53 protein-coding genes, 1 other RNA gene and 1 pseudogene (1 of these 55 running past the window's edge) are annotated in these 57,671 nt (G+C 42.5%); 49 read left to right on the top strand and 6 right to left on the bottom strand.

From position 1 onward, the window contains the following. From A5882_RS13310 to A5882_RS13390, 16 genes and pseudogenes are all read left to right on the top strand, one after another. Window positions 1-231, top strand: a pseudogene (locus A5882_RS13310) (transketolase); the annotation flags it as partial. A 372-nt stretch (window positions 232-603) separates the two neighbouring features. Then, window positions 604-1,473, top strand: coding sequence for a glucosaminidase domain-containing protein (locus tag A5882_RS13315; protein WP_005236065.1), 870 nt, complete (start codon window positions 604-606; stop codon window positions 1,471-1,473). Between the two features lie 200 nt (window positions 1,474-1,673). Beyond that, on the top strand, window positions 1,674-2,603 hold the full coding sequence (gene cysK, locus A5882_RS13320) for a cysteine synthase A (protein WP_005236064.1): 930 nt from the start codon (window positions 1,674-1,676) through the stop codon (window positions 2,601-2,603). 167 nt (window positions 2,604-2,770) lie between these two features. Next, complete coding sequence (locus tag A5882_RS13325; protein WP_005226158.1) at window positions 2,771-3,211, top strand: Fur family transcriptional regulator; 441 nt, start codon at window positions 2,771-2,773, stop codon at window positions 3,209-3,211. Continuing rightward, window positions 3,208-3,594 (top strand): RidA family protein, encoded by a 387-nt coding sequence (locus tag A5882_RS13330; protein ID WP_005236057.1) that lies wholly within the window; start codon window positions 3,208-3,210, stop codon window positions 3,592-3,594. Before A5882_RS13325 ends, A5882_RS13330 begins: the two co-directional genes overlap by 4 nt. 111 nt (window positions 3,595-3,705) lie before the next feature. Next, on the top strand, window positions 3,706-4,407 hold the full coding sequence (locus tag A5882_RS13335) for a DnaD domain protein (protein ID WP_005236055.1): 702 nt from the start codon (window positions 3,706-3,708) through the stop codon (window positions 4,405-4,407). Between the two features lie 24 nt (window positions 4,408-4,431). Further along, the gene (nth, locus tag A5882_RS13340) at window positions 4,432-5,088 is read left to right on the top strand and encodes an endonuclease III (RefSeq protein WP_005236053.1); all 657 of its coding nucleotides are present in this window, start codon (window positions 4,432-4,434) and stop codon (window positions 5,086-5,088) included. Between the two features lie 590 nt (window positions 5,089-5,678). After that, on the top strand, window positions 5,679-6,053 hold the full coding sequence (locus A5882_RS13350; protein WP_005236050.1) for an LPXTG cell wall anchor domain-containing protein: 375 nt from the start codon (window positions 5,679-5,681) through the stop codon (window positions 6,051-6,053). 14 nt (window positions 6,054-6,067) lie between these two features. After that, on the top strand, window positions 6,068-6,871 hold the full coding sequence (locus A5882_RS13355) for a WxL domain-containing protein (RefSeq protein ID WP_008379814.1): 804 nt from the start codon (window positions 6,068-6,070) through the stop codon (window positions 6,869-6,871). 42 nt (window positions 6,872-6,913) lie between these two features. After that, a complete protein-coding gene (locus A5882_RS13360) occupies window positions 6,914-7,726 on the top strand; it encodes a WxL domain-containing protein (protein WP_008379817.1) in 813 nt (270 codons plus the stop codon). 13 nt (window positions 7,727-7,739) lie between these two features. Further along, entirely contained in the window at window positions 7,740-8,867 is a 1,128-nt protein-coding gene (locus tag A5882_RS13365) for a DUF916 and DUF3324 domain-containing protein (protein WP_086372962.1), read from the top strand. 1 nt (window position 8,868) lies between these two features. Beyond that, window positions 8,869-11,922: a WxL domain-containing protein gene (locus tag A5882_RS13370; protein WP_254908498.1), complete on the top strand. Its 3,054-nt coding sequence runs from the start codon at window positions 8,869-8,871 to the stop codon at window positions 11,920-11,922. Window positions 11,923-12,221: 299 nt separating this feature from the next. Next, entirely contained in the window at window positions 12,222-14,273 is a 2,052-nt protein-coding gene (locus A5882_RS13375) for a glucosaminidase domain-containing protein (protein ID WP_086372964.1), read from the top strand. A gap of 18 nt (window positions 14,274-14,291) precedes the next feature. Continuing rightward, a complete protein-coding gene (gene lepB, locus A5882_RS13380) occupies window positions 14,292-14,771 on the top strand; it encodes a signal peptidase I (RefSeq protein ID WP_086372965.1) in 480 nt (159 codons plus the stop codon). A gap of 121 nt (window positions 14,772-14,892) precedes the next feature. Further along, window positions 14,893-15,744: a hypothetical protein gene (locus A5882_RS13385; protein WP_254908499.1), complete on the top strand. Its 852-nt coding sequence runs from the start codon at window positions 14,893-14,895 to the stop codon at window positions 15,742-15,744. After that, complete coding sequence (locus A5882_RS13390) at window positions 15,744-16,943, top strand: hypothetical protein (protein ID WP_086372966.1); 1,200 nt, start codon at window positions 15,744-15,746, stop codon at window positions 16,941-16,943. The genes A5882_RS13385 and A5882_RS13390 overlap by 1 nt, the downstream gene beginning before the upstream one ends. 75 nt (window positions 16,944-17,018) lie before the next feature. Here the strand turns inward: A5882_RS13390 and A5882_RS13395 are convergent, their stop codons facing one another. Together A5882_RS13395 and recU are read right to left on the bottom strand one after the other, a co-directional pair. Then, window positions 17,019-19,346, bottom strand: coding sequence for a PBP1A family penicillin-binding protein (locus tag A5882_RS13395; protein WP_369596971.1), 2,328 nt, complete (start codon window positions 19,344-19,346; stop codon window positions 17,019-17,021). Beyond that, complete coding sequence (recU, locus tag A5882_RS13400; RefSeq protein ID WP_086372968.1) at window positions 19,336-19,974, bottom strand: Holliday junction resolvase RecU; 639 nt, start codon at window positions 19,972-19,974, stop codon at window positions 19,336-19,338. Before recU ends, A5882_RS13395 begins: the two co-directional genes overlap by 11 nt. 70 nt (window positions 19,975-20,044) lie before the next feature. Here recU and A5882_RS13405 point away from each other — a divergent pair, with 70 nt between their 5' ends. The 8 genes from A5882_RS13405 (at window position 20,045) to A5882_RS13440 (ending at window position 25,699) form a co-directional block, all read left to right on the top strand. Further along, window positions 20,045-20,590 (top strand): DUF1273 domain-containing protein, encoded by a 546-nt coding sequence (locus A5882_RS13405; RefSeq protein WP_008379834.1) that lies wholly within the window; start codon window positions 20,045-20,047, stop codon window positions 20,588-20,590. A 71-nt stretch (window positions 20,591-20,661) separates the two neighbouring features. Continuing rightward, the gene (gene gpsB, locus A5882_RS13410; protein WP_005226142.1) at window positions 20,662-21,072 is read left to right on the top strand and encodes a cell division regulator GpsB; all 411 of its coding nucleotides are present in this window, start codon (window positions 20,662-20,664) and stop codon (window positions 21,070-21,072) included. A 19-nt stretch (window positions 21,073-21,091) separates the two neighbouring features. Continuing rightward, an RNA gene (gene rnpB, locus A5882_RS13415) (RNase P RNA component class B) lies at window positions 21,092-21,457 on the top strand. Between the two features lie 66 nt (window positions 21,458-21,523). Beyond that, a complete protein-coding gene (locus A5882_RS13420; RefSeq protein ID WP_005236030.1) occupies window positions 21,524-22,687 on the top strand; it encodes a class I SAM-dependent RNA methyltransferase in 1,164 nt (387 codons plus the stop codon). Continuing rightward, window positions 22,684-24,198 (top strand): carboxypeptidase M32, encoded by a 1,515-nt coding sequence (locus tag A5882_RS13425; RefSeq protein WP_086372969.1) that lies wholly within the window; start codon window positions 22,684-22,686, stop codon window positions 24,196-24,198. The genes A5882_RS13420 and A5882_RS13425 overlap by 4 nt, the downstream gene beginning before the upstream one ends. A 147-nt stretch (window positions 24,199-24,345) precedes the next feature. Beyond that, a complete protein-coding gene (locus tag A5882_RS13430) occupies window positions 24,346-25,005 on the top strand; it encodes an HD domain-containing protein (RefSeq protein ID WP_016620164.1) in 660 nt (219 codons plus the stop codon). Window positions 25,006-25,088: 83 nt separating this feature from the next. Then, a complete protein-coding gene (locus A5882_RS13435) occupies window positions 25,089-25,469 on the top strand; it encodes a hypothetical protein (RefSeq protein WP_005236023.1) in 381 nt (126 codons plus the stop codon). Beyond that, window positions 25,466-25,699 (top strand): hypothetical protein, encoded by a 234-nt coding sequence (locus A5882_RS13440; RefSeq protein ID WP_005236021.1) that lies wholly within the window; start codon window positions 25,466-25,468, stop codon window positions 25,697-25,699. The genes A5882_RS13435 and A5882_RS13440 overlap by 4 nt, the downstream gene beginning before the upstream one ends. 158 nt (window positions 25,700-25,857) lie before the next feature. Here the strand turns inward: A5882_RS13440 and A5882_RS13445 are convergent, their stop codons facing one another. Continuing rightward, entirely contained in the window at window positions 25,858-26,184 is a 327-nt protein-coding gene (locus A5882_RS13445) for a hypothetical protein (protein WP_005236019.1), read from the bottom strand. 93 nt (window positions 26,185-26,277) lie between these two features. Here A5882_RS13445 and A5882_RS13450 point away from each other — a divergent pair, with 93 nt between their 5' ends. Together A5882_RS13450 and A5882_RS13455 are read left to right on the top strand one after the other, a co-directional pair. Further along, window positions 26,278-27,441, top strand: a complete 1,164-nt coding sequence (locus A5882_RS13450) for a VanZ family protein (RefSeq protein WP_008379845.1) — start codon at window positions 26,278-26,280, stop codon at window positions 27,439-27,441. Between the two features lie 58 nt (window positions 27,442-27,499). Then, complete coding sequence (locus tag A5882_RS13455) at window positions 27,500-28,846, top strand: DEAD/DEAH box helicase (RefSeq protein ID WP_086372970.1); 1,347 nt, start codon at window positions 27,500-27,502, stop codon at window positions 28,844-28,846. A gap of 31 nt (window positions 28,847-28,877) precedes the next feature. On the opposite strand, the gene A5882_RS13460 is transcribed toward A5882_RS13455, so the two are convergent. Continuing rightward, window positions 28,878-29,321 (bottom strand): GNAT family N-acetyltransferase, encoded by a 444-nt coding sequence (locus A5882_RS13460; RefSeq protein WP_005236014.1) that lies wholly within the window; start codon window positions 29,319-29,321, stop codon window positions 28,878-28,880. A 70-nt stretch (window positions 29,322-29,391) separates the two neighbouring features. Here A5882_RS13460 and A5882_RS13465 point away from each other — a divergent pair, with 70 nt between their 5' ends. The 4 genes from A5882_RS13465 (at window position 29,392) to cls (ending at window position 36,351) form a co-directional block, all read left to right on the top strand. Then, complete coding sequence (locus A5882_RS13465) at window positions 29,392-30,444, top strand: hypothetical protein (RefSeq protein ID WP_005236012.1); 1,053 nt, start codon at window positions 29,392-29,394, stop codon at window positions 30,442-30,444. Window positions 30,445-30,795: 351 nt separating this feature from the next. Beyond that, window positions 30,796-33,438, top strand: a complete 2,643-nt coding sequence (gene alaS, locus A5882_RS13470) for an alanine--tRNA ligase (RefSeq protein ID WP_086372971.1) — start codon at window positions 30,796-30,798, stop codon at window positions 33,436-33,438. A gap of 279 nt (window positions 33,439-33,717) precedes the next feature. After that, window positions 33,718-34,860 carry a cation diffusion facilitator family transporter gene (locus A5882_RS13475; RefSeq protein WP_016611745.1) on the top strand — a complete coding sequence of 381 codons (1,143 nt, stop codon included), beginning with the start codon at window positions 33,718-33,720 and terminating at the stop codon, window positions 34,858-34,860. 24 nt (window positions 34,861-34,884) lie between these two features. Next, window positions 34,885-36,351 carry a cardiolipin synthase gene (gene cls, locus A5882_RS13480; RefSeq protein WP_008379854.1) on the top strand — a complete coding sequence of 489 codons (1,467 nt, stop codon included), beginning with the start codon at window positions 34,885-34,887 and terminating at the stop codon, window positions 36,349-36,351. Here the strand turns inward: cls and A5882_RS13485 are convergent. Further along, window positions 36,331-36,747 carry a ribonuclease HI family protein gene (locus tag A5882_RS13485; RefSeq protein ID WP_005236004.1) on the bottom strand — a complete coding sequence of 139 codons (417 nt, stop codon included), beginning with the start codon at window positions 36,745-36,747 and terminating at the stop codon, window positions 36,331-36,333. The two genes, cls and A5882_RS13485, sit on opposite strands and share 21 nt — an antisense overlap. A gap of 65 nt (window positions 36,748-36,812) precedes the next feature. Between A5882_RS13485 and A5882_RS13490 the strand changes: the two genes are divergently transcribed. The 19 genes from A5882_RS13490 to A5882_RS13580 all read left to right on the top strand — a co-directional run bounded on the left by A5882_RS13490 (window position 36,813) and on the right by A5882_RS13580 (window position 56,094). Then, window positions 36,813-37,223 carry an EbsA family protein gene (locus A5882_RS13490; RefSeq protein WP_008379857.1) on the top strand — a complete coding sequence of 137 codons (411 nt, stop codon included), beginning with the start codon at window positions 36,813-36,815 and terminating at the stop codon, window positions 37,221-37,223. Between the two features lie 209 nt (window positions 37,224-37,432). Then, window positions 37,433-39,103: a formate--tetrahydrofolate ligase gene (locus A5882_RS13495; protein ID WP_008379859.1), complete on the top strand. Its 1,671-nt coding sequence runs from the start codon at window positions 37,433-37,435 to the stop codon at window positions 39,101-39,103. A 228-nt stretch (window positions 39,104-39,331) separates the two neighbouring features. Continuing rightward, entirely contained in the window at window positions 39,332-39,739 is a 408-nt protein-coding gene (locus A5882_RS13500) for a hypothetical protein (RefSeq protein ID WP_005235998.1), read from the top strand. Then, complete coding sequence (locus A5882_RS13505; protein WP_005235996.1) at window positions 39,732-40,439, top strand: CBS domain-containing protein; 708 nt, start codon at window positions 39,732-39,734, stop codon at window positions 40,437-40,439. Before A5882_RS13500 ends, A5882_RS13505 begins: the two co-directional genes overlap by 8 nt. Further along, window positions 40,436-40,921, top strand: a complete 486-nt coding sequence (lspA, locus tag A5882_RS13510) for a signal peptidase II (protein WP_005226122.1) — start codon at window positions 40,436-40,438, stop codon at window positions 40,919-40,921. Before A5882_RS13505 ends, lspA begins: the two co-directional genes overlap by 4 nt. Further along, a complete protein-coding gene (locus A5882_RS13515) occupies window positions 40,905-41,813 on the top strand; it encodes an RluA family pseudouridine synthase (protein ID WP_008379864.1) in 909 nt (302 codons plus the stop codon). The genes lspA and A5882_RS13515 overlap by 17 nt, the downstream gene beginning before the upstream one ends. A 243-nt stretch (window positions 41,814-42,056) precedes the next feature. Beyond that, a complete protein-coding gene (gene pyrR, locus A5882_RS13520) occupies window positions 42,057-42,593 on the top strand; it encodes a bifunctional pyr operon transcriptional regulator/uracil phosphoribosyltransferase PyrR (protein WP_005235992.1) in 537 nt (178 codons plus the stop codon). Between the two features lie 19 nt (window positions 42,594-42,612). Further along, the gene (locus A5882_RS13525) at window positions 42,613-43,893 is read left to right on the top strand and encodes a solute carrier family 23 protein (RefSeq protein ID WP_005226119.1); all 1,281 of its coding nucleotides are present in this window, start codon (window positions 42,613-42,615) and stop codon (window positions 43,891-43,893) included. 47 nt (window positions 43,894-43,940) lie between these two features. Beyond that, on the top strand, window positions 43,941-44,867 hold the full coding sequence (locus A5882_RS13530; RefSeq protein ID WP_005235988.1) for an aspartate carbamoyltransferase catalytic subunit: 927 nt from the start codon (window positions 43,941-43,943) through the stop codon (window positions 44,865-44,867). Window positions 44,868-44,903: 36 nt separating this feature from the next. Continuing rightward, the gene (locus A5882_RS13535; protein WP_086299448.1) at window positions 44,904-46,187 is read left to right on the top strand and encodes a dihydroorotase; all 1,284 of its coding nucleotides are present in this window, start codon (window positions 44,904-44,906) and stop codon (window positions 46,185-46,187) included. Window position 46,188: 1 nt separating this feature from the next. Then, a complete protein-coding gene (locus A5882_RS13540) occupies window positions 46,189-47,268 on the top strand; it encodes a carbamoyl phosphate synthase small subunit (RefSeq protein WP_005235984.1) in 1,080 nt (359 codons plus the stop codon). A gap of 1 nt (window position 47,269) precedes the next feature. Beyond that, window positions 47,270-50,455 carry a carbamoyl-phosphate synthase large subunit gene (carB, locus tag A5882_RS13545; RefSeq protein WP_086299447.1) on the top strand — a complete coding sequence of 1,062 codons (3,186 nt, stop codon included), beginning with the start codon at window positions 47,270-47,272 and terminating at the stop codon, window positions 50,453-50,455. A 21-nt stretch (window positions 50,456-50,476) separates the two neighbouring features. Next, a complete protein-coding gene (locus A5882_RS13550) occupies window positions 50,477-51,253 on the top strand; it encodes a dihydroorotate dehydrogenase electron transfer subunit (RefSeq protein WP_005235982.1) in 777 nt (258 codons plus the stop codon). After that, window positions 51,253-52,176, top strand: a complete 924-nt coding sequence (locus A5882_RS13555; protein ID WP_016611756.1) for a dihydroorotate dehydrogenase — start codon at window positions 51,253-51,255, stop codon at window positions 52,174-52,176. The genes A5882_RS13550 and A5882_RS13555 overlap by 1 nt, the downstream gene beginning before the upstream one ends. Further along, complete coding sequence (gene pyrF, locus A5882_RS13560; RefSeq protein ID WP_086372972.1) at window positions 52,176-52,895, top strand: orotidine-5'-phosphate decarboxylase; 720 nt, start codon at window positions 52,176-52,178, stop codon at window positions 52,893-52,895. Before A5882_RS13555 ends, pyrF begins: the two co-directional genes overlap by 1 nt. Then, complete coding sequence (pyrE, locus tag A5882_RS13565) at window positions 52,892-53,527, top strand: orotate phosphoribosyltransferase (protein WP_086372973.1); 636 nt, start codon at window positions 52,892-52,894, stop codon at window positions 53,525-53,527. The genes pyrF and pyrE overlap by 4 nt, the downstream gene beginning before the upstream one ends. 157 nt (window positions 53,528-53,684) lie before the next feature. After that, the gene (locus A5882_RS13570; protein WP_016620153.1) at window positions 53,685-54,362 is read left to right on the top strand and encodes a carbonic anhydrase family protein; all 678 of its coding nucleotides are present in this window, start codon (window positions 53,685-53,687) and stop codon (window positions 54,360-54,362) included. A gap of 323 nt (window positions 54,363-54,685) precedes the next feature. Then, window positions 54,686-55,603 carry an AraC family transcriptional regulator gene (locus A5882_RS13575; RefSeq protein ID WP_016611759.1) on the top strand — a complete coding sequence of 306 codons (918 nt, stop codon included), beginning with the start codon at window positions 54,686-54,688 and terminating at the stop codon, window positions 55,601-55,603. After that, window positions 55,603-56,094: a pyridoxamine 5'-phosphate oxidase family protein gene (locus tag A5882_RS13580; RefSeq protein ID WP_016620151.1), complete on the top strand. Its 492-nt coding sequence runs from the start codon at window positions 55,603-55,605 to the stop codon at window positions 56,092-56,094. Before A5882_RS13575 ends, A5882_RS13580 begins: the two co-directional genes overlap by 1 nt. A 254-nt stretch (window positions 56,095-56,348) precedes the next feature. Here the strand turns inward: A5882_RS13580 and efbA are convergent, their stop codons facing one another. Next, window positions 56,349-57,671, bottom strand: the 3' portion of a protein-coding gene (efbA, locus tag A5882_RS13585; RefSeq protein ID WP_086372974.1) for a fibronectin-binding protein EfbA. 378 nt of this gene lie beyond the right edge of the window; 1,323 of the gene's 1,701 nt are visible here — the last part of the coding sequence; its start codon lies beyond the right edge, outside the window; its stop codon occupies window positions 56,349-56,351.

Here is a 57,671-nt window from a genome sequence, read left to right on the forward strand (position 1 = left end):
CTGTTTGAAGCGCAAAGCTCAGAATACAAAGAAAGCGTCTTGCCAAAAGCAGTGAAGAAACGGGTAGCGATCGAAGCGGCTTCCCCATTTGGTTGGGAACGTTACACCGGTTGCCATGGAAAAGTGATCGCGATCGATCACTTCGGTGCATCAGCACCTGGCGACAAAGTATTAGCAGAATTCGGCTTTAGTGTTGAAAATGTTGTGAATACTTTTAAATCAATCGATTAATTGATCGACAATCAATCAAAGCTAGCACGTTCGAGAATCTTTTCGATTTTCGAGCGTGTTTTTTTCGAGTACTGCTCACTCTGAAAGTGCCAGAGTGACTTATTTAAGGTAGTAGTTGCTAAGATTTCTGAAAAATGGTTTCACCACAAGATATAGACTCTTTTAAATAGTAAGAGAGAAGCAATACAATTCCATTCTAATAGTTTTTTTAAAAACTTCTCAGTAATTAACAAACTGAGAGGGATGTCCAGAAAGTTTTTTAAAAGTCTTTTGTCGGGTCGGAAGTGAACATTGTTTGCACTGCTAGGCATTTTTCCGTATAATAGCTGTATTGATTTATTTGAAAAAACGTACAGTTACTGGAGGAAAAAGATGGGAAGTTATCAAACAAGAAGTGAAAGACATCATCAACCAAAGAAGACGATGAAAAGACCTAGTAAAAAGGCGGTGGTCTCTTTGATGGGTGCAGGAATGATGTTAGCGCCAATGACGGTCACTTTCGTTCCTCAACAGGTACAAGCTGCTGAGAATCAATATGCGACGCAGGACATCTCAGGGTTCATCGAACAAATTGGCTGGTCAGCACAAGATGTTGCTGCCAACAATGATCTATATGCTTCTGTGATGATCGCTCAAGCGATTTTGGAAAGCGGCTATGGTTCTTCCGCATTATCCAATGCCCCCTATTACAATTTATTTGGGGTCAAAGGCAGTTACAACGGACAAAGTGTGTATATGCCTACCCAAGAGTATTTGAATGGTCAGTGGGTAGAGATGAATGAACCGTTTCGTCAATATAACTCTTATTGGGAATCGTTTCAGGATCATGCGAACGTCTTGCGAAGTACAAGTTTCGCGACAGGGACTGCTCATTACAGTGGTGTCTGGAAAAGCCAAACAACCTCATTTTATGACGCAACGAATTACTTGACGGGACGTTATGCTACCGATCCAGGTTACGCACAAAAACTGAACTGGTTGATCGAAACCTATCAGCTTACACGGTTCGATACAGGAACGACACAAAATACAGCCTGGACAAACACAACTAGCACAACGACCAGCGAAACAACGACGACCACGTATTCAGGTAGTACATCTTCAGCACAGAGCTATCAAGTTGCTTCTGGGGATACGCTTTGGGATATCGCCAACCGATTTGGAACAACCGTTGATGCGTTGATGGCATCGAATGGATTATCCAATGAGATCATCGTTATCGGACAAGAGTTGATCGTATAAGTAAGTTAAAAACCTTAAGATGGATTGCTACAATTGCAGCCAATCTTAAGGTTTTTTTGACGTGGCAATCAAACTCTGGTCAGTGGAAATAGAACAAAGTATAAAACTATATGAAAAAAAATTTGAAATTGCTTACTTTTTATTCGCAACTCCGAGGTATTTTAGGTAGAATGGAAGAATAAGAACGGGAGGGATTTTCAATGACAAAAATCTATCAATCGGTCAATGAATTAGTTGGTCATACGCCAATCGTCAAATTAAATCATATCGTAGAAGAAGGTTCTGCTGATGTGTATGTGAAATTAGAGTTTTTCAATCCTGGGGGTAGCGTAAAGGACAGAATTGCTTTAGCCATGATTGAAAAAGCCGAAAAAAGCGGCTTATTGAAAGCCGGCGATACGATTATCGAGCCAACCTCAGGAAATACGGGGATCGGTTTAGCCATGATCGGTACGGCAAAAGGCTATCGGGTTGTGTTGGTTATGCCAGAAACGATGAGTATCGAAAGACGGAAAATCGTACAAGCTTATGGTGCAGAGTTGATTTTGACGCCTGGGTCTGAAGGGATCACAGGATCCATTAACAAAGCAAAAGAATTAGCGGAGCAAGACGGCTACTATATGCCATTACAATTTGAAAATCCAGCTAACCCAGAAATTCATGAAAAAACGACAGGAAAAGAAATTGAGGATGCATTTGAATCAAAAGGTTTAGATGCTTTTGTCGCTGGAATCGGCACTGGTGGAACGATCACTGGAGCGGGCAAAGAACTGAAGCGCGTCTATCCTAATTTGAAAATAGTTGGTGTTGAGCCTGCTGAATCTGCGATTTTAGAAGGTGGTAAGCCAGGACCGCATAAGATTCAAGGGATCGGTACTGGATTTGTCCCTAAAGTATTAGATACCGAAATTTATGATCAAGTCATTGCAATTGCCAGTGACGATGCGATGAAAACTGCACGGCAAGTTGGGATGAAAGAAGGGATTTTAGTTGGAATCTCTTCAGGGGCTGCGATCCAAGCTGCTTTACAGGTAGCAAAAGAACTAGGCAAAGGCAAAAAAGTTTTAGCAATCGTGCCTGACAATGGCGAACGTTATTTGTCCACAGCACTGTATCAGTTTGAAGACTAACAATCGAGAGAAAGCAGGCATTGAAATGTCTGCTTTTCTTTCTCGAAAAAAGGGGACGGAAGCGGGCTGAAAAAAGCGTTTTGCCTTTGAAAAAATAAGGAAAGCTGTTTGAATTTTTAGGTTTTACATAGTATGATAGGTGAGATAAGAGAAATGGAGGAACTCCTGTGAGTACGATCTACGATGAAGCGATCAAACGATTAAAACATGAAAATATTCGTATTACACCGCAGCGAGTAGCGATATTAGAGTTTTTAGCCAGTCACGATGCCCATCCGACCGCTGAAGAGATTTATCGAGCGATTGAAGTTCATTTTCCTGGTATTAGTGTCGCAACGGTATACAATAACTTACGTTTGTTCACAGAAATTGGCTTTGTAAAAGAAATGAATTATGGAGATGCCTCCAGTCGTTTTGATTTTACAACGGAGCCTCATTATCATGCTATCTGCCAAAAGTGTGGAAAGATCGCTGATTTTTACTATCCAGGATTGGAAGATGTCGAAATGGCGGCTTCGAAATTAACTGGGTATCAAATAAATAACCATCGACTAGAAGTTTATGGTCTATGTCCCGAATGCCAAGTGAAAGAGGAGGAAACAAAATGAAGATAATTTCTACAGATCAAGCACCACAAGCAATCGGTCCTTATGTTCAAGCAAAAATCGCAAACGGCTTTTTGTTTGCTTCTGGTCAAGTGCCATTAGATCCTGTTTCGGGGGAAGTTGTCGGTACGACGATTGAAGTACAGACTCAGCAAGTATTGAAAAATATCAACGCGATTCTTGAAGCGGCGGAACTTACGCCAGATGACATCGTTAAGACGACATGTTTTTTAAAAAATATGAATGATTTCGTTCCTTTCAATAATACCTATAGCACATTGTTCAATGAAGAGTTACCTGCACGTTCTGCTGTAGAAGTTGCCCGCTTGCCAAAAGATGTTTTGGTTGAAGTTGAGATCATCGCAGCAGTCAAAGAAAAAGCGTAACCAAGAATGAATCGTGGGACGTCCGCCTTTGCGTCGTCCCCTTTTTATTGGATCGATCCTGGACCAAAGGATCATAGAGTTTCAGGTGAATCAAGGAGAAGAGGATACAGTATGGTTTCGTTAAAGGACTATTTAGCAAAAGGGCAAACAACGATATCAAATTTGCTTTTAGAAAATTACCATCATCTTGGATTGACAAATGACGAATTTTTGTTATGGCTGCAGTTGTATCGCAGTCATGAGCAAGGAAATGATTTCCCTGATTTACGTGAGATTGCCTCTGTGATGGGGAGTGATCAAAAAGAAATTTATCATTGGTTAAATCAATTACTTAAAAAAGATGTACTGCGAATGGAATCAAAAAAAGATGCTGCCGGAAAAATGGTTGATTATTATGATTTCACAGGAATCTATGACCGTTTAGAATTTCTCTTGACACAGCAATCGAAAAATGAGGCAGTAGAATCAAATGAAGAAAAAATCCGTGGGTTATATCGCTTGTTTGAAGGCGAGTTTGGTCGGCCATTGTCAGCAATCGAATACCAGCGGATCGGGCAGTGGTTGGATGAGGACCATTACGATCCGGAACTGATTCAGTTTGCTTTGCGAGAAGCGGTTTTGAATCAGGCTTATAGCTTAAATTACATCGATCGTATCTTACTTTCTTGGGAACGTAAGAATATCACGTCGAAAGCGCAAGTTGAGGAAGAACAAAAAAGAAGAAAAAAACAATTTCTTCAAAATGAGAATATTTCACAGGAAGAAGGGCCAATGCCCAAAATCCCTATGCATAATTGGTTAGAAGGAGAGTAACAGACAAGGAGTTCAAATAGTCCTATGATCAGCAAAGAAAAAACAATGATCGCCATCGAAACAATGTACGAGATGTTTCCCGAAGCGCATGGTGAATTGGTATCCAAAAATGCGTTTGAATTATTGATCGCAGTCATTTTAAGTGCGCAAGCAACAGATGTCTCAGTAAATAAAGTCACCCCGGCACTTTTTGAGGCTTATCCTACACCGCAAGCTTTGAGCGAAGCACCTTTAGAAGATGTGATTGCAAAAATCAAGTCGATCGGTCTGTATCGAAACAAGGCAAAAAATATCAAAGCTTGTGCTTCGGAACTATTGCTACGTTTTGGTGGTGAAGTGCCGAAAACAAGAGAAGATTTGGTTTCTTTGCCAGGTGTCGGCAGAAAAACTGCGAATGTGGTACTTGGTGATGCCTATGGGATACCGGCAATCGCTGTCGATACCCACGTCGAACGGGTGTCAAAAAGATTGCGCATTTGTAAATTAGATGCCAATGTACTAGAAGTTGAACAAACGTTGATGAAAAAGATTCCCGAACCATTATGGGTCAAAACCCACCATACGATGATTTTCTTTGGCCGTTATCATTGTACCGCGAGGGCGCCAAAGTGTGAGATTTGCCCGTTGTTGGCGATGTGCCAAGAAGGAAAACTTCGGATGAAGGGGAAGAAAACCATTTAATGGTGAACATAGACCAAAAGTATCTAGGATCAAGACGCTAAGCGAAATCGCTTAGCGTTTTTTTTGCACAAATTGATAAAAGAACAGGTGATTAACGTAATACCCTTTATTGAAGCCCTTTCAAGTAACTGGAAAAACATAAGCTTACTGAATTTTTTTTTACACCACTCAAAATCAGGTGTTTTTTCACAAAGAGATCGTGTGGGGGGGATGCTCGATGCGAAATGAACCTTCCAATACGCCTTTTTTTGAAACTATTTGTAAGCTTAGTATGATGGGCTTCTTTCGCAAAATTTTTACCCTTTCTTTTTATAAAAATGCTTATTTTTAGTCAATAAAACGTAAAATTAATAAGAAAATTCACCCATTGGTGAAAAATAATATTTCAAATCTGTGAAAATCATCAGTATAGTGAACTTTGTCAAAAGTTATAAGTCTTTCTCTGCTATTTTACGAATGACAGAAAAAGCGTTGCACATCTCAAATGATTCTGAAACGATCTCAAAATCATTTTTGTTAACGGGTCTTAGGCAAACGCTGTTTTGAAAAGATCACTTATAAGACGTGGCAAGTATAGAGGAGGAGGGAGAATGAAAGGAGAAAAGGTATGGAAATTAGTTCGTATGGTTCTGTTTTGCACTCTTTTTTATGGGATAACTATTTCTACGGCAGCGGTGAATGCTCAGGAAGTGCAGTCGGTTGAAACAGAAAGCTCTGTGCTCTTTACCGGTGTTTATGAGCCTATTGGGCAACCCGAACCAGCACCGCCAGCAGGCCCTACAGAGAATATATCGCCACCAAACAAGGTAGCAAAACCAGGTGGTATTTTACCAAAGACCAACGAGACAAGAACTTACGGCGTAATCTTTCTTGGATTACTGCTTGTACTGGTTGTATTGTATGTGCAATATACCAAACATCGATCAAAATTTGTGATGGTTAAAAAGAAAAGACAAATAATTTGAAAGCAGGGATGAATTTGAAATTCGTACGATTTGCATCGGCAGCTGTTTTAGCTGCAACTTTATTTACTATTAGCGCGGAAGCCTTCGCTACTGAGAGTGTAACAAACCATGATACAGAAGGGAAAGTTCTCTTTGTACCAAACGATAGCGAAGCGACAGTAGTTCAACCACCAAATCCTGGTCCTAATGGTCCAGATGTAGAGATCAATCCAGTCGGCCCGGAAGGACAAACGGGACCATTGACCATTGCTTACGCACCTACGCTTAATTTCGGTGAGCAAGTGATTTCTAATACCGATCAAGAATATAAGCTAGTGGCTGAATTACACAAGCTAAAAGACGCGGAAGATAGTGAAGAAAGAGTTCCTTATGTTTCATTTGCCCAAGTCCAAGATACGCGTGGGACAAATGCTGGTTGGGATTTAAAAGTTTCCTTAAGTGCTTTTGAATCAGGAACACAGAATAATGAACTGACTGGAGCAAGAATTCGTTTTAATTCGCCAAAATTGGAATATAACGGAAGCAACCAAGAAAATGAGCCACAAATTCATGCGGATGGATTGATTTTAGATGCTACAAATAGTGAACGTTCGGTTCTGACCGCTGCTCAAACAAAAGGTGCTGGCGTATCGTCAGTCGTTTGGGGCGATCAGGAAGAAATCAATCGACAAGTAGAAGCAGGTGCAGAGGTTGTTGAAAATGCTGGAATTGAGTTACTTGTTCCTGGATCAACAGCAAAAGACGCTGCTCTTTATGAAGCAACTCTTACTTGGACTTTGGCTGCAACAGCTGGACCGGACGGAGAAACGGTTCAGTAACTTGGTTTTGTACTGAATAAAAAAAGAAAGAAGGAACTAGAAATGAAAAAGATTCGTTTAGCTACGGTCGCTGTATTATCCACCACTTTACTAGCAGGAGGCGTTCAAGCCTTTGCCCAATCTTCATTAGAAACGACTACCGATAACGTTGTAGGGTTTACCTCAGACGGAAGCGATCTAACAGTGGTACAACCGCCAGTCGTGCACCCAGAAGTAGAAACAATCGAACCAACACCGCCAGGACAAACGGGCCCATTTACCATTGCTTATGCACCACAAACATTCGATTTTGGTCAGAATGCTATTTCTACCAGTGATCGTTGGTATTCAATCGTTGCTGACGAGCGTAATTTGGCTGATCAATCAGGGACGACACCGTACGTATCGTTTGCCCAAGTGCAAGATACCCGAGGAACGCATGCTGGTTGGACATTAAATGTTAGTCTAACTGATTTTACTTCTGAATCAGGAGATGTCTTGACTGGGGCAAAAATCAAGTTGGCAAACCCTGAAATCGTGTTCAACAAAGGCGAGGGTGATCGAGACTTACAGCCAAGTGCCGTTATCAATAATGAAGAACAAAATGCGTTGATCCTAGATGTCAACGATCAAGACATTCCTGTCATGCGTGCTTCGGTCGGTCAAGGCGCGGGCGCTTCATCGATTTACTGGGGAGATCAGGAAAAATTGACGGAACAAAATCTTAATAAACAAGAAGGCGAAATGATCAGAAATGATGATATTCAACTATTTGTACCAGGCTCTACCACGCAGCTAGCAACTAACTATACTGCTGAAATGACATGGACGCTAACTGCTTCTGTTGATAGTGGCGGCGAAACAGTAAATCCGTAAGAAGGATCATAGCTTGCAACAAGAAACAACTGGCAGGAATAGTAAATTATTCCTGCCTTTTTTGGAAGGAGAACCACTTTTGACTGAACAACGTATGAGAATGAAATGGATAAAAACGGTTACCTGTGCGGTCATCCTACTATCATTCTTTTTTTCACCAAGAATGAGCTATGCTCAGACAGAATCAGAATTAAACTTTTATGTGACGCCTATCTTACCGGAAAGTCAGCTGGAAGGAGGGGCGTTGGGGTATTTCGATTTAAATCTTGGGGCAGGAGAACGTGATGAATTGGCTTTAGAGATCGAAAATGGTTCTGATCAAGCGATCGAAATAGAAATTTCTGCCCATACGGCATTTACGAATGTGAATGGTGTTGTGGAATATGGCAGGGATGCAGAATCCCCTGATCCGACTTTACCTGCATCAATTGATGAACTGGTAGAGGTGCCTGAAACCGTATTGTTCGATCCATTAGAAAAACGAATCATTTCTTTACCGATTACGATGCCAGAAGAGGAATTCAAAGGGGTTTTGGCAGGTGGCATTCGAATCAAAGAGGTTATTTCGGAAGAGGAGCAAACACAATCTGCTGAAGAAGGATTAGGCATTCGGAACGCGTTTTCCTATGTCATTGGTGTGGTAGTAAGCAACAATCGGTCCGCAACGGATCCGGGATTGGAACTGCTTGATGTTTTTGCCGATCAAGTAAACTACCGAAACGTATTTAGTGCTGTTATCCAAAATTATACAGCAACATTTGTCAATCAATTGGAAGTAACAGCTGAAATTCGTTCTGTTGATGGTGAGACGATCTTATATGAAACAAGTCAATCATCTATGCAAATGGCTCCTAATTCACATATGCATTTCCCAATTCCCTTGGATGGCGATCGTTTTCGTAATGGGGAGTATGTATTGAATCTTACTGCGCGGTCAGGAGAGGAAGAGTGGTCTTGGGAACAGATATTTAGCGTAGAGGCAGAAGATGCTCGCCGCTTAAATGAACTCGATGTCACTGTAGATACGTCACTCAATTGGTGGATGATCGCCACGGCTGGTCTAATCAGCTTGCTTCTAATTATTGCGATCATCCTAATTGTTCATAAGAAAAAAAATGCAAAGGAAGGTGGGAAAAGTTGAAATGAAGAATACCCCGCACAAGGTAATAATTGCGATCATTATTGGATTACTAAGTGTGCAAACTTTTTTTCCAAGTCTGAGCAGTATCCTATTGCCGGAAATCCACGCCATCGATCACACGATTGAACCGTTGGACGAAACGCAGAATATGTCCTTGCTTGATAAAGCAACACAACCGATCCAAACAAAAGAATTTGACATCCATCAACCTTTTTTTCAGTTTCCAGTTAGTGTGATTGAAGGTGTCGTGGATCAACCGATCGACGTTTTCGTCGTATCAAGCCAACCTTTAAATGAGATTACGCTAGTTGTAGCGAAAGAAGCAGCGATCGTGGAAGAAGAATTTGCTGCAGAAGTGAAGAATAAGAAGCTGTCTGAAGAAGAACAGGAATGGACGCTTACCTTTGATGAAGAGCTAATGGAGTTCGAGATTCCTATCGTCTTTAATAAAATAGGCGATTATCGACTTTTTATAGGTGAAGCGGAACTAACGATCGAAGTACAGGCAGAAGATGACGGGGAAGAGGACTTGGATGATGATGCAGATAATGAAACGATCGAGACAGAGGTCTCACCATCAGACACGCCGCAGGAAGGGAAACGAACCACGCAACCTTCTAATGACGCGAACCTAAATGAGAATCAGCAAGACACAGAAGCTGACCAAGCAGAAGCAATTGCCCAATTGACAGAACCGGTCACACCGTTAGACGAAATCAGTCATCGGGATGTTTCCAACTGGCAAGAGTTTATGGCGGCAATCGTGAATAGAGAAGTAAATTATATCAATATCGTAAATGACTTTGAATCATCAAACAATCCTACTCAAGGAGTTTCCGGAGTGGCTGCGGGAAGTGCAACTTCCAACCCGTCGAATGGGGTAGCCTATATTTGGACCAATGCTTCTGGAATTTCGAGAACGCTTGTGATCGAAGGCAATGGGTATCAAATCGACTTTAGAGCTGTTGCTGTCGGATTTTATGATAGTACCGTCAATAGTGCAACGCCGTGGGATATCACGTACCAAAATATCGATATCGTTCATGGCAACTATTATGGCTTCATGAATTTTACAAATATGAGTATTCCGCAACAAAATCTATCCAGAATGCGTTACCACAATTTAACCAACGCGGGCAATCAGTTGATCCACTCGTTAGCGACACCTGTTATTATGTCTGGCGAAGTAATATCGCATCAAACTCCGACATATACTTCCAGATCTGGGCGTGTGCAAACGATCAATGCAACCAACCAAGCAAATATGGAAGTAACACAATTGGAAATTCTTGATAACGCAACAGTTGACATGTCGACAATAAATTCCGGCAATATCTATTTATATTATGCAACGGGGCGTATGACTATTGGCAATGATGCAAAGATGTCTCTGCGTGCAGCTGGAACAGCCGGTGAGGCTTTTGGAGCAAATATTTATATAGCGAATGGACGGATCAATATCGGTAATCGATCAGAGCTTCATTTGACTGCCCGAGCCAACTCCCCCGCAATCAGTATGTATGCTAGCGGCGCCCACTTTGAAATGTCTGAGGATAGCAAAGTGGTAATCAAAGCTGATGGACGTACCACAAGCCTCAATGGATGGGGCTATAACATTATCTACATGGGTGCTGGAAGCACGATGCTTATTGGAAATAAAAGCAGTGTCGAAATTGATGCAGTGAATCAAGGGACCACCACCTCCGGAGTGATCCATGTAGCCGGTGCCGCCACATTTATTGTTGCTAAAGAAGGAGTATTGGATATTAAGTCGGACGGAACCAATCCCTCTCATTCCTTGATGACATTTTTGAGCTCGGCCTCAACCTTCACTTTTGCGGATGCACAACGCATCAATTTAGAGAAAACAAGGGCGGTTACCGGAAATGCAGCAAATAGTAGCCTTATTTCGATTTCCGGCAGCGGCGGGCTATTAGATGTGGATATTCAAGCTGCGAAGCAATGGCGGCATGGAAACTTGACGGAGGAACCAGACTTCAGTTGGAGTCCAATCTTCAATTTAAAAGTGAATTTTGCCTCTACCTTGTCATCGATTTCGAATGTTTCTTCCATCTCACAAGAGATCGTTGATCATTTTCGCGCGAATTTTACCACAAGAGCACAACGTATCCTATTTGAATATATTCCAGATGTCGAGGTTCATTTAGAACCATTAACGGAAGACCCGGCACTGGAAGGCTCAAGAATCATTAAGGGAAAAGCCACACCTTATAGTGTGATTCGTTTTGACGGAGATCCAGCGATTCCCGCACCGCAACTGCAATCACCCTCTTTTGATGATAACAGCTTGTTTCATCTTCAAGCAGATGCAAATGGTGATTTCAGCTTGACCTTAGCCGAGGGGGATCGGTTTACAAAACATAATACGGTGACGGCTTACGCTTTCTTAAATGGAAAATTCGATACAGCTGAAACAGTTGTTCAAGAGATTGCCACAATGAATCCACGAGATCCGATCGCGCCAGATATTGAAGTGAATCCAGAAAATAAACCGGATATACCAGAACATTTAGGGTTTATCAGTATCGATTTCATCTCCCAGTATAGCTTTGGAGATGTATCGATAAGTGCAGATACCAAACAGTACAAGGCATTGCCACAACGTCTTAGCAGTGCAGATGGCTCAGTAACTGAGGAACGGCCAAATTACGTGCAGATTTCTGACCGTCGCGCTCAATTTACCGGCTGGGAACTAAACGCGACATTATCTGCTGCAGGATTTCGTAATGATCGAGGAGAAGAACTTCGGGGTGCACGAATTATTTTAGAAAATGCAGTTATGCTGACGAATGCCGCCAATTCAGCAATTCCTCCCACTTATAGTGAATCAATGATCCTTGATCCTGGGGTACCCGCTTTGATCGCTGAAGCGGATGCAAATGAAGGAAGCGGTACCTGGATTCAGCGCTACGGGGATATGGGGACGATGGGGGATAGTGTCAAACTTGAAGTACCCATTGGATCAAATCCGCGTAATATGACTTATCAAGCAACGATTGAATGGGAGTTAAGTTTTGTCCCATCTACCGAATGATCGATGCTCAATCTTATCAAATGGAAGCTGTTGACGCCTATGACAGCTTCCATTCTTGATAGGAAGACAGTGAGTAAATCGGTTGAAAAGCAGTGGATTTTAACGCTTTTTTATGGTAGATCACGCTGCTGAGCAAAATCTGCTTAAGCTGGCTAAATCCATCGTTTGCTTCAAAAATAATCGCGAAGATACGGAGTTCACCTAAACTCGTGCAAAAACTATTCAAGCAACTTTGAATCAGTTCGTCAGGTTTTGATCAAAACCAATGATGCCGGCTGAAACAAGAGAAAGGAAACTGTATGAAGAGTAGAAAAAAGAAGTCATATTTAACATTATTCAGTGCTGGGATTTTAGCAAGCCAACTTTTTGTTTCTCCCGTATTACTGGCGAAAGAAAGCCCTCAGCCTGATAACTATTCAGAAAATACAAATGTCGAACAGCAACTTGATGACCAAGATTCATCGGCAGCAGAAGCCCAAGAGAGTCAAGAAGACGTCAGCAAAGAGCAAACGGAGGGCTCGACCGAGTTATCCTCCGAATCAAATGAGCCGCTTATGGATTCAGAAACAGCAGATACCGTTGTAGAATCTCTTGATTCGTCTGAAGAAGCAGACTCAACGCAAACGACCGAGTCAGCGGAAACGACCGAACTAGAGGAATCAGAGTCCGCGGAACCTTCCGAGGAAGAGGAAAAAATAGATGCTGAAACGGACGATCTAGAAGTAGAAACAGAGAACAAGCCAAAAGAGACCGACTTGATTGATGAGTCATTGGCACCAAAAGAAAATGAAATTTCAACTGAGAGCAACGAAAATACTGAAAATGCAAAAAAAGAGGAGCCGAAAACACCTCCGATTATTGCACCTGAGCAAGTAATAAACCCTGTCGTTCAATCACCAGATGCTACTTCTGACTTGAAAAATTCTTTTTATGATGGACGTACCATTGATTTACCAGAGAGTTTTCGGGCAGCAAAGATCGCAGATTCGAATCTGTTAGATTTCACCTTGCCGATATTAGCTGATTATGATGCGCAATGGCAAGCGGCATTCGTCTACGAGATCATCGGGCAAATTGGTGAACTAGAAGAACCATTGACGATGGACGAATGGATCAATGAACGGATCAAAGCGGTTATAAAAGGAGAAGCTAGCTGGATAGAAAAAGAACAGCAGGTTGAACAATTACAACCGGGGGATCTTTTATATGACGCAAATAAGTTAATCGGTATCTACCTCGCAGATGGTTACCAAGCAAGTTTAGTGACAAATCAAGAAGAGCCAACGAAAACTGCCATCGAAGTTCAGCGGGTTTCTATCGAAGAGCCGCTATCGATCAGACGGCTATCAAATCCTGAATTGGCTACATATGGCAAAAAGCTAGTTACTGAATATCCAGCCCCTTACGAATTTACAGTGAATCAAAAGACCCAGACGTTTATTGAAACATTGGCACAAGAAGCCCAAAGCTTAGGGCAAGAATACGATGTCTTTGCTTCTGTATTGATCGCGCAAGCGATCCTTGAAAGCGGCAGTGGCGACAGCGGGCTTTCCAGCAGTCCCCATTATAACCTTTTTGGGATCAAAGGCAGTTATCAAGGAAACAGCGTGACTTTACCAACAATGGAAGATAAAGGCAACGGAGAACTATTCCAAATTCAAGCCGCCTTTCGTTCCTATTCAAGTTATCGAGATTCCATGGCTGATTATGTCAAATTGATTCGCGGAGGAATCACTGGAAATCCAACCTTTTATCAAGACGTGTGGCGCTCTGAATCAAAAAACTATCTTCGGGCAGCAGATGCTTTGACGGGCACTTATGCGACCGATGTTAATTATAGTAAAAAAATCAATTCACTGATTGCAGTCTATGGATTGACGCAATATGACCAAGTGATCGCAACAGAAACAGGCTTGTTTATCCAAGGAAAAGAACAAATTCCAGAAGAGTATCGCTCCCTCATGACATTTCGAGAATACAACGGTCGTGACTACAATCTTTCTGGTTCGTATCCTGTTGGACAATGTACTTGGTATGTGTTCAATCGCGTGAGTCAATTAGGCGGTCAAGTAGATGACTACATGGGAAATGGTGGTCAATGGGGCAATACCGGACGACGTTTAGGTTACAACGTCAGTCAAACGCCTAAAGCAGGCAGTATGATCTCTTTTGCACCTGGAACAGCTGGATCTGATCCTCGTTATGGGCATGTCGCTTTTGTTGAAGCCGTTGGTCCAAATGGTATTTTGGTTTCAGAAGGAAATGTCTATGGTGGAACCACAATCTCTTATCGCGTGATCAGCAATGAATTGGCGCACTCATCAAGTGTTTCATATATTATGCCAAAATAAGGATGGAGGGCTGGCAATATGAGTAAACGGCATAGACAAATAGGTCTTCCTATCAGCGGTATCTTTTTGATGGTCCTTTTGCTTATTGCGTTTCTTCAGCCGTATCGACTGGCGTTAGTCAGAGGAGCGTCCATGCTGCCGACGATCGAGGATCGACAAGTTGTGCTGATCCATAAAAAGCGCCAGCCAAATCGCTATCAGCTGATCGCTTTCGAACAGGAAGGGAAATTTTTGATCAAGAGAGTGATTGGTGTGCCGGGGGATTCCTTCGTTCGTACACAGGAGCGTTTGTTGATTGGGGCGGAGGATACTGACTTTGATTTTTCATTTATGATCACTGTGAAGGATGAAGCCGTTGAGGCGTTGCCGATTCGGGGGTACCTCAAAGAAGATGAGTACTTTGTCGTTGGCGATGCACTGCTCACTTCAAGTGATAGTAGAGAATTTGGAATCATTTCAAGTAAAACCTTTTATGGTGTGGTGACCACGTTCTTCTGACACATCAGCTTCTTGAAAGGAAGTTTGCGATGATTCATTTCTTGCAACATATCAACGAGACTAAGTTTGTATCAAAAGGGATGAATAAAACGAATTTTAGTTTTGATGGAAGGAAGAGACTGTGATTTTTATCTATATTGGGATGATACTGCTTGCCATTGGAGCAGGTAGTATCATCGGTTGGCGATTGTATCGAGAATATTTATTAAGAAAAGTTGAAAAGCAGCTGTCGTCAGATGCTTTAGCCAAAAGGAAACTGCGTTTATTTAAGCACAACCTGCGCAGTGGGCACCTGCTAATTGTATTGGGCTGCAGTAGTGCCATAATCGTAAGTGTCTTGCTACTAACAGTTTTTCAGCTGACAGGCGGCATTCATTTGCAAAGGCTGCAAGAAGAAACTAGTCAATTGAAAGAGGAAGTCTTCGCGCTAAGAACTGAGCAAACGGAATGGATGCGTATGCCGATTTTTGCTTATCCTGAGAACGGCTTTGCTTTTGAAGCGACTGATTGGGAGCATTTACTCGTATCCAATGATCGTGAAGCACAGTTTGCAGCTGAATATGAGTTGGCCTATCAGTTATCACCATATCTAGGTCGCACCGTAGCGATGATTTTTGTTGATCAGCCCTTGCAAGAAATCTCGATTGTTCTATCTAGCAAATTACCATCAATTGATGACTTAAACGGATGGGAAGAAAATTTTTCTAGTCTACTACATGATATGCAGAACGTTCCCTTGATCACCCAAGGAACCTTCTCTGTTCAATTTTCCAAGGATTCTGATCAGTCCTTTGAGCAGACGATCATTCGTGATGAGAATGGAGTTTGGACCCTTTTAGAACGCAGCTTTCCAAACACTGACGCTCAAGAAGTAGCTAATAACGAGGGGAGCGAAAGCATATCCTCTACTCCTCAAACGGATCAAAGTGAAACGATCAATACAAATGAACAAAAAGGCAGTGTGAAAAATTAATGATGAAAAAGAAAAACAAAGGTTTGTTTTCTGTCCAAAAGCTAATGGATGAAGTAAATCAATTATCCATAGAAGAGCTGAATGAATTTGAGGAGACAAATCAAGAAGAGGGAATCATTGAGGATCAAGGTTCCGCAAAGGCTACGCCTGAAAAAAAAGAGAAAGGAACCAATCGACAAGCGGACAATGAACCCGCTAAAACCCAGAAAGAAACAGCGAAACCTGTCGCACAGACTTTAGCAAAACCGATTTCTCAGCAAAGAGTGTCTGTTGATCAACAGACAGATCAAAGTGTCAAAAAGATAGCAGTGCAGCAAAAATCCTCTGGGAACCGTGATAACCACGCCAAGGATAGTCAACTCGTTGAAGACAAAGGAGAACGTATGGAGAAAGAATTGAGTATAAACCAGACACATAAGCAAGAGTCAGAAGAACAAGAAAAGGATCATATGATTGAAAATTTATCTTTTGAAATTAAAGAATTGATTTTAGAAAATGAGCAACTACAGGAAGAAAAAAAGCAGTTAAAAAAACAGCAGAAGGTAGTGGCTCAACAAGAAGCAGAGGCAAAAGAATTAAAAGCTTCGCTAGTAGAAGCGAATAAGAAAGTCAAAGACCTAGAAGAACAGCTTACAAAAGTAGATACAGAAAAACTTGAAGCAAAGATCCAGCAATTAGAAGCTAAGTTAGCTGTTCAGCAAGAAAAAGAGCAAAAAGAGAAACAAAATTACGAAAAGGAACGCGCTGAATGGACGTTGAAGCGGCAAGAAATCCAGCAGTTGCAAGAAGTAATTGCTGATTTGAAACAGCAATTGGCAGAAAAAGAAGAGCTTGCAGCAAAAGTTTCAGCTATCGAATCAAATGAAGAAGTCGCAGAGCTTCAGGCGAAGATCGAAGCACTAAGGGAAGAAAATGCAACCCTACAAATCGAAAACGAGCAGTTCCAAACAGAAATCAGTGAGGTTTTAGTCTTTGCTAGAAGAAAAGCAAATCGCACGATTCAAGAAGCGAAGATCGAATCTGAACGAATGATCCGTACGACAGAAATGCGAATCGATGGCATTCATGATCGTGCCAAGGAGATTCTTTTTGAAGTGAACGAGACGAAAGAAAATGTGATTCATTTGTTTGACGATCTGCATAATCAAGTTTATCAGCTTTCAGATAAAAAATTGCTTTTTGAAGAGCTTGAAAAGTAAGCTTCTACATTTATATGGTCGTTATTAAAAAAACAGTAGATCAAAATCTGATCTACTGTTTTTCACTATTCTCAGTTATTCGGAGTTACCATCATTTGGTTCTGGTGGATCCGGCGGTGAAGAAGGATTTTCTTCACTGCTGGAAGGCGTTGTTGAGCCAGGATCCTGACTAGAAGCAGGAGGTGTAACGACCGAAGATGAATCATCCTCATCAGGTGTTGTCACTGGGGGTGTCACTTCGCTTGATGATTCTGTTGTACTTGATGGTGTTGCTTCACTACTTTCTGTAGAAGGTGTCGTCGGTTCAACGTACGAACTACTGCTGGAAGAACTTGGTGCTGAATAGCTTGGCTGCGTGTATGTCCCTTCAAGATAAAGCTCTCTTCCGATCCGTGTCAATCCGTCAGGCATTGTCCAGTCCGTGTTTTCTACAGAAGCAGAAACATAGCGCATCAATTCACGATAGACATCTGAAGCCACATGGGTACTACTATCAGTGATTGGTGTCATTTTGTCGTTGTATCCGGTCCATACCGCCAATGAGTAGGAGGGAGTATAGCCGGCAAAAGTTATATCCGGATAAGCACCGTTTGATGTATCCAGTTGTGCTAGCTGGTCATCGGTGTAATTGGAAGTTCCCGTTTTCCCTGCTTGGTATAACCCATCGATTTGCGCATTGGTTCCAGTACCGACAGAAATAACATCTTTCAAAATATCGGTCACCATATAAGCCGTCGTATCATCCATTGCTTCTTGACCATCAACTTTAAAGGATTCTTCATCTTCGGTCCCATCTTGCATGACGATTTTGTTGACGTACTGAGGTTCATAATAGGTTCCACCGTTTGAAAACGCAGCATAAGCAGCGGCCATTTTCAGGCTGGAGATCCCATATTTTGTGCCATCTAATTTATCCGTATTGCTAGAAATCGCATTAGATTGAGTAATCGTGTGGTATTCGATACCCAACCCGCTAAGAAAGTCGGCGATATTATCCGCTCCAACTTCATCAAACAATTTCACTGCTGGTACATTTCTGGATTCTGCTAAAGCAGTTCGAAGCGTGATATTGCCCATATATTGGCGATCCCAGTTGTACACAGGAATATCGGTTCCTTTATAAGTATAAGGTTCATCTAAAATCATTCTACCGGTAGAGTCTTGTAGAAATTGGAAGGCAGGGCCGTAGTCTGTGATCGGTTTAACGGTCGATCCAAAGTCCCGAGCGACGTTGACAGCCAGGTTGTTTGCTAGAACGTCATCAACGTTGCGGGCACCAATTTGAGCCGTGACTTTGCCCGTATTGACATCAACTAAAGTAGCGGCAACCTGCATCTTATCGTCTGGATAATTAACATAATCATCGCTGTTGACGATGTCATATAACCGTTTTTGCGCATCGATATCGACATTGGTGTAAATATCTAAGCCATCGGTATAAACATCTTTGCCGGTTTTTTCTTTAACTTCTGCGATCACTTCGTTGAAGTAATTATCAAAGTATTTCCACTCTTGGTTTTCTCGCGGGTTTTCTTGCAATCCTTCTTGAATATCTTCGGCAACGGCCGCATCATATTCCGCTTGCGTGATTTTCTCGTTTTCAAGCATTGCGCCTAAAACCACATCTCGACGACTTTTCGCATTATCAGGATGAGCGAAAGGATCAAACGCAGAAGGGGCATTTGGTAAACCAGCAATCAAAGCGGTTTGCGCTAGGTCTAGTTCAGCCAAAGGTTTGCCGTAAAACTTCATAGCAGCTGTTTGCATTCCATAAACCCCGTTGGACATATATACCTTATTAATATAGTAAGTCAAAATTTCCTGCTTTGATTTGGTTTGTTCAAGCCGAACCGCCATCCAAGCTTCTTGTGCTTTTCTTCGTAACGTTTGATCTTCGGCGCTGGTAGAAAAGAAGGACAGCTTGATCAATTGCTGAGTCAACGTACTTCCGCCTTGCATACCGCCGGTTGTGGCATTGGATAATGCAGAACCAACGATTCGGATCGGATCGACCCCGATATGCTGATAGAACCGACGATCTTCGACAGAGACGATCGCATCTTCCAGCAGTTGGGGAATCTCACTTGCGGTGATTTTTTCTCTCGTTTCACTTCCGAATTCAGTGATCAATTCACCGTTGGAGGCATAAAAGCGCGAAGAAACAGTCGAATCCAAACGTGTTTCATCAAGTGCTGGTGCATCTTTGGCGTACCACCAAAACAGCCCCATTCCTGATAAAATCCCGATACAGCCTAAGAAAAATAGGCCCATAAACACTTTTAAAAGAATACTCCCAATACTTCGTTTGCCTTTGGCTTTGGTTTTAGGGGGCTTTGGTGCTTTTTTAGCAGTGCCTTTCTTAGAATCATGCCGAGAGGTCCTCGATTGTGATTCATTTGCCATACTCATCATTCTCCTTCATCGTTAAAAATTGATCAACTGCTTTTAAATAGGGAATACGCGGCGCAATAGTGGGGATGATTTCGATTCCATTGGTTTCGATATAGGCCAACGTCAATGATTTTTTTCCCGTTTCCTTTTGCAGGTGCCACTGAGAAACTAAGCACTTGCTATCTAGAAAAAAGCAGCGTTGTAGACTAGAAAACCATAAAAGAACAAAACATAATCCCGCTTGTTCCAAACAGTCTTCCATATGCTTGATTTGGTGTGGATGAAAATTTTTAAAGGGAAATGACGTTTTGTTTTGAGTCTCTTTCGCTTCAAAGTCGATATATTGCCCTTGATAAACCCCATTGTAATCGGTGGTAGAGGCCTCTCGAAAGTAGGCTTCTTTGATTACGGCGGCGCTTCTTCTCGGATAATCTACCTTGACGATTTGAACTGGTGTCGGTTTCTTATGAATGACCGCAAGTTTGCGATTTAAATAATAAAGGTTGCTTTCATTGATCGCTTCTTCAAAACGCATCCCACGATTGGCATACGTTTTTGGCTTTATTAGTTTTTCTTGCATTTTTTGTTTTTTGCCGTCATCATAGGTAGTAGATTGTCCATTCGGGTAACGAATAACCATGTTGTTCACACTCCTAGGCAACATTATACCAAAAAGTCGTTTGGAAAGAAAAGAGATGACCAGAGAAACAATGAAAACCTTATACTTTACTGGCTATCGTAATTATGAATTAGGTGTCTTTCAAGCAAAAGATCCCAAGATTGCAGTTATTAAGAAAGTAATAATGTCGGCATTGACCAATTATGTTGAAGAAGGGCTAGAATGGCTCTTGATCAGCGGGAATCTTGGAGCAGAGCTGTGGTGTGCCGAAGCCATTGAACAATTAAAACAAACATACCCGGAACTGAAACTAGGAATTATTTTTCCTTTTGAAGGGTTTGGTGAAAATTGGAACGAAACGAATCAGCAGGCACTGCAAACAGCGAAGTCATTTGCCGATTATGTCAATGCCACCAGCCATAAGCCTTACCAAGACCCCAGTCAATTAAGAAATCACACAGCGTTTTTACTTGAGCATACTGAAGGTGCACTTGTGTTATATGATGACGAATTTCCAGGAAAACCTAATTATTTCTTAAGAGATGCGAAAGCCTATAGTGAGCAAAATCCCTACTTTATTCATCAAATAACAATGGATGATTTACAAAACGCAACATTTGATAGTAATTTACTTTGATTTTCGTATATTTTTTGATAGAATGGTCTAGAAAGTGAAAACCATTTGGAATAAACAATGAGGTGTAAATAATGGCAAATTTAATTTATAGTCCAAAAGATATTCTGCAACAAGAATTCAAAACAAAAATGCGTGGATATGATCCAGTGGAAGTGGACGAGTTTTTAGATAATATCATTAAAGACTACGAAAGCTACAATAAAGAGATCTTAGCCCTGCAAGAAGAAAACGATCGTCTGACAGCGAAAATCGATCAATTGTCGAAAAACCAAGCAATCGCTTCTCGTGTTCAACAAGAAGCACCGAAAAGCCAAACAGTCACAAATTTTGATATTTTAAAACGTTTGTCTAATCTTGAAAAAGAAGTGTTTGGCAAAAAGCTTGATCGTGAATCAGAACCTGTCACTCGTTCTTCTTCATACAACAGCAACTATACAAATGCTGATTTTGAAGATGACAACGAAAAAACCCGTCAATTCTAATGTAGAAAAGATAGTTGTGGTTTTCGGGTAATTGCGGCATAACTCGATTATGCTGAGGAAAGTCCATGCTCGCACAAGCTGAGACGCTTGTAGTGTTCGTGCCTAGCGAAACCATAAGCTAGGGTACTTGAGAAAGTAACGGCAGGAAAAATGGCTAAGGTGCAAGCTATGCCAAAGTATCCTTGAAAGTGCCACAGTGACGAAGCAAGCCGGGAAACCGTCTTGGTGGAACGCGGTAAACCCCTCGAGCGAGCAACCCAAACAATGGTAGGGGCACTTTTTGCACGGAAATGAACGGAGCAAGAAGGCAAGTAATTGCAGATAGATAATTACCCAGTGTTTTCTTCTCCCTGAGGAAAATACGGACAAAACATGGCTTATAGAAAATCACAACCTATCAGGGAATCCTTCCAGCAACGGAAGGTTTTTTTATACCAAGAAGGAGAGCGTTATGACTGAAAAAACATTTAATTGTATTGCCACCGCTGCGAGCGGTTTAGAAGCACTAGTGGGCAAAGAATTACGGGATTTAGGGATCGAGTGTGAGGTTGAAAACGGCCGAGCGCGCTTTAAAGGAACAATGGAGACCATTGCTACCGCGAACTTGTGGCTCCGTACAGCCGACCGTATCAAAATCGTCGTTGGGGAATTTGACGTATTGACTTTCGATCAGCTGTTTGAAGAAGTTAAAGCGTTACCGTGGGAAGACTTTTTACCGTTAGACGCTGAATTTCCAGTAGCCGGAAAATCAATCAAATCAAAATTGTATAGTGTACCTGACTGCCAAGCGATTACCAAAAAAGCAATCGTCAATCGCTTAAGAGAAGTATATCATCGTCCGGCAAGTGTGCCGCTGACTGAAACTGGCGCTTTTTTCCAATTAGAAGTCGCTTTATTGAAAGACCATGCGATGATCACATTGGATACGACTGGCCCTAGTTTGTTTAAACGCGGCTATCGTTTAGAAAAAGGGGGCGCACCTCTGAAAGAAAACATGGCTGCGGCTTTAGTGATGCTGACAAATTGGTACAAAGACAAGCCTTTTGTCGATCCCGTTTGTGGATCAGGCACATTGTGTATTGAAGCAGCTTTGATCGGCCATAATATCGCCCCTGGATTTAATCGGGAATTTGTTTGCGAAACGTGGGATTGGTTCCCAGCAGAAGTATTTGAAAAAGTACGGAAAGAAGCAGATGAAGCAGCAGATTATGATGTCGAATTAGATATTACCGGTTCGGATATCAATGGTCGAATGATTGAGATCGCCCGCCGGAATGCGGAAGAAATAGGTCTTGGAGACTCGATCACCTTCAAACAACAAGCTGTTAAAGACTTTAAAACAGAAAAAGAGTATGGTGTCGTTGTGGCTAACCCTCCTTATGGCGAACGCTTAGGAGAAGAAGAGTCTGTTCAGCGACTGTATCAAGAAATGGGCCAAGTGTTTCGACCGCTTAAAACCTGGAGTAAATACTTTTTGACCAGTGACTTGACTTTTGAGACCCATTACGGCGAAAAAGCGACAAAAAAACGCAAATTATACAACGGTGCGATTCGTACCGATCTCTTCCAATACTGGGGACAACGTCCGCCACGCAAAAAGGAGTTTGCTGAATGAAAGAACAAGAATTTCTGAAAGAATTAAAAGAAATCGATCTATTACAACAAGCAATGGGGATCTTAGGCTGGGACAATCAAACGGGGATGCCAGAAAAAGCCAGTGATTACCGGGCGGAAGTTGACAGCTATTTATATGGCCTCTATTTTGACAAAAAAATTGGAGAGCCGATCCAAGAAGCAATCAGCTATTTTGGGAAACACCCAGAAGAATTATCAGAGGTTGGGAAAGCGGCTTATCAGCTAGTCAAAGAAGAGTATGAATTGCAAAAAGATGTACCAAATGAGTTGGCGATGGCGGCTTCCGCAGCAACGTCAAAAGCACATACTGCTTGGCTCAAAGCCCGTAAAGAAAAAGATTTTTCTTTATTTAAAGACGCACTTTCTGAAAATATTCGCTTGACGAAAGAATTGATTCCTTATTGGAAGAAGAATGAGCTGACAAACTATGATGTGTTGTTAAACCAATACGAACCAAATATGACGGTTGAGATCTTGGATAATGTTTTCTCACAAGTGAGAGACGGTATCATGGATATTCGTCGTCAATTGGCTGAAAAAGGAACAGCACCAGATACTTCGATCCTGTCACGTAAGATGACCGAAGCGCAGCAACGTAAATTTATCTCAAAAGTGATTGCCGACTTAGGCTATGACTTTTCTCGCGGCCGCTTGGATAATACGGTCCACCCATTTGCTACGGGGATCAATCACAACGATGTGCGTTTGACTACTCGTTGGAGCGAAAACGATTTTTCAATGGGACTATTCGGTGTAATTCATGAAGCCGGACATGGAATGTACGAGCAAAATATTGACGAAAAATACGAAGGAACACCGGTTCATGAAGGAGCGTCTATGGGGATCCACGAATCTCAATCGCTTTTTAATGAAATCATTATCGGCAGTAATCGCAATTTCTGGGCCAAGCAATACCCATTTTTCCAAGAATGTGCGGCAGGCTCGTTTGATGATGTGTCTTTTGACACCTTCTATGATTCTTTGAAGCATTCTAAAGCCAGCTTGATCCGTATTGAAGCTGACAGTTTGACTTACGTAATCCATATCATTATTCGTTACGAGATCGAAAAAATGATCTTTAACGAAACAGTATCGATCGATGAACTGCCGAAAATCTGGAATGACAAATACGAGGAATATTTAGGGATTCGTCCAGAGAATGACCTTGAAGGAATCTTACAAGATGTTCATTGGTCAGGTTCCAGCTTTGGTTACTTCCCATCCTATGCGTTAGGGTATATGTATGCCGCGCAATTACTGCATGCGATGGAAAAAGAAATCAATGTCGATGAAGTGTTGGCTTCAGATGATTATTCACCGATTCGTAAATGGCTGACTGAAAATATCCATCAATATGGGGCATCAAAGAAACCAAATGAATTGATTTTAGATGCAACGGATGAATTATTGAATCCTCAATATCTATTAGACTATTTACGTAAGATCTATTTTAGTGTCTATAAAATCAGCGAGACGCAAGATTTCGCTTAAAAGAAACGAGTGAAAAGAAGCTTCGCAAGACGTTGCCGCCCTAACTGTTTCGTGGGGTGCTCGTTTTGTTAAACTTCTTTTCCTTTTGTATCGATAACCACTGAAAAAAGGAAGGCTTGCTGCTTTCGTATCGAAAGAAGGAGAAAGATGAAGGAAGAAAACAATGTTACCGATCTTAGCAAAGTAATTGCCTATGCCGAAAGTATTTTGGGGAATGATTACACAGGACATGGGTTTGATCATGTCAAACGGGTGGCGGGCTTAAGTCAAGCTATCATCGATGCCGACGAATTGGCGGTTGATCGTTTTGTCGTACAGGCAGCAGCTTACTTGCATGATACGGTGGATGACAAAGTTGTGGCGGATGTCACAGCGGCTTATGCCGAAGTGCGAGTTTGTTTGACTGCAGCAGGGGCAAGTGAAGCACAAACGAAAGAAATTTTTTCTATTATCGAAAATCTGTCTTTTTCAAAAGAACTTTTGCAAGGCGCACAAGTTGTCTCAGTAGAAGGCCGCGTCGTTCGTGATGCAGATCGTCTCGATGCTTTAGGTGCGATCGGTATTTTACGGACGAGCTATTTTGGTGGCAGTCATCAACACCCGATCCATGTCAGTGACTTAGCCCCAAAGACGTTTCAAAATCATGAGGATTACCGAAAAGGGACGACGGTGATCAATCATTTTTATGAAAAACTATTTTTGCTTCCTGAAAAGATGACCACGGATTATGGCAAAAAAGAAGCTCAGCGACGTGTGGTTTTCATGAAGGATTTTTTAGAAGAATTCTATGCAGAATGGGATGTCTAACTTTGTTTAGAGTTTTTTAAACTGCAATTCGATTATTTCCTTTTTCCTTTATTGTTCTTTATAATAGTAAGTACAAAGGAGGGATGGAAATGTACTACCAACAGGCATTACAACCGAGTGAACTATTGCCAGCGATTTCCAATTCAGGGGAATGCTTTTTTGTCATTCGGGCTGAGCTACCCATCCGGCAATATCAAATCGCAGTCTATCTTTACGACGATCAATTCTTTTTGTTGCAAGATGATCGCTTGTTTGATCAAATCGAACAAATCTCTAGTGAGACATTAGGGGACGAGGAAGAGATTTTACCATTTATCGAAGAAGCGTTGGAAGAAAACCATTATTTATTAGTGGAAAAAGCGTTTATTCGTTTAGATCTATCTACTTTACAAAAGATGACCGATCTTACTAGTTTCGATATCTTGTTTTATGAATTTTTTGATTCATGGGGGGAAGAAGAATGAAACGGACTGAATACGTAACACTCCAAGACAAAACATTGATTGACCTATTCCAGCAGTTAGGAGAGGATGTTTCGAATCTCGAGCTGATCGATGAAGAAAAGAATATCGATGTGGTGGTTGTGTCGAATAGTGACTGGCAATATTTATTGGAACAAGTCAATGATGATGTAAAAGAATCTTTTGCTGATACGTCAGAGACAGACCTGGATGAAGAACTAGCCGACGAATAAACGCTTTTTGTGGTTGATAAACTGTTTTACTACGGGAGTGGTGGTTGGATCTTTTGAAGGGGTTTAGCAATCTAGGCAGCTTACCAAAAAAAATACGAAGCGATCTCATTTCCCATTAAGAGGAACAGGATCATTTCGTATTTCTAGGTAGGTTGCTTTTATTTTGTCCGCAGACGAACGTTTTTGACTTTTAGATAGCCGCGAATCAAGTTGAGAATAAGTAAAAGAATGCCCACAATCAATGGAATCGCTAATAAGTAGGGCGAGTAAAGGTGGGTTTCTTGCACGTGTTCAAGAGAAGTTTTCTCCACTTCATTGATGGCTTGTTGAATGACTTGTAAACTAAATCCAGTCAGAAAACCAGCAATGATGAATAGGGCAAATCCTAAGTAGGGTATATCGGAAGACCGGCGAAAAAGAGCAAAAGCTACATATAAAACCAAAAGGAATGCCGGTACGCCAAAGGCAAAATAGGGATTTAACATGGTTTTTTAACCTCCTTTTCTTTTATGATACTCCAAAATTTACGTTTTGGGAAATAGCGTGTAAGATAAAAAGAAAACGTGAAGGAGTTCTTTATGTCCGCTTATATTACCCCAATAAAGGTTGCTCTGCTGGTTTTTCCATTTCTAGCATTGGCGATATCAATGATTTTTTTTGTTATCCAATATCGAAAATACGGTCGTTTTATCTTTTCTCGTGCACTGGTTCTTTATTCGTTTGTCTTCTATTTATTATGCGCCTATTTTTTAGTTATTTTGCCATTGCCCTCGATTGAAGAGGTAGCTCATATGACTGGTCCTAAGATGGAATTGCAGCTAGGAGCATCCTGGCACCATTTTGTCCAACAGACGGTCTTAAATATCCACGACCCGCAAACCTATCTTCCTGCCATGAAGCAGGGGGTCTTTCTCGAACCACTCTTTAATTTATTGTTGACCTTGCCTTTCGGCGTTTACTTACGTTATTACTTCAAGTGTTCTTTTCTGAAAACGCTGGCGATTACGTTTTGTCTGACGTTGTTTTTTGAATTGACTCAGCTGACAGGACTTTATTTTATTTATCCCCGTCCTTATCGCTTATTTGATGTTAATGATCTCTTTGTCAATACACTAGGAGGATTGTTGGGGTGGAGCATTGCCCCGCTATTTACGTTCTTATTGCCATCAAGAGAAGAGATGGATGCCGATTCATACGCCAAAGGTACTCGGGTAACCGTAACACGAAGGATATTTGCTTGGTTGATCGATTGGGGAATACTGAATGTGGTCAGTTTCATTGTGGTGATCGCTGTTCGTTTGCTTACTCAACAGACGGTAAGGGACTTTAGTGGGGACTATTGGTACTTTGCTCTTGAAGTATTACTGTACTTTGTGTTGTTTGCTTATCTTGCCAAAGGACAAACGATTGGAAAAAAACTCGTACGAATCAAAATCATGCAAGAAGCCCGTCAGAGGGTCAGCTTGGCTGCGTTATTGAAACGTTATGGTTTGTTTTATCTGATTTATGCCAGCATCAGTCGGGTCAACATCTTTTTTGCACCGTTTCTTGATTCGGATAATACGCTGCTTCTGGTCGTCAGTTTATTGATGGTGGTCATTTTTGGCTTGATCCAGTTTGGCTTTTACATGAATCTCTTTTGGGCTGCAATAAAAAAAGAAAGCCGCTTTTTCTATGAACGCCGCAGTGCAACGTATACAATTAGCACGATTGATCCAAAACCCGTGACAAAAGAAAGTTAGGAAATCAAGGCAACATATGCTATAATCCAAAGGATGCTAAAAGAAAGAAGGTGTTTGAATGTCTTTTGAGTCATTTAAATTTCAACCATTTATTTATGAAGCACTTGCTGATAAAAAGTTCTCTAATCCAACAGAAGTGCAAGAAAAATTGATACCTGTTATCCAAAAAGGCCGTAGTGTTGTTGGACAATCTCAGACTGGGAGTGGTAAGACCCATACATTTTTACTGCCATTGATGGATAAAATTGATGCCGAAAAAGATGAAGTGCAAGTCGTGATTACTGCACCGAGTCGTGAATTAGCCACACAAATTTATCAAGCCGCAAAACAGATCGGCGGGTTTCATGATCCGGAGATTCGTGTGTCAAATTTTGTTGGAGGAACGGATAAACAGCGCCAATTGAGCCGTCTGCAAAATCAACAGCCCCATGTCGTGATTGGGACACCTGGTCGTATCTTGGATATGATCAACGAACAAGCCTTAAGGGTTCACACTGCCAATGTATTTGTCGTGGATGAAGCAGACATGACCTTGGATATGGGCTTTTTGGAAGAAGTCGATCAAATTGCGGGGCGTTTGCCTGAGAAACTACAAATGCTGGTTTTCTCCGCAACGATTCCAGAGAAATTGCGCCCATTCTTGAAAAAATACATGGCCAATCCATTGATCGAAGAAATCAAATCGAAAGCAGTCATCTCTGATACGATCGAGAATTGGTTGATTTCTACCAAAGGGAAAAATACCAATAAATTGATCTATCAATTATTGACTACAGGCCATCCCTATCTTGCCATCGTTTTTGCCAACACGAAGAGCCGTGTGGATGAAATTACGGATTACTTAAAGGAACAAGGCTTAAAAGTAGCGAAGATCCACGGCGACATCAGTCCTCGTGAAAGAAAACGGATCATGCGCCAAGTGCAAAATTTGGACTACCAATATGTTGTCGCAACAGATTTAGCTGCGCGAGGAATTGATATTGAAGGGGTTTCTCATGTCATCAATGCCGAGATTCCAGCTGATTTGGATTTCTTTATCCACCGTGTTGGTCGGACCGGTCGAAATCAAATGGATGGGACCGCGATCACTTTATATGATCCAAGCGATGAAGGGGCAATCCAAGCCATCGAAGATCTAGGGGTTGTTTTCCAACCGAAGGAAATCAAAAATGGCGAGATCGTTGCGACTTACGATCGGAATCGTCGGCAAAAGCGGGAAAAATCTCGTGACGAATTAGACCCAACCTTGATTGGCTTAGTCAAGAAAAAGAAGAAAAAAATCAAGCCTGGCTACAAGAAAAAAATTCAATGGGCCGTTGATAAGAAGAACAAAGAAAAACGGAAGATCGAACGTCGTCAAACGACTCGAACCGCCCGCAAAAACAAGAAAAATTCGAATAGCTAATGCTTACCAAAACAGCAGTCAAGGAAGAGAACTACTCTTCCTTGACTGCTGTTTTTAATTGTTTGGTCATTTCTACACACAATACGCCATCTTCAGCATAGGGTTCAGATGTTTTTTGATACCCACAGGATTCATAAAACGCACAAGCGTCGATCTCTGCGGATAACACTGATTGGAGGGCACCCTCTTGGACACCACGCATTTCGAGATAATGCAATAATTTGGTGCCGTATCCTTGGTGCCGAAAGGCCTTAGCTACGCAAAAGCGATCAGGTTGCAGAGTGTTCGGTGTAGAGAATTGATAGCGAATGGTAGCGATCGGTGTGTTTCCATCAAGCCAAAGAAAGTATGGACAGGTTTGGTCTTTTTCATCAAATTCCCATTCTGCCGGAATGTGCTGTTCTTCTACAAAAACGGCTTTCCGCAAGGCGAAAACCGCTTGTAGCATCCACGGACTGCGTCCAAAATAAAGCATCAGTCGTTTTCCTCCTTTTTCGTGGTATACTCGTTATATAGTAATTGTAGCAGATGAGAGGAGAAATGACGTGGATTTTTTTGAGGCGTTACAATGGTCAAATTGGAAGACACTGTCCTTTGAAATCAAAGAACAGCTGATCCAGCAAATTTTAATGTATTTTGTCAGTCCTTTAAAGGAGATCACCGATGTCCATTTTAGTCAGTTGACGTATGCAGGATTGAAATGTGCTACCTTTGAATTAACGATCGATGGCGAAGACTTTGTCTTTATACCAGGGAATTCTGAGGCGATCTTAGGTTGGGATCTCGGTGTGCAAGGATTACCGGCTACTTGCTGGAGTAAAAATTGGCAGTCACCACCCAATGAGATCATTCGCCAACTGGAAACAATCTATGAGTTAGAAACCAGCCAGGATTGGGGGATTTTTGTCAATGAGTCGACGAGCCCTTTGCGTAAAGCTGTGATTGATCCCATGCTAGTCCAAAAAAGTTCTCTGCCTGCTGGCGCAAGGTATATCGGGCAGTTAAATACGATCACTGGGGAGTTTCACGGGTTAGTCGATCAATTCAGTGTTTTCGAAAAAGAGCTAAAGGCACAATTCACAGCACCAGCGTCCTTTGAGGAAAGCTTGCGTTGGGAATTACCCGCTTTTTATCACGAAGAGAATCGCTATTTTGCTGCACTAGAGCCGTTATCGGAAACCTATCAGTTATTTACCCACGAATCCGTCAGTCAAACAGAATTGAAACAGCAGTTAGATAAACAAGGCTTTCAGCTGCTTTCAGAGGATCAATGGGAATATGTCTGCGGTGCTGCTACTCGGCGACTTTTTCGCTGGGGCAATGAAAAGTCTTGCGACGATGGTGTCTCTTTGCCAACCGCTGAATTGCTTGAACCGAATTTATTTGGCTGCACCTATGGGCTTGCGGATGCGTGGGAGCTGACAGATGGCTTGTCTTTAAAAATGGAGAACTGGCAAATTTGTGGGCATCCCTTATTCGATGCATTGCCTTATGCCAGTTATTACCGTTCACGGAAAATGCTACAGCCAGATCAAAAGCTTTCTCCGCAGAGCTATCGTTACCGCAAAGCGATTCTGATCAATAAAGACCGGATTTGAGGATTGACTTTTTCGACACATTTCCTTATACTTTGAATGACGAAGGATATGGTCGGTTTGATGATTCATTACAGAAAGTTTTTCACTGCTGAGAGAAAAACATGAATTCAGACGGATTGCTCCCTTTGGTGCTCAACTGCAGCAGAAATGTTGCCGTCCACTCCGCGTTAACGAGTCTAAGAGGTAATGAGTCACATCATTGCAAGCAAGGTGGTACCGCGTATCGACGTCCTTGCTCTGCAATGGTGTTTTTTTATCGTCAAAATGACTCTAAAGGCATAAGAGCGCCTTACCAGCAATTTTGTCAGCCCCTGTATCTTAAGCGAACACAGAAGAAAGTAGGAGAATAACGTGAAACAATTATCCAGTGCAGAAGTACGCCAAATGTTTTTGGACTTCTTTCAATCAAAAGGTCATTCAATTGAACCAAGTGCGTCCCTTGTCCCAGTCAACGATCCAACCCTATTATGGATCAATTCAGGGGTGGCAACGCTAAAAAAATATTTTGACGGCAGTGTTGTTCCTGAAAACCCAAGAATGACCAATGCGCAAAAATCAATTCGGACCAACGACATCGAAAACGTTGGGAAAACAGCAAGACACCATACGATGTTTGAAATGCTAGGAAACTTTTCGATCGGCGATTATTTCAAAAATGAAGCGATTCATTGGGCATGGGAGTTTTTGACTTCCCCAGAATGGATGGCTTTTGATCCAGAAAAGTTATATGTCACGGTTTATCCAAAAGACACAGAAGCAAAACGGATCTGGGCAGAAGAAGTCGGCTTGACACCAGAGCATATCGTTGAGATTGAAGACAACTTTTGGGACATTGGTGCAGGACCATGTGGACCGGATTCGGAGATTTTCTATGACCGTGGTCCTGAGTTTAATGACGTAGCGGAAGATGATCCCGAAAACTATCCTGGTGGCGAAAACGAGCGCTATTTGGAAATCTGGAATCTGGTCTTTTCAGAATTCAATCATCAACCAGATGGCTCCTATGAACCACTACCACATAAAAACATTGATACGGGGATGGGGCTGGAACGAATGGTTTCCATCGTTCAAAATGCACCAACCAATTTTGAAACAGACTTGTTTCTGCCGATCATCAATGCAGTGGCGGATTTAAGCGGTCGTGTGAACTACGGCGACAGCAAAACGACAGATATCTCCTTTAAAGTGATTGCAGACCATATCCGCGCGCTTTCTTTTGCGATCGGCGATGGGGCACTTCCTTCAAATGAAGGCCGTGGCTATGTTTTACGTCGTTTATTACGTCGTGCAGTCATGCATGGGAAAAAATTAGGGATCGATGCTGCCTTCTTATACAAATTAGTACCGATCGTTGGCGAGATCATGGAAAGCTACTATCCTGAAGTACTAGAGCAGCAAGAATTTATTGAGAAAGTGATCCGCAACGAGGAAGAACGTTTTCATGAAACGATCAATGAAGGGTTAGATATTTTAAATCAAGTGATCGCCCAAGTAAAAGCAGACGGTCAAGATACGTTAGCTGGTCAAGATATTTTCAAATTGTATGACACTTACGGCTTCCCGGTTGAACTGACAGAAGAAGTGGCGGAAGACGAAGGGTTGAAAGTGGACCATCAAGGGTTTGAACAAGAAATGGATGCACAACGTGCCCGCGCTCGTGCGGCTCGACAAACGGAGCTTTCAATGGGCGTACAATCCGCTTTATTGACAGATATCAAAGTAGACAGCCGTTTCGTTGGCTATGATTCACTTGAAGCAAACAGCGAATTATTAGTGATCATCCAAGACGAAGCGTTACATGATTCTGTTTCGACAGGTGAAGCAAAACTGATTTTTGCCGAAACACCATTTTACGCAGAAATGGGTGGACAAGTTGCGGACACAGGCACGATCGTAGCAGAAGATGGTACGATCGTAGCGGAAGTGACGGATGTCAAAAAAGCACCGAACGGTCAGTTCTTGCATACTGCTACAGTCAAAGCGCCACTACAAGAAGGCGTGAACTATTTCTTACAAGTGGATCAGCATCGTCGCAATAAGATCATCAAAAATCATACGGCGACTCACTTATTGCATAAAGCGTTAAAAGAAGTATTAGGTAGCCATGCGAACCAAGCAGGTTCATTAGTTGCTCCAGGACATTTGCGCTTTGACTTTAGTCATTTCGGGCAAGTGACCAGCGAAGAACTGAGCCAAATGGAACAAATCGTCAACCAAAAAATTTGGGAAGCCCTCCCTGTTGTGACGATCGAAACGGATATCGATACCGCAAAAGGCATGGGAGCGATGGCACTCTTTGGTGAAAAATATGGGCATGACGTTCGCGTCGTCAATGTTGCCGATTGGTCGATCGAATTATGTGGGGGAACCCATGTGGCAAATACGGAGGATATCGGTATTTTCAAAATCGTTTCTGAATCAGGGATCGGTGCTGGTGTTCGTCGGATCGAAGCCGTGACTAGTCAAGAAGCCTATACGTTATTGCATGAAGAAGAAACGCAATTAAAAGCAATCGCAGGAATCGTTAAATCTGCCCAATTAAAAGAAGTCGTTGCCAAAACAGAACAACTGCAAGCGCAGCTACGTGAATTGCAAAAAGAAAACGAAGCTCTTGCCAGCAAGTTAGCAAATCAGCAAGCAGGGGATGTTTTCAAAGATGTCAAAGAAGTAAATGGTCTGCGTCTAATCACAGCGAAAGTGACTGTTAAGGACATGAACCAATTACGTCAACTAGCCGATCAATGGAAACAAAAAGACCATTCTGATATTTTAGTGTTAGCTACCGCGAATGATGGCAAAGTGAATCTTTTAGCTGCTATGAACAAAGTAGCCAATGAAAAAGGATTGAAAGCGGGCGATTTGATCAAAGAGATCGCACCTAAAGTTGGTGGCGGCGGTGGCGGCCGTCCTGATATGGCACAAGCCGGCGGGAAGAATCCTGAAGGAATCACAGCAGCACTTGAGACCGCAGCAGCGTGGTTAGCTGCCAAGTAATCACACTAACTGGTTGAATCTGTGCCAGGGAATTTCTTTCGTTTAAGATGATAGATGAAAGAGGAGCGCAGGTCTTTAGCACAGTCCTTTTTTGAACGAAGATGACGGAGGGGGGAGACCCTTCCGTTATCTTTTTCCTTTTTTCCTACGTGTTATCTGAAAATGCGTTCGATAATTGAAGGGAATTCGCTTTTTTTTCGAAAAAGCGATACGAATAGTTGTTTAATTGAATTCCTTCGGGGTAAAATAAGAAAGATGGTTTTTTGAGAGGGTGATGATTTGCTAAACTTTTTTTTAAATCGTAGCAAAAAAAATGGTGTCTACGAACGCACAGCCATTGGGAAGTTAGCGGGTAGCCTCGGGTTGCTTTCCAACCTCCTATTATTTGCCGGAAAATTTATCATTGGCTTATCTGCACAATCTGTTTCGATTATGGCCGATGCCATCAACAGTCTTTCAGATACAGCCTCGTCTATTTTAACATTGATCGGTTTTCGGATCTCGGCGAAACCAGCCGACAGTGAACATCCATATGGACATGAGCGATTTGAAGCCATCAGTGGGTTTGTGGTATCTTTGATCATCACGTTTGTTGGCGGTCAATTTCTCATCAGCTCTGTGCAACGCATCATGGAACCGACGAGTATCCGTCTTTCACCACTATTGTTTATCGTTTTGGTTTTATCGATTTTGATCAAAATCTGGCAGGGAGCGATGTACCGCAAACTGGCGAACCTGATTGGCTCTCAAACACTTAAAGCCAGTGGGCAAGACAGTCTCAACGATGTGTATACAACGGGTGCGGTTTTGTTTTCAGCGACGATCGAGTGGTTGACTGGCCTACGTATTGATGGCTTTGTCGGCTGTCTGATTGCCTTGTATATTTTGATTAGCGGAATCAAAATGATTCGTTCCTTTATCAACGAATTATTAGGGGCACGCCCAACGCAAGAAGAAGTAGCTGCCATGGAGCAGCGCTTGGATCACTATCCGACGATTCTCGGTTACCATGATTTACTGGTTCATAATTATGGACCGAAAAATCGCTTTGCCAGTGTGCATATCGAAGTGGATGAAACGTGGTCTTTACGAGAAGCGCATGAGGTGATTGATGCTATTGAACAAGATTTTCGCCAATCTTTAAAGGTCGACCTTGTCTGTCATCTTGATCCAGTACCAATTCAAGATCAGCAGTATCGGTATTTAAAAAAAGAAGTGTCAAAGATCATTCGCTTCGTTGATCCGCAGTTACGGATGCATGATTTTCAGGTCAAAGGAGATCTGTTGGCGTTTGATTTAGTGATTCCCGCAAAATCGGCGTATAGTGATCAAGAAATCGAAGAAATGCTGAAACAAAAAATCAAAGAAACACTAGGGAACTATGAATTGAAGCTTGCTTTCGATCATAGTTACCTATTATAGGGTTACAGGATATAGGAGGAAACTATGATAAAAATGGATATGAGCATGATTTCCACGGTATTATTGGCACTTTTGTTTATTAATACGATTGCTGCCTTTATTACTGTTTTTCGGAAACCACGCTCGATTGCAAGTGTCTTTGCTTGGATGATGACGTTGGTATTCATCCCCGGCATCGGGTTTTTGTTGTACTTGTTTTGTGGTCGGGGGATCGACGGAGAAATTATTTATAAATTTAGTGAGCACCACCAAAGTAGGATCAATGAGTTGAATCAAATCATCAAAGTGCACAATTATTCTTTTCCTGAACATCCTTACTCAGATGACAATCATCTATTAGAGCGCTATTTTAAGAACCTTGATGAATCGCCCTTGACTAAAGGAAACAAAGTAGAATTTTATACAGATGGAAAAGAAAAATTTGCAGCATTGTTTGAAGACATGAAGCAAGCAGAAGATAATCTGCATGTGGAATATTATTCGTTTTTTAATGATGAGATCGGTGGCCAATTTCTGTCTATCTTGATCGATAAAGCCCGTGAAGGTGTTGAAGTGCGTTTGGTCTATGATCCATGGGGGTCACCGAAAGCCAATCGGAAATTCTTTCAACCGTTGATTGATGCCGGTGGAAAAGTCGTGCCTTTCATCACTTCGAAGAACCTGATCCGTAACACACGATTGAACTATCATCTACATCGAAAAATCGTTGTGATCGATGGTCAAATTGGGTGGACTGGCGGCTTTAATGTCGGCGATCAATATTTAGGGAAAAAGGCCAAATTTGGCTATTGGCGAGACACCCATGCGAGAATCGTAGGTACTGCCAGTTTTACACTACAAGAGATTTTTATTCGTGACTGGAACGCATCTGTAAAAAAAGAAGAGGATCAACTGGAATACGAGGATCGCTACTTTATTCTACCGCCGAAAGAGCTCTCTGGAAATGTTGATTTGCAGATTGTCGCTGATGGTCCTGAAAGTGAGACCCAAATTCTCAAAGGCGGTTTTGTAAAAATGATCTTAGCTGCCAAAGAATCGATTTGGATCCAAACGCCTTATTTGATTCCTGATGACAGTATGATGAACGCATTGGAAATTGCCATCCACTCAGGTGTAGACGTCCGAATCATGATCCCATGTATGCCTGACCACCCATTCATTTACCGGGCAACACAGCATTATGCCAATTATTTGCATCGTCGTGGTGCAAAAATCTACATCTATAACAATGGTTTCCTCCATGCGAAGACGGTCATGATGGATGATACCATTAGTTCCTTTGGGACGACAAATCAAGACATTCGGAGTTATGCCTTGAATTTTGAAGTCAATGCTTTTGCCTACGATCACGATGTCACGCAAACGTTGAAAGGCTTCTTTGAAGAGGATATGGCGCAATCAACATTACTGACGGATGAAATTTTAGCTAAGCAGTCTTACTGGTTGCGCTTCAAACAAAACTTCTCTCGGTTATTGTCTCCGATCCTTTAATTTCAATGCCTTTGCTAATCCTTGGCGTGCCAAATGGTCGGCACCTTTGTTTTGGCTCTCAGGGATCCATTGGATGATCGCTAAAGGGAACTGTTTCAACAAGCATTGAATTTCCGTTAAATAATCAGAAAAAGCAGGGTTTTTGGTATAATTCTTGTCGATAGTCTGCGCAACGACTTTGCTGTCGGTATAGAGCATAATCGTCTGTTCCTGTAACCCTTTGTCAATCAGCAGCTGCAACGCGTTTACCATCACAGCGAACTCTGCTTGGTGGTTGGTTGAATCAGGTAGCGGAAACGCAATTTGCTCATGCAGATCAGTACCGACAATGACGATTCCACCGCCACTAGGGCCGGGGTTGCCTTTCGTGGAAGCATCAAGATAAACTTTTAACATTGTCTCACCCTTTTTTGATATGATAAAGATAGTATACTAGAAATTTTATGTTGTGAGGAACTTTTATGAAGCGTAAATTGTATTGGCAACCGGAAGCTGCTACAGCGATCATTTATTGGTCGTTTACTATGATGATATTATTTATCAGTTTGATTCTTTCGTTAGAAAATACCAGACCTTATTGGAAAAGCAACCTCGTTTTAGCCGTCTTTTTCTTTTTTGTATGGTTAGGTATTCACCGAAGCATGCTCATCAGAAATGATTTGCTCCTTATTCGCTATGCCCGCTTATGGAAGAAACGCCTTATTTCTTTACCTGAGATAGAAAAATGGCAAATTAAAAACCGTTTAATCAGCATTACCGATCATCAAAAAACGTATACCTTCACGTTGCGTAAAAAAGATGTGGCATGGTTAGAAACTTTTTTTCAAGAAAAAATCCCTGAAAAAAGGGTGCAGGTCGAAACCAACGAGTAATTCATAGGAATCTAGAAAACAGCGATCACTCCTTTTGGCGGTACAGCCTTAGGAAGGACGTTGTTTTTTGTTTACATAGAGGATTCGGCAAACTTCTTGTAAAAGTGTGGAAAATCTCTCTTTCTTTCTGAATAAAATCAAGTATAATAAGAGCATAGCAAACAAAATACATTTTAAAGTGCTAAATAGTTCGTGAATTGAGGGTAAAAATGAAATCAGATATCGAAATTGCACAAGAATCAACGCCTAAACCGATTATTGAAATTGCTGAACCACTTGGTTTAACAGGGGATGACCTGGAACTTTATGGCAAATATAAAGCAAAAATCGAATGGTCGGCAATCAAAGAAAAAGCAAACAAGCCGTTAGGTAAGCTTATTTTAGTCACAGCCATCAGCCCGACACCAGCAGGGGAAGGTAAATCAACGGTGACCATCGGACTTGCGGATGCCCTGAATCAAATCGGGAAACAAACCGTCATTGCTTTGCGGGAGCCATCATTGGGCCCAGTAATGGGCATCAAAGGCGGCGCCACCGGCGGCGGCAAAGCACAAGTTCTACCGATGGAAGACATCAACTTACATTTCACAGGTGATATGCATGCGATCACGGCTGCCAATAACGCCTTGTCTGCGTTGATCGACAATCATATCCAACAAGGCAACGAATTAGGGATCGACGGACGTCGGGTCACATGGAAACGCGTTGTCGATTTGAATGATCGAGCGTTACGACAAGTGATCGTCGGTCTAGGGGGACCGTTACAAGGCGTTCCCCGAGAAGACGGTTTTGACATTACCGTTGCTAGTGAGATCATGGCGATTTTGTGCTTGGCAACAAGTATTGATAATTTAAAAGAGCGATTAGGAAAGATTTTAATTGGTTATTCTTTTGGGAAACAACCGATTTACGTAAAAGATCTGGCGGTCCAAGGTGCTTTAGCCTTACTTTTAAAAGATGCCCTCAAACCGAATCTCGTTCAAACGATTGAAGGAACCCCTGCGCTGATCCATGGCGGTCCTTTTGCGAATATCGCCCATGGGTGTAATAGTGTCATCGCAACCGAGACGGCTTTGCACGTAGGCGAATACACGGTGACCGAAGCTGGGTTTGGTGCTGACTTAGGCGCAGAGAAATTTCTTGATATCAAAACACCGAATTTATCAAAGGCACCAGATGCGATCGTAGTGGTAGCAACGATCAGAGCACTGAAGATGCATGGTGGGGTCGCTGTCGCTGATTTAGGGACAGAAAACTTAAAAGCATTAGAGCGAGGCTTCAGTAATTTAAAGCGTCATGTTGAAAACATGCGTAAATATGGTATTCCAGTTGTCGTTGCCCTTAATGAGTTCTCACAAGACACAGAAGCAGAGCGGAAATTAGTTGAAACCATGTGTCAGCAAATCGACGTCACCATCGCACGGACAGCCGTTTGGGCAGAAGGTGGCGCCGGTGGAACGGATCTAGCAAAAGCGCTGGTACAAGTAATTGAGGAAAAAACCGCCAACTATCATCGCTTGTATACCGACGATTTGCCTTTAGCGGATAAAGCTTCTTTGATTGTGCGTGAGATCTACGGCGGGGCAGAGGTTGAGTTTGCGCCTAAAGCCAAGGCACAGTTGCAAAGCTTCAAAGAGCAAGGCTGGGATCAGCTGCCGATTTGTATGGCAAAAACCCAGTATTCATTCAGTGATGATCCAAAGCGATTGGGCGCACCAGATGACTTCACAGTAACGATTCGCGAATTCGTGCCAAAATTAGGTGCTGGTTTTATCGTTGCCTTGACTGGTGCCGTGATGACAATGCCTGGATTACCGAAGAAACCTGCGGCTATCAATATGGACGTGACTTCTGATGGCCAAGCGATCGGTCTTTTCTAAAAGAGTGATCACAAGCAAAGAAAACATTCGCTGCATTTGAAACGAAAAAACGGAAAGAGATGATTTGAAAGGACGGATGCAAGCGGCATTCGTCTTTTTCTCGTTCATTAGACGTGATGGAAGATAAAAGTAGGGATTCTTGTTATAATAATCAAGGAAGCAAGCAAAAGTCTATTTTCTTTCTTTTGATAATCAAGTATACTTAACCAATTGAGGTGATCTTTGTCAATGGAGCTACAACTAACTAGGAGGACTGGTTTTTATGGAATGGGCAGTCCCTTAGAGGTCATGCAAGGGAAAAAAAGAATCGCTGCCATCAATCATCAGCAAACGATTTTTTTAGAGTTAGCTGAGCAGACACCGATTCGTGTGCGCATGTTTTTTTTAGAAAGTCAGCCTTTTCAGCTACCACAAGGCCAATCAGCGCTCAAGCTGGAGATCGTGATGAATCCTACGCTTAAAAGATTATATATCGGCTTTTATTTAAGCCTTTTTCTCATGATGGGGGTATTGGGCTTATTCTCTATCTCCCTTTACTCGTTGCTTTTTGTCGGGGTGTATTTGGTGGCATATTTTGTCTTTGTTTTGATTTATTTGAAAAAAGCGTATCTTATCAAGGAGGTTCCTCATGGCTAGTGGTGCAGATCAATTTTTGAGTAGTTTTAATCGAATCGAAAAGCGGCTTCGTGACGAATTGGATAATCCACGGAATATGGGTTTTTCTGAAATGGTTCGTCGCTTGTCAAAAAGCAAAAATATCAATGTTAGAAGAGCAGAAGATGATTTATTACAAATGGCTCAGCTGCGCAATGCCATCGTACATGAAAAAATCGGAGAAAACTTTGTCATTGCTGAACCGAATGAATGGGTCGTCAATCGCATTCAAGAAATTGAACGCTCTTTACTGGCACCTGAAAAAGTCATGCCGCGTTTTGCGAAACGAGTGACTGGTTTTGAAAAGCACCTGCCATTACCAGAGTTATTGAAAATCGTTGCCCAAAAGCGCTATTCACAATTTCCGATCTATGATAATGGTCGATTTTTGGGCTTGATCACTTTGCGGATGCTGGGATACTGGTTAGCGAAAGAAAGCCTCCATGGTGAAATCAAGTTGACAGGCAGAACGGCAGATGAATTATTAGCAGGAGATGGGAAACGATCAAATTATTGTTTCGTGTCGGCTGAAACGACCATCGTAGAAGTGGAAGAATTGTTTCAAAAAAATGCCCTGCTTGAGGCGGTTTTGATCACCAAGGATAAAAATCCGAATGGAAATCTCTTGGGCATCATCCGTCCACGAGATATTTTTAAAGAAGAAAGAGTGGAAAATTTATGATCGCGTTGTTTTTTTTGTTAAGTGCTGTTGTCATTGGCTTGGATCAATGGCTGAAAATTTGGATCGTTGCCAATTATCAACTAGGTGAAACACATTCTCTGATCGACAATGTGTTGTCCCTGACCTATCTTCAGAATACCGGTGCAGCTTGGAGTATTCTAGAAGGAAAAATCACTTTTTTTGCGATCATCACCGTTATCGCGGTTGCCGTCGTTGTTTACCTATTGTTTCGTTACCAAAAAAGCAGTTTGTGGTTTCGCTTTGGATTGGCATTTGTTCTAGGTGGCGCTATCGGAAACTTCATCGATCGCTTGCAGCATGGCTTTGTGGTGGACATGTTCCAGCTTGATTTTATCAATTTCCCAATTTTCAATATCGCTGATATGTCATTAGTGTTTGGGGTAATCTTGATTTTTATTTATGCACTGGTAGATGACGAAGCAAAAGGGAAACAAGGAGAATCAAATGGAAAAGCAAATTGAAGTAATCATTAAAGAAGAAAAAGGGCGGGTCGACAAAGTGTTGGCTGAACGCTTGCCTGACCATAGCCGTTCACAAGTTCAACAATGGCTGAAAGAAGATGCCGTTACTTTAGAAGGTGAAACGGTTCGGGCTAATTATAAAGTAAAAGCAGGCGATCACTTGGTCATCCAAGTGCCAGAGCCGGAAGTAGTAGATTTAGAGCCAGAAAATATTCCTTTGACGATCGTCTATCAAGATGCTGATGTGGCAGTCATCAACAAGCCGCAAGGGATGGTGGTTCATCCATCCGCTGGGCATCCAAATGGCACCTTGGTCAATGCGTTATTGTACCATATGGATGATTTATCCACGATCAATGATGTTGTTCGGCCAGGAATCGTTCATCGAATCGACAAAGATACGTCGGGTCTGTTAATGATCGCCAAAAATGATCAGGCACATGAGTCGTTAGCGAAACAATTGAAAGACAAAACATCGTTACGCAAGTACGTAGCATTGGTTCATGGTACGATCAGCCACGAAAAAGGCACCATCAATGCACCAATCGGTCGATCAAAAGTCAATCGCAAAATGCAAGCCGTGATCGAAAATGGCAAACCCGCTGTCACTCACTTCACCGTGTTGGAGCGCTTCGAGCAGTTCACCTTAGTAGAACTACAGCTGGAAACAGGAAGAACCCATCAAATAAGAGTCCACATGCAGTACATCGGTTTTCCGCTAGCTGGCGATCCGCTATATGGACCTAAACGCACGCTAAAAGGCAATGGGCAGTTTTTACATGCCAAGCTTCTAGGCTTCACCCACCCAACAACAGGCGAGTCGCTGGTCTTTGAAGCGCCATTACCAGAGCTGTTCACGGACACGTTAAAAAAATTGCGAAAAAATGATTGATTTTTTTGTGTGAGAACTGTATAGTAATTGTAACAACTAAATAGCTCCTTTAAATGTAGTCCCGTGAGGCTAAGAAGGAATGAGTAAGCAGACGACTCCCGCGTTGGAGATTCGAACCCTTACTAGATGATAACGTGTACCCAAAATCCACAGAATGGGATTTTAGGCAACGATCGGAAAACATGACTCCTACCTCAAGCAGGTAGGAGTTTTTTTATGTTCAAAATTAGGAGGGAATAACATATGGCAGCGAAAGAAGTAGTAGATGCAGTAACAATGAAACGAGCGTTAACGCGGATCACCTATGAAATTATTGAAAGAAATCGCGGCATTGATAACTTGGTGCTGGTAGGGATCAAGACAAGAGGCATCTATATCGCTCAACGAATAGCAGAACGTTTAAAACAACTAGAAGGCGTAGAAGTACCTGTCGGTGAATTGGACATCACCTTGTACCGAGATGACAAAAAGGCAGAAGATGATCCAGAGATCCATTCATCAGACATCCCGACTGCCATTGATGGCAAAGAAGTTATCTTAATCGATGATGTCTTGTTTACAGGACGGACGATTCGGGCAGCTTTGGATGCCATCATGGATATTGGTCGACCAAAACGAATCTCACTCGCCGTTCTAGTTGACCGCGGTCATCGTGAACTGCCGATTCGGGCAGATTTCGTTGGGAAAAATATTCCAACTGCTTTAAGTGAAGAAATTATCGTGGAGATGGAAGAATCAGATGGTTCTGACCGGATCATGATCAATAAAGAAAACGACTAGGAAGAAGAGTGACAGCAACATGCAGAAGCAAGAATTTCGTAATCCAGACGCAGTTTTAGACATCAAAGATCGGCCCAAAGCACTGCCTTGGTTAGGTCTAAGCTTACAACATCTTTTCACGATGTTTGGGGCAACAGTATTAGTTCCGATCCTCGTTGGGATCAACCCCAGCATCGCTTTAGTTAGTTCAGGTATTGGAACATTGGTTTACTTGGTCACAACGAAAGGGAAGATTCCTGCGTATCTAGGCAGCAGCTTTGCGTTTATCGCAGCGATGCAGATGCTGATGAAATCTGATGGCTACCCAGCTATCGCACAAGGCGCCATCACGACTGGGTTGGTTTACGTGATCGTTTCGATGATCATTAAACGTGCCGGTGCAGCTTGGTTGGATAAGATCTTACCACCGATCATTGTCGGTCCTGTGATTATGGTGATTGGATTAGGGTTAGCCGCTAACGCCGCCCAGAATGCAATGTACAATGACTCAGTCTACGATTTCAAGTACATTCTGGTAGCTTTGGCTACCTTAGGATTAACGATTTTCTTCAATATGTTTCTGCGAGGGTTTTTAGGATTGATCCCGATCCTTCTGGGGATTGTGGGCGGATACTTGATCGCCTTAGCAGCGGGGATCGTCGATGTGCAGCCCATCATTGACGCCAACTGGTTTGGCATGCCGAGCTTCGAGATTCCCTTCATTAACTATGAACCAAAACTGTATCTGAATGCGATCACGACGATGGCGCCGATCGCTTTTGTTACCATGACCGAACACATCGGTCATCTGATGGTCTTGAACAAATTAACGAAGCGGAACTTTTTTGAAGAGCCAGGCTTGAACCGAACACTATTGGGAGATGGGTTTGCTCAAATTGCAGCCGGTCTCGTTGGGGGACCCCCAGTGACAAGTTACGGAGAAAACATCGGGGTTTTAGCAATTACACGGGTCCACAGTGTGTTCGTCATCGGTGGTGCGGCAATTCTAGCCATCGTACTAGGCTTCGTTGGAAAACTAAGCGCATTGATCTTAAGTATTCCTGGTCCAGTCATCTCAGGGATCAGCTTCCTGCTCTTTGGCGTCATCGCTGCCAGCGGGTTGAAAATTTTGATCGACAACAAAATCGATTTTGATCGTAAGAAAAATTTGATCATTGCGTCAGTGATCCTTGTGGTAGGAATCGGCGGTCTTGTCTTCACGGTCGGTACCTTCACATTATCCGCAATGGCGTTAGCAACTGTCCTAGGGATCTTCTTGAATCTTATTTTACCTGACAGCTCTCGCAGCGAAGAAAAATAACTTGTGCCAACTCATCGTTTAAACAGAATCAAAGGAGGAATTCATTCATGATTATTCAATCCGAAAGAATCAGCTTAAAGCATCTTTTGACGGTAGAAGCATTGACGGACCGTGAAGTGATGGGACTCATCCGCAGAGGACAAGAATTCAAAAGAGGGGCGAAATGGATGCCCCAAAAAGAACAATATTTCGCAACAAATCTCTTTTTTGAGAACAGTACCAGAACCCACAAAAGCTTCGATGTTGCTGAGAAAAAACTAGGGATCGAAGTCATCGAATTTGAAGCCTCCACCAGTTCTGTTCAAAAAGGCGAGACCTTGTATGACACGGTCTTGACGATGTCGGCTTTAGGTGTAGACGTTGCGGTCATTCGCCACGGCGATGAAAATTACTACGACGCTTTGATCCAAAGCAAAACGATCCAGTGCAGTATCATCAATGGCGGGGACGGCAGCGGCCAACACCCAACGCAATGCTTGCTAGATCTGATGACGATTTATGAAGAGTTTGGGCATTTTGACGACTTGAAAGTCGCAATCGTAGGTGACATCACCCACTCACGGGTCGCAAAATCAAACATGCAAATGTTGAAGCGTCTCGGAGCGAAAGTCTTCTTCTCAGGTCCAAAGGAATGGTATGACGAAGAATTTGAAGTATACGGTCATTGGCTACCATTAGACGAATTGGTCGCAGAAGTCGATGTTATGATGATGCTTCGTGTCCAGCACGAGCGCCATGATGGAACGGAAAGCTTTTCAAAAGAAGAATACTTAAAAAATCACGGGTTGACCGTGGAACGCGCCGCAAGAATGAAAGAGCATGCGATCATAATGCACCCAGCGCCGGTCAATCGCGATGTGGAATTGGCTGATGCCTTAGTTGAAAGCTTACGCTCACGAATCATCACACAGATGTCCAATGGCGTCTTTGTTCGAATGGCGATTCTTGAAGCGGTGTTGAACGGTAAGGCCTAACAGGCAAAAAGGAAAGAATTAGAGGAGGAAGTTTACATGAAAACACTCATTAAAAACGGTAAAATCATCAAAAAAGACAATCACTGTGTTCCTGCAGCAATTTGGATCGAAGAAGGAATCATTCGCGGGATCGGTACAGCATTTCCCGAAACAGATTTTGACGAAGTCATCGATGCCAAAGAGCAATTGATCACGCCAGGTTTAGTGGATGTTCATGTACACTTCAGAGAACCAGGCTTTGAGTACAAAGAAACAATTGAAACGGGCAGCATCGCAGCAGCTCGCGGTGGGTTCACGACAGTTTGCGCAATGCCAAACCTTGACCCAGTTCCCGATACACCGGAAAAATTAACAGCTGTTTACGAAAAAATCAACGCAGATGCGTCAATCAATGTCTTACAATACGCCCCGATCACAGAAAACTTACGCAGTGAAACGTTGACGGATGCAGCTGGAATGAAAGCTGCTGGCGCTTTCGCCTTGACGAACGATGGCGTGGGTGTTCAGACTGCTGGCACAATGTATCTGGCAATGAAGCAAGCAGCCGAAAATGACTTGGCCTTGGTTGCCCATACAGAAGATGACTCCTTACTCTTTGACGGCGTGATGCATGCTGGTAAAAAAGCAGAAGAACTTGGACTACCGGGGATCTTGAGTGTAACGGAAGCTTCTCAAATCGCTCGTGATGTACTTTTGGCGGAAGCAACAGGTGCTCATTACCATGTCTGCCATGTCTCGACCAAAGAAAGTGTTCGAGTGATCCGAGATGCCAAAAAAGCTGGTATCCATGTGACAGCTGAAGTTTCTCCTCATCATTTGCTTCTAATCGATGAAGATATTCCTGCCGATGAAGGCTTTTGGAAAATGAACCCACCGTTACGTGGGCAAGAAGACCGTGAAGCGTTGATCGAAGGTCTGCTGGATGGCACGATCGATTGTATCGCGACGGATCATGCCCCACATGGCTATGAAGAAAAAATGAAAAGCTTTTTAAAAGCACCATTTGGCATCGTCGGATCAGAATATGCCTTCCAATTGTTGTACACTCATTTTGTCAAAACAGGACGCTTTACCTTGCAGCAACTAGTGGATTGGATGACCGTGAAACCAGCATCAATCTTTGGTCTAAGCGCCGGAACGATGATGGTCGGAGACAAAGCCGATCTCGCGATTTTTGACTTAGAATCAGCTTATAACGTGGATCCTAAGCAATTTCTATCAAAAGGAGTCAATACGCCTTTCGGTGGATGGACGTTATATGGGGATACAAGTTATACATTTGTAAATGGAAAATTAGTATGGCAAAAAGGTGGGCAATAATATGAAACGTTGGCTTATTTTAGAAGATGGAACATACTTTGAAGGCGAAGGCTTTGGTGCCAGTATCAATGTTTTTGGCGAGATTGTTTTTACCACCAGCATGACGGGCTATCAAGAAGCCATTACGGATCAAAGTTTTAACGGACAAATCATTACGTTTACGTATCCGATGGTTGGAAATTACGGCGTCAACCGAGACGACTACGAATCAATTTCACCGACTTGTAAAGGGGTCGTTGTGAAAGAACACGCGCGTCTAGCGAGCAATTGGCGGAAACAGCTGACGTTAGATGAATTTTTAAAACGCAAAAATATTCCAGGGATCGCAGGAATCGATACACGCGCGCTGACAAGAAAGATCCGTCAACATGGGACCATGAAAGCGAGTATCGTTGATGCAGGAGATGTCTTTGACCATGCCTTTGATCAATTAAAAGCGGCGGTTTTACCAACCAATCAAGTGGCACAAGTTTCTACCTCAAAACCTTATCCAAGTCCTGGAACGGGTCGCAATATCGTGGTCATCGACTTCGGCTTGAAGCACAGTATTTTACGGGAATTGTCACGCCGCAACTGCAATTTAACGATTTTGCCATACAATACGACAGCGCAAGAAATTTTAGACCTCGCACCAGATGGTGTAATGCTGACAAATGGACCGGGTGATCCTAAAAGCTTGCCAGAAGCAATTAAAATGATACAAGGGATTCAAGGCAAGGTACCGATCTTCGGGATTTGTTTAGGCCATCAGCTCTTCTCATTAGCGAATGGGGCAGATACCTATAAAATGAAGTTCGGTCACCGCGGATTGAACCATCCGGTAAGAGAGATCGCCACTGGTCGGATCGATTTTACCTCACAAAACCATGGCTTTGCTGTGGATGAAGCATCCATCGATCCTGAAAAACTAATGGTGACACACGTCGAAGTGAACGATGGCACGATCGAAGGGGTTCGTCATCGCCGCTACCCAGCATTCAGTGTCCAATACCACCCAGATGCGGCACCGGGCCCGCATGATGCGGTCCACTTATTTGACGAATTTTTAGAGATGATCGATGCATGGAAGGAGCAGAACTAATATGCCAAAACGGACAGATATCAAGAAAATCATGGTAATCGGTTCTGGACCGATTATTATAGGACAAGCGGCAGAATTTGATTATGCCGGTACACAAGCTTGTTTAGCTTTACGAGAAGAAGGTTACGAAGTGGTGTTAGTCAATTCGAATCCCGCAACGATCATGACGGACAAAGAAATTGCTGACAAAGTCTACATTGAACCAATCACATTTGAGTTTGTCTCACGGATTTTACGTAAAGAACAGCCTGATGCAATTTTACCGACATTAGGCGGACAAACGGGCTTGAATATGGCGATGGAATTAGCCAACTCAGGTATTTTGGATGAATTAGGAATTGAGTTGCTAGGAACCAAATTAGCGGCAATCGATCAGGCAGAAGATCGAGATTTATTCAAACAATTAATGGAAGAATTGGATCAACCGATCCCAGAATCCGAAATCGTATCAACGGTGGAAGCAGCAGTTGAATTTGCGAAAAAAATCGGCTTTCCAATCATTGTTCGTCCAGCATTTACGCTAGGAGGAACGGGCGGTGGCATGTGTAACAATGAAGAAGAATTACGCCAAATCGCTGAAAACGGCTTGAAGCTCTCGCCCGTGACCCAATGCTTGATTGAACGTAGTATTGCTGGGTTTAAAGAGATCGAATATGAAGTGATGCGGGATTCTGCAGACAACGCGATCGTTGTTTGTAATATGGAAAACTTCGATCCAGTCGGCATCCACACCGGCGATTCCATCGTCTTTGCCCCTAGTCAAACACTGTCAGACCATGAATACCAAATGTTGCGAGATGCGTCATTAAAAATTATTCGCGCATTAAAAATAGAAGGTGGTTGTAACGTTCAGTTGGCACTTGATCCACATAGCTTTAATTACTATGTGATTGAAGTAAATCCAAGGGTTTCTCGTTCGTCTGCACTAGCAAGTAAAGCAACAGGTTATCCAATTGCCAAACTGGCAGCGAAAATTGCCGTCGGTTTAACATTGGATGAAATGAAAAATCCAGTCACAGAAACCACCTATGCAGAATTTGAACCTGCCCTGGACTATGTTGTGGCAAAAATTCCTCGCTGGCCGTTTGACAAGTTTGAAACGGGGGAACGTCGATTAGGAACACAAATGAAAGCAACTGGAGAAGTGATGGCCATTGGTCGTAATATTGAAGAGTCATTACTGAAAGCTGTTCGTTCATTGGAAATCGGCACACATCATATCGAAATGAAAGAACTAGAAGCTCTTTCTGACAATGATCTGATGGAGAAGGTCATCAAGGCGCAAGATGATCGCCTGTTCTACGTCATGGAAGCCATCCGAAGAGGGTATACTATCGAAGATTTGAATGAAATGACGAAAATCGATTTATTCTTCTTAGATAAAATGCTTCACATCTTTGAGATCGAACAAGCATTAGCAAACGATCCACAATCCCTTGATATGTTGAAAAAAGCTAAGCAAAACGGCTTTACGGATAAAAAGATCGCTGAGCTGTGGGAAACCACGGAAGCTGAGATCCGCACGCTGCGCCATGAGCAAAAGATTTTGCCAGTCTACAAAATGGTGGATACATGTGCCGCAGAATTTGAATCAGCAACACCTTATTTCTACAGCACCTATGAGTTTGAGAATGAAAGCAAGCGCAGTGAAAAAGAATCTGTTCTTGTCCTAGGTTCTGGACCGATCCGAATCGGACAAGGGGTGGAGTTCGACTATGCAACAGTGCACTCGGTGAAAGCGATCCAAGCTGCTGGCTATGAAGCGATCATCATGAACAGTAATCCTGAAACGGTTTCGACTGATTTTTCTATCTCCGACAAGCTGTATTTTGAACCGTTGACCTTAGAAGATGTCTTGCATGTGATCGATTTGGAACAGCCAATTGGGGTCATCGTCCAATTTGGCGGGCAAACGGCGATCAATTTAGCCGAACCTTTGGTGAAAGCCGGAGTCAAAATCCTAGGCACCAGCATTGAAGATCTTGATCGTGCCGAAAACCGCGATCTCTTTGAGCAAGCATTACAAGCATTAGATATTCCGCAACCACCAGGCGACACGGCGACGAACGAACAAGAAGCGATCGCCATCGCACAAAAAATCGGCTATCCTGTTTTAGTCCGCCCAAGTTATGTCTTAGGGGGACGTGCGATGGAAATCGTGGAAAACCAAGCCGATTTAGAAGATTATATGCGTCATGCAGTGAAAGCATCACCAGAACATCCTGTCTTGGTCGATCGTTACTTGGTTGGTAAAGAATGTGAAGTCGATGCTATCTGTGACGGCAAAACTGTTTTGATTCCTGGAATCATGGAACATATCGAGCGTGCAGGGGTCCATTCAGGAGATTCAATGGCAGTCTATCCACCGCAAAATCTTTCGGATGAACTAATTGCTACGATCGAAGAATATACCAAACGCTTGGCATTAGGTTTAAATTGTATCGGTATGATGAATATCCAATTTGTCATCCATGAGAACAAAGTGTATGTCATTGAAGTAAATCCTCGTGCTAGCCGAACCGTGCCATTTTTAAGCAAGGTAACAGAGATCCCAATGGCACAAATTGCCACGAAGGCGATTCTCGGGGAAGAGATCACAGCGTTAGGTTATCAAGACGGACTTGCTCCAACACCAAATGAAGTACACATCAAAGCACCTGTCTTCTCCTTTACAAAACTTTTAAAAGTCGATACTTACTTAGGCCCTGAAATGAAATCAACGGGTGAAGTAATGGGATCAGACAAAGATTTGGCAAAAGCACTTTATAAAGCTTTTGAGGCATCAGGCCTGCATATTCCTGAATTTGGAAAAGCACTTTTCACCGTTGCAGACGAAAGCAAAGAAGAGGCAGCAGCACTGGCGGCGCGTTTCGTAGAGGTCGGCTTCACCTTAATGGCTACCAATGGAACCGCTGATTACTTTGAAGAAAAAGGCCTGCAAGTGACACGAGTTGCTAAAATCTCTGATCAACAAGCAGAAGAAACGGTTGTTGATTTGATCCGTAAAGGAACGACCCAAGTAGTAGTCAATACCATGGACAAAGATCGCCAAAATGCAACGGAAGACGGATTTATCATTCGCCGAGAAGCAGTGGAGCATGGTGTACCGACCTTTACTTCTCTTGATACAGCGGATGCAATTCTAAAAGTGATGGAATCCCGCAGTTTTTCAACAAAAGCAATTTAACGCAGATAAAGGAGTTTTTTGATGAAGCAAGAAATCATGACCATCAGCAAACAGCGTCAACTGGCACCACGGATTTTTGAAATGACATTGACTGGTGAATTAGTCAATGAGATGAGGACCCCAGGGCAGTTTCTGCACCTGCGGGTTCCTCAAAATGCCTTTCTTCTTCGCCGACCGATCAGTATCAATCATATCGATGCTGAGAAAAAAGAATGCCGAATCATTTACCGGGTCGAAGGAGATGGCACACGAATTTTTTCAGAAATGACCGTTGGTGATCCAATCGATGTGATGGGGCCGTTAGGAAATGGGTTTCGCTATCATCATTTAAATCAAGGGGACACTGCATTTATCGTAGGTGGCGGTATCGGTGTACCGCCGCTCTATGAATTATCGAAACGTCTGACCCAACAAGGCGTCCACGTCATTCACTTTTTGGGCTTTGCCAGCAAAGACGTCATGTATTATGAAGAGGAATTTCGTGCACTAGGAGACACGAGGATTGCTACCGATGATGGCAGCGCTGGTTTACAAGGAAATGTTGGCAACCTGTTGTTAGCTGCAGAGCAAACACCTGCGGCGGTCTTTGCCTGCGGAAATAACGGTCTTTTAAAAACCACCGCCCAGCTTTTCGAAGACCTTTCAGATGTTCAATTATCCATGGAAGCGCGAATGGCTTGCGGGATGGGTGCCTGTTATGCCTGTGTTTGCCATACGAAAGATGACGAACAAGGTACAAAAAGTGTCAAAGTTTGTGACGAAGGGCCTGTATTTCAGGCGAGAAAGGTGGTCATTTAATGTCGATCAACGTCGAGCTACCCGGATTGAGTCTAAAAAATCCGATCATGCCTGCCAGCGGCTGTTTTGGGTTTGGTGCAGAATATGATAAATATTATGACATCAGTCAATTAGGTGCGGTGATGATCAAAGCGACCACACCTGAACCACGTTTCGGCAATCCAACCCCAAGGGTAGCGGAAACGCCTAGTGGTATGTTAAATGCCATCGGGTTGCAAAATCCTGGGTTAGAAACGGTCATGAATCAAATATTGCCGGACTTAGCTCAAAAACATCCAGAGTTACCGATCATTGCAAACGTTGCTGGTTCGACCGTCGAAGATTACGTTCTTGTGTGTCAGGAAATCAGTCAGGCAGAAAATGTCAAAGCGATCGAACTGAATATCTCTTGCCCTAACGTCAAACATGGCGGTATCACTTTTGGAACCGATCCTGCGGTTGCTGGTGCATTGACTGAAGCGGTCAAAAAAGTCTCGCAAGTGCCGATCTATGTCAAACTTTCGCCGAATGTGACGGATATTGTCCCAATTGCAAAAGCGATCGAAGCAGGCGGCGCCGACGGGTTTACGATGATCAATACGCTTTTGGGCATGCGGATCGATTTAAAAACACGAAAACCGATTTTAGCCAACCAAACCGGGGGCTTGTCTGGTCCATCAATCAAACCAGTGGCGATCCGCCTAATCAAACAAGTGGCGCAAGTTTCTCAATTACCAATTATTGGCATGGGGGGCGTGATGTCAGTGGATGATGTACTTGAAATGTATCTGGCAGGTGCAAGTGCAGTTGCAGTAGGAACTGCAAACTTTACCGATCCTTACATTTGCCCAAAATTGATTGAAGAATTGCCTATCCGAATGGCAGAATTAGGGATCACTTCTTTGGAACAGTTGATAAAAGAAGTGAGAGAGGAGCACGTGTGATGAGTGAACGACCAATTATTGCCTTAGATTTCCCCAACAAACAGGCTATTGAAACATTTTTAGCGCAATTTCCTGCGGGAGAAAAATTATTTGTAAAAGTTGGAATGGAGATTTTCTACCAAGAAGGACCAGCGATCGTCACTTGGTTGAAATCCTTTGGCCATGACATTTTTTTAGATTTAAAATTACATTATATCCCTAATACTGTTGGACGAGCAATGGAGCGCTTAGCTTCTTTAGGTGTTGCTTTGACGAATGTTCATGCAGCCGGCGGGATTGAAATGATGACTGCTGCTAAAAAAGGTCTGCAACAAGGAACCCCCGCTGGAGACAAAGTCCCTGATTTGATTGCAGTTACCCAATTGACCTCCACTAGTGAGGCACAAATGCATCATGATCAGCAGATCATGACGTCACTGCAAGAAAGTGTTATCCATTACGCCACTTGTGCCCAAAAAGCTGGATTAGACGGTGTTGTTTGCTCCGCACACGAAGCAAAACAGATCAAGCAAAGAACAACCGATGCCTTCATACGCTTGACGCCTGGTATCCGACCAGCTGGCAGTGAAGTTGGCGATCAAAAACGGATCATGACACCTGCACAAGCTCGCAATGCGGGGGCTACCATGATCGTTGTGGGACGTCCAATCACCCAGTCTAAGACACCGTATGAAAGTTATCTGCAAATAAAACAAGAATGGAAGGAAGCTAGCCAATGAAAGAACAATCCAATCAAATTGCCAAAGATCTTTTAGACATCGAGGCGATTTTTTTACGACCGAATGAACCATTTACTTGGGCAAGCGGCATCAAAAGCCCTATTTACTGCGACAATCGAATCACTATGAGTTATCCTCATGTACGTCGCGCCATTGCGAAAGGCTTAGCTGCAGTCATCAAAACGACTTATCCCGAAGCAGAAGTGATTGCAGGGACCGCAACAGCCGGGATTCCCCATGCTGCTTGGGTCGCTGAATTGTTAGATTTGCCAATGGTTTATATTCGCAGCAAAGCAAAAGAACATGGCAAAGGCAATCAAATTGAAGGTCGTATTCAGCCAAATCAAAAAATGGTCGTCATTGAAGATTTATTGTCAACAGGTGGCAGTGTCTTAGAAGCTTGTGAAGCAGCCAAAAGAGAAGGAGCCGACGTATTAGGCGTCGCTGCGATCTTTACTTACGAGCTGCCTCAAGTCCAAGAGAATTTTGACCAAGCAGGTCTATCCTATGTGACTTTGACAAACTATACAGCGTTGATCGAGTCGGCTTTAGAAACGGGTGCTATTCAAGAGCCTGATGTTGCCCTGTTACAAGAGTGGCGAAAAGATCCTGCTGCTTGGTTGAGTGAATAAGGAATTGAAATAAGAAACGGATATGTGAGGGAATGACCAAGCATATTCGTTTTATTTTTACCTATTTTCTGATAGCATTGGGAGAAAGTTTTTTTGATAGGAAGGGCTATTCCTTGCTGTCAACTTGAATTAGGAGGCTGTTTTTTTGAAAAGAAATATGGATGTTCCCTGGAGTTATTCCGGAGACAATGGACCTGAACATTGGCACACTTTGTGCGATTGGTATGCACAAGGCGCCGAATTTCCTTACCAATCCCCAATTGCTTTAGTTCACGATGAAACCGAAGAACCTATCGATCAGGACTTGGCTTTTCACTATAAACGAGAGCGGTTCACGGAAAAAGAATTCAAAAATACGATTCACTTCGTTCCATATAACAAAGAAAGTTATGTCACATTTAAAGGGATCAACTACTATTTGACGGATATTCATTTCCACATGCCGTCTGAACATATTATCGATGATGAACAGCAAGAATTAGAGTTTCATCTCGTCCATATGAATGAGGACGGAGAAAACTTGGTTGTGGGTATCTTATTCAAATTGACGGATAAGCTCAACTGGATCTGCAATCAGCAAGACGACAGCATCTGGGACTTTGAAAACCATACGCAATGGTTTGATCCGACTATGTTCTTACCAGAACGCACCCACCATTTCCATTATGTGGGTTCGTTGACGACACCGCCAACCAAAGGGCCAATCAATTGGTTCGTCTTTGACTGGATCGGGGAGATGAGCCGCCGCTTCATTTTGGAATTCCGGGAAGAAGTGTTAGAAAACAATAATCGCCCATTACAAGACCGCAAAGATCGGCCTATTTATTTCTATTAATTTATAAAAATAGATCCTTTTACGTAGTGTTTCTCACTGACTTCATTTGATGGTCAGTATAGAAACCACTTCGTAAGGGTAATCTATAAAAATGATGTTAGAATTTTTAGAATGTCATTGACTAGAAAAAGACGAAAACTCTTCGTCTTTTTTTATTTTTATATTCTAGGACCATGAAGGCTATGCTAAAATATTAAATAAGCTGATTCTCGGCAGTTAATGCATTGTGAAAATAAATACAAATATAGTTTTTTTTAGAAAAAGAGCAGACACGGTAAAGCTTTTTTGGCTGAGTATTTTATAGTGAAAGAAAGGAAATCCATATGCATGCATGGGAAGCAATCCAAAAATCCATTGATTTTATCGAAGACAATCTTGCTGAGTCGCTAGAGATCGAAACGTTAGCACAAGTCGCATCACTTTCTGTATTTTATTATCAACGCTTATTTACTCGCTTAGTTAAAATTTCTGTTAGGGAATATATAAAACTGCGTCGTCTGGCCAGAGCCGCTGTTTTATTAAAAGACAGAAAAAGTCGAGTCATTGAGGTCGCTTTTGAGGTTGGTTTTAGTAGCCATGCAGTATTTTCAAGAACCTTTAAGACCGTTTATGGACTTTCACCTTCTCTTTACCAAAAAGCGCCGATCGGCTTGCAAAATTTTGATAAGCCGGATCTATCTTTAGGGTATATTGTCACAGAAGAAGGCAATCCATTGATCAGCGAAGGAGTCGTTTTGGAGATTCAGAAGAAGCGAAATCAGCAACCGCTGGTTTTTTGTGGCGTTGTTGGTTACTATCCATTTAAGTATGGAAAAATGCTGGGCCAACGAACAGGGATTGATCCGATTGATGATATTTGGCATGATTTTTATCAAAAGACTGCCAATCAGCCTCGCACCGATCATTGCCTGATCGGTGTTTCATTTCCGGGAGATGCGCCTGAAGGCTATTCAAGTTATTTTGTTGGTCAAATATCTGATGGTTCGCAATTTCTCAACTGCACTGAATGGACTTTACCAGAACGTGAGTATATTGTTTGCAGCTTTGATACGGTCTCAGAGCAACTGATCATCAATATGGGAAAGGCGATGCGTTATACCCGTTTTTGGCTCAAGAAAAATGGCTGGATTGCTGAGAATTTTTTTCCTGAGCTTTATCAAAAAGGGGAAAATCATGTGGTTCATGTCGAATTATGGATTCCTTTTAAAAAAAGAATTAAGATGCAAGGAGGAACAGAATAATGACCCACCAGTATGAAGAAGGAATAAAGCTGCTTGAAGAAAAATTCGGACATTTTAAAGACAATGTGATTGCCCTTGCGACGACAGCTTGTGACAAAACTGTAGAGGGACACATACAACCAGTCGTTCGAGAAGTTGATGCTTTTTATGAAGAGGGCGTTTTTTACGTGTCGACACACGAGCAATCCAATAAAATCAAGCAAATCAAAAAGAACCCAGCAGTTTCCATTGCCGTTAGCGGTGAATGGTTTACTGCGGTTGGTCAAGGGGAGAATTTAGGTTGGGTGCTAGACCCTAAAAATGCAGAATTAAGAAGCAAAATTCGCAAAGCCTTTGTCTGGTACGACGAAGTCAACAATGAGAATGATAAAGGCTGTTGCTTTCTAGCAATCCATTTGACCAAAGGAACGTTGAATATCAATCACTGGGAAAAGCTGTATCATTTTGATTTCGAGAAGAAAGTCACTATGGAGGATGGCGGTATTTATTAGCTAGCAGAAGCTACTTTCTCACGGTGATTTTCGAATGCCATTCTATCGGATCTAGCAGATACGTCGATGGCTAAATTCTGAGAAGGCTTGCCTTTTGTGTTTCAAGCTAAGCAAAATTGTCGCTGGAAGAGCAGTAGATAGAAGGAAAAAGCATAAAAACCGATCACAAGCGCGTGTAGTTTCGCAGCGCTTTTGTGGTCGGTTCTTTTATTGATTACACTATGTTTTTTTGATCCGAATAGACTGAGGAGCAGCTAGGACTGTTTTAATCTCAAAATTCCCTCATCAGGTGTCACAAAAAGCGTTTTTTGATTCTCATAAATGACGAATCCAGGTTTGGCACCATTCGGTTTCCGAATATGTTTGACTTGCACGTAGTCCACCGGTACTTGGGCAGATTGACGATATTTTGAGAAATATGCGGCAAGCTCTGCAGCTTCCATTAAGGTTGTCTCACTAGGATCATCCGAACGAATGATGACATGAGAGCCAGGAATATTTTTGGTATGCAGCCAGATATCACTCTTACGAGCTGTTTTTAAAGTCAGTTGGTCATTTTGTAAATTGTTTTTTCCAACGAAAATTTCTGTTCCGTCTGAAGAAAGAAATCGTTCTGGTTGCGAAGGAGCGGCTTTTTTACGCTGTTTCGTCCGATTTTTGACATAGCCTTGTGCAATCAGTTCTTCCCGAATAACCGCCAGATCCATTGGAGAGGCGATTTCTAATTGAGCTAACACGGATTCGAGATACGCGATTTCTTCTTTCGTTTCGGCAATCTGCTGATGGACCAGTTTGACTGCATTTTTTAATTTCTGATAACGTTGAAAATATTTCTGAGCATTTTGATTGGGAGAAAGAGCGGGATCTAATTTGATCGTCAAAAGCCGATTCTCATCATAGTAATTTTCCAAATCAACTGAAGCAGCACCTCGGGGGACTTGATTCATAAAGGTCGTCAAAAGCTCACCTTTTTGACGGAATTCTTCGGCGTTTTCTGAATCGATTAACGTTTGTTGCCGTTTCTTTAACTTCAATTGGTTGCGTTTCAGTTCATTCTCAACCTTCTTTAGTAATTCGCCACCTTGTTGTTTGACCCGATCTCTTTCCGCCTTGTCGTGATAAAACGCATCTAAAAGCTCGCTCAGACTCTGATAATGGGTGACAGTGGTGGTCGCATCGATCAATGATGGATAGGGAATTGGTGTGAAATATTCCTTTTTCTCTGACTGAAGATAACTTGGCGCTAGCTCCTGGGTAAGCTCTGTAAAGAAAGCTTCCCACTGACGCAGTTTTTCATTGGGATTGGCATTGATTCGAGCGATTAATTCTTCTGCTGTATCGCGGCCTAAGCCTTGGAATCGTTGTTGAAGTTCTTTTGCCGTCAAGGGATCGATGGTCGATAATTCTTCAAAAATTTTGGTGCGAGAGGCTGTAAAAGGATTAAGTGTTGTTTGCTTTGGTGGTGCAATATAAGTAGCACCCGGTAATAAAGTACGATACGTATTTTGTGAATGACCAATGTGTTTGATTGTATCGACAATTTTTCCGCTCGTCTTATTCATTAATAAAATCGTGCT

This window comes from Enterococcus sp. 4E1_DIV0656, assembly GCF_002140695.1.
GTDB classification, from domain to species: domain Bacteria; phylum Bacillota; class Bacilli; order Lactobacillales; family Enterococcaceae; genus Enterococcus_D; species Enterococcus_D entomosocium.

Bases quoted from the DNA above. Each gene is read 5' to 3' on its own strand.
- A5882_RS13375 (WP_086372964.1), top strand. From the start codon at position 12,222: ATGAAGAGTAGAAAAAAGAAGTCATATTTAACATTATTCAGTGCTGGG.
- cysK (WP_005236064.1), top strand. From the start codon at position 1,674: ATGACAAAAATCTATCAATCGGTCAATGAATTAGTTGGTCATACGCCA.
- pyrE (WP_086372973.1), top strand. From the start codon at position 52,892: ATGAAAGAACAATCCAATCAAATTGCCAAAGATCTTTTAGACATCGAG.
- A5882_RS13395 (WP_369596971.1), bottom strand. From the start codon at position 19,346: ATGGCAAATGAATCACAATCGAGGACCTCTCGGCATGATTCTAAGAAA.
- A5882_RS13495 (WP_008379859.1), top strand. From the start codon at position 37,433: ATGAAATCAGATATCGAAATTGCACAAGAATCAACGCCTAAACCGATT.
- pyrR (WP_005235992.1), top strand. From the start codon at position 42,057: ATGGCAGCGAAAGAAGTAGTAGATGCAGTAACAATGAAACGAGCGTTA.
- A5882_RS13530 (WP_005235988.1), top strand. From the start codon at position 43,941: ATGATTATTCAATCCGAAAGAATCAGCTTAAAGCATCTTTTGACGGTA.
- A5882_RS13370 (WP_254908498.1), top strand. From the start codon at position 8,869: ATGAAGAATACCCCGCACAAGGTAATAATTGCGATCATTATTGGATTA.
- lepB (WP_086372965.1), top strand. From the start codon at position 14,292: ATGAGTAAACGGCATAGACAAATAGGTCTTCCTATCAGCGGTATCTTT.
- A5882_RS13515 (WP_008379864.1), top strand. From the start codon at position 40,905: ATGGAAAAGCAAATTGAAGTAATCATTAAAGAAGAAAAAGGGCGGGTC.
- A5882_RS13525 (WP_005226119.1), top strand. From the start codon at position 42,613: ATGCAGAAGCAAGAATTTCGTAATCCAGACGCAGTTTTAGACATCAAA.
- A5882_RS13430 (WP_016620164.1), top strand. From the start codon at position 24,346: ATGAAGGAAGAAAACAATGTTACCGATCTTAGCAAAGTAATTGCCTAT.
- A5882_RS13330 (WP_005236057.1), top strand. From the start codon at position 3,208: ATGAAGATAATTTCTACAGATCAAGCACCACAAGCAATCGGTCCTTAT.
- A5882_RS13420 (WP_005236030.1), top strand. From the start codon at position 21,524: ATGACTGAAAAAACATTTAATTGTATTGCCACCGCTGCGAGCGGTTTA.
- A5882_RS13550 (WP_005235982.1), top strand. From the start codon at position 50,477: ATGAAGCAAGAAATCATGACCATCAGCAAACAGCGTCAACTGGCACCA.
- A5882_RS13440 (WP_005236021.1), top strand. From the start codon at position 25,466: ATGAAACGGACTGAATACGTAACACTCCAAGACAAAACATTGATTGAC.
- carB (WP_086299447.1), top strand. From the start codon at position 47,270: ATGCCAAAACGGACAGATATCAAGAAAATCATGGTAATCGGTTCTGGA.
- pyrF (WP_086372972.1), top strand. From the start codon at position 52,176: ATGAGTGAACGACCAATTATTGCCTTAGATTTCCCCAACAAACAGGCT.
- A5882_RS13460 (WP_005236014.1), bottom strand. From the start codon at position 29,321: ATGCTTTATTTTGGACGCAGTCCGTGGATGCTACAAGCGGTTTTCGCC.
- gpsB (WP_005226142.1), top strand. From the start codon at position 20,662: ATGGCAAATTTAATTTATAGTCCAAAAGATATTCTGCAACAAGAATTC.
- A5882_RS13540 (WP_005235984.1), top strand. From the start codon at position 46,189: ATGAAACGTTGGCTTATTTTAGAAGATGGAACATACTTTGAAGGCGAA.
- A5882_RS13360 (WP_008379817.1), top strand. From the start codon at position 6,914: ATGAAAAAGATTCGTTTAGCTACGGTCGCTGTATTATCCACCACTTTA.
- A5882_RS13575 (WP_016611759.1), top strand. From the start codon at position 54,686: ATGCATGCATGGGAAGCAATCCAAAAATCCATTGATTTTATCGAAGAC.
- A5882_RS13350 (WP_005236050.1), top strand. From the start codon at position 5,679: ATGAAAGGAGAAAAGGTATGGAAATTAGTTCGTATGGTTCTGTTTTGC.
- A5882_RS13335 (WP_005236055.1), top strand. From the start codon at position 3,706: ATGGTTTCGTTAAAGGACTATTTAGCAAAAGGGCAAACAACGATATCA.
- A5882_RS13435 (WP_005236023.1), top strand. From the start codon at position 25,089: ATGGAAATGTACTACCAACAGGCATTACAACCGAGTGAACTATTGCCA.
- A5882_RS13450 (WP_008379845.1), top strand. From the start codon at position 26,278: ATGTCCGCTTATATTACCCCAATAAAGGTTGCTCTGCTGGTTTTTCCA.
- recU (WP_086372968.1), bottom strand. From the start codon at position 19,974: ATGGTTATTCGTTACCCGAATGGACAATCTACTACCTATGATGACGGC.
- cls (WP_008379854.1), top strand. From the start codon at position 34,885: ATGATAAAAATGGATATGAGCATGATTTCCACGGTATTATTGGCACTT.
- A5882_RS13555 (WP_016611756.1), top strand. From the start codon at position 51,253: ATGTCGATCAACGTCGAGCTACCCGGATTGAGTCTAAAAAATCCGATC.
- A5882_RS13505 (WP_005235996.1), top strand. From the start codon at position 39,732: ATGGCTAGTGGTGCAGATCAATTTTTGAGTAGTTTTAATCGAATCGAA.
- A5882_RS13425 (WP_086372969.1), top strand. From the start codon at position 22,684: ATGAAAGAACAAGAATTTCTGAAAGAATTAAAAGAAATCGATCTATTA.
- A5882_RS13455 (WP_086372970.1), top strand. From the start codon at position 27,500: ATGTCTTTTGAGTCATTTAAATTTCAACCATTTATTTATGAAGCACTT.
- A5882_RS13485 (WP_005236004.1), bottom strand. From the start codon at position 36,747: ATGTTAAAAGTTTATCTTGATGCTTCCACGAAAGGCAACCCCGGCCCT.
- A5882_RS13490 (WP_008379857.1), top strand. From the start codon at position 36,813: ATGAAGCGTAAATTGTATTGGCAACCGGAAGCTGCTACAGCGATCATT.
- A5882_RS13570 (WP_016620153.1), top strand. From the start codon at position 53,685: ATGGATGTTCCCTGGAGTTATTCCGGAGACAATGGACCTGAACATTGG.
- A5882_RS13580 (WP_016620151.1), top strand. From the start codon at position 55,603: ATGACCCACCAGTATGAAGAAGGAATAAAGCTGCTTGAAGAAAAATTC.
- A5882_RS13315 (WP_005236065.1), top strand. From the start codon at position 604: ATGGGAAGTTATCAAACAAGAAGTGAAAGACATCATCAACCAAAGAAG.
- lspA (WP_005226122.1), top strand. From the start codon at position 40,436: ATGATCGCGTTGTTTTTTTTGTTAAGTGCTGTTGTCATTGGCTTGGAT.
- A5882_RS13405 (WP_008379834.1), top strand. From the start codon at position 20,045: ATGAAAACCTTATACTTTACTGGCTATCGTAATTATGAATTAGGTGTC.
- A5882_RS13500 (WP_005235998.1), top strand. From the start codon at position 39,332: ATGGAGCTACAACTAACTAGGAGGACTGGTTTTTATGGAATGGGCAGT.
- A5882_RS13445 (WP_005236019.1), bottom strand. From the start codon at position 26,184: ATGTTAAATCCCTATTTTGCCTTTGGCGTACCGGCATTCCTTTTGGTT.
- nth (WP_005236053.1), top strand. From the start codon at position 4,432: ATGATCAGCAAAGAAAAAACAATGATCGCCATCGAAACAATGTACGAG.
- A5882_RS13390 (WP_086372966.1), top strand. From the start codon at position 15,744: ATGATGAAAAAGAAAAACAAAGGTTTGTTTTCTGTCCAAAAGCTAATG.
- A5882_RS13535 (WP_086299448.1), top strand. From the start codon at position 44,904: ATGAAAACACTCATTAAAAACGGTAAAATCATCAAAAAAGACAATCAC.